Source organism: Bacillus haynesii, assembly GCF_014042035.1.
GTDB lineage: Bacteria > Bacillota > Bacilli > Bacillales > Bacillaceae > Bacillus > Bacillus haynesii.
In genome coordinates, this window is record NZ_CP059494.1 from 634,388 (window position 1) to 692,058 (window position 57,671).

Genomic DNA, 57,671 nt, shown 5'->3' on the forward strand with positions numbered 1-57,671 from the left:
AGATGATATAATGAAACTGAATGTCTAAATGAGGGGGCGGATTATGAAAAAAAAGCGTTTTTACATTCGGACAGGCATCCTCCTTGTGCTGCTTGCAGCGCTTGGCTACACGCTGTACAGCGCCGTGTTTCAAAATACGGAAAGTGTGGCGGTGGGGGAAAAAGCTCCCAATTTTTCGCTGGAGGATGTTGACGGCAACCGTCTCAAACTGGACGAACTAAAAGGCAAAGGGGTATTTTTAAACTTTTGGGGAACATGGTGTGAACCATGCAAAAGAGAATTTCCTTATATGGCGAATCAATACAAGGTGTTTAAGGATCAAGGGGTCGAAATCGTCGCCGTCAATGTCGGCGAATCAAACCTTGCCGTCCGAAACTTTATGAAAGACCACGGCGTCAATTTTCCGGTTGTGCTTGATAAAGACAGGCAGGTGCTGAACGCCTACGATGTCACACCGCTGCCGACCACGTTTCTCATCAACCCTGACGGAGAGATTGTCAAGGTCGTGTCGGGCACGATGACAGAACGGATGATCCATGATTATATGAATATGATCAAACCAGAGGGATCGTCATCATGAAAGAAATCAAATGCGAATGCGGCCATGTGAATCCGGCAGGTACCGTTTTGTGTGAATCGTGCGGAAAGCCGCTTGTCAAACAGGAGGCCAAACTCCTTGACATGCGGTATGATGGAAGTGCGAGACGCTCTCAAACATATAACAAAACAATCGTAGATAAAATATGGAATTTCTTTTCGTCTGTAAAGGTCGGCGTCTGGCTGATCGTCATTACGCTGACAGCATCTGCTTTTGGAACGATTTTTCCGCAGGAAATGTTCCTGCCGCCGGGTGCGCAGGCTGATACATACTACAGCGAACAATACGGGCTTCTCGGACAAATCTATTATGCTCTCGGTTTTCACAATCTTTACGGTTCATGGTGGTTTATTATTTTGGTTGCCTCAATCGGCATTTCGCTTGTCATCTGCAGCCTTGACCGGGTCGTTCCTTTGTACAGGGCGTTGAAAAATCAAGGCGTCACGCGAAATCCGAACTTTATGGAGAGGCAGCGCCTTTTCAGCCGGACGGAAGCGGATTTGTCCGAAGACACAAGAACGCAAATCATCGGTAAACTGAAGAAAAAACGGTACCGCGTCAAGGAAGAAAACGGCAACCTGTTTGCAGAAAAAGGCCGTTTTTCAAGGTGGGGCCCTTATGTTAACCATATCGGGCTGATTATATTTCTCATCGGGGTCATGCTCAGATTTGTTCCGGGCATGTATGTCGACGAAACCCTTTGGATCAGGGAAGGGGAGACCGTGCCCATCCCGGGAACTGACGGCCATTACTACTTGAAAAACAACCGATTTACAAAAGAAATGTACGACAGTGAAAAAGAAAAAGAAGTATTTTCAGAGGCGATCACCAAAGCTGGTGACGGGACTGTCGCAAAAACATATCAAACCGATGTTGAACTGTATGAAAGAAAAAATGACAGCCTGCCGGGTGAAGCGCCTGAATTGAAGAAAGTGAAAAACGGCAAGATCAGGGTCAATGATCCCTTGAAATTCGGTTCATATGCACTCTATCAGCTGACTTACAAGGAAGGCGAGCTCGACAAAATGGTGTTTCAGCTGATTGAAAAAGACAGCGGGAAATCTTTCGGCAAAGTGGCAATCGACCTCTTGGAGCCGAAACCGGAATATGATCTTGGCAACGGTTACAAAGTTCATATTGCAAGCTACCTGCCGGACTTTTATTTTAACAAAGACGGGGAACCGAGCACGAAAACGAGGAATCCGAACAATCCGGCTTTTGTGTTCCAGATCACCGCTCCGGATAAGCCTAAAGGAGAAAAGAGTTTCGTGGCGATTCAGGAAACAATCGAAGGTTCTGACGACAATAAATACAAAATGAAGTTTGACCACGTCGAAACGAAGAATCTCTCAGGCCTCACAATTAGAAAAGATTTGACTTTGTGGGTGCTCATGGTCGGCGGCGCCATCTTTATGATCGGCGTCATCCAAGGGATGTACTGGCACCACAGAAGGATCTGGCTCAGAAAGCTGGACGGGCATGTGCTCGTCGCCGGACATACGAACAAAAACTGGTACGGGCTGAAGCAGGACTTGAAGGCCGTACTCGAGGATACGGGGATATCCGAACCGGCCGATCAAAAAGAACTGTCAAAGGAAAAAAATAAACGGCCAGCATAGGGAGGGGTTTTCATGGCAGAGTTAAGCGGCAATTTATTGTACGCGGCATTTCTTTTGTATCTCTCAGCGGTCTTCTTTTTTGGCGGCTCCATCAGGAGCAAGGCTTCAGACCGGAAGAAGAAGAACCGCTGGGCATCGATCGCAGTGTTGATCACGATCATCGGATTTGTATGCCAGTTTGGATATTTTATTGCGAGATGGATCGTTTCCGGACACGCACCGGTCAGCAATCTCTTTGAATTTACAACTGCTTTCAGCATGATGCTCGTCCTGGCGTTCATCATCATCTACTTTATTTACAAGCTGTCTGCTTTGGGACTGTTTACACTGCCCGTTGTTCTGCTTTTAATCGCATATGCCAGCATGTTTCCGACCGATATCACACCGCTGATTCCGTCGCTTCAAAGCAACTGGCTTTATATTCATGTCACGACTGCAGCTCTCGGGCAGGCGATTCTCGCCATCAGCTTTGTCGCCGGCGTGATCTTTCTGCTCAAGCATGTGGATCAGTCAAAGCCGGGCAAAAAAACATTCTGGCTCGAATTTGTCATGTTTATGCTTGTGACAACGCTCGCGTTTATCCTTGTGACGACCTCATTCCGCATCGGGGGCTATGAGGCACAGTTTAAGTGGATTGATAAAGACAACCAGGAAGACGTCATGATTTACGAGCTTCCCGCTCTTATCGGCCCGAACAAGGGCGAACTTTTAACGGAGGAGAGGATGGAGCCGCTTGTCAATGTGCCGCCTATTTTTTCAGGCCGAAAGCTGAATACCGTTCTCTGGTCGTTTGGAACCGGAGCCTTGCTTTACGGTGTCATCAGGCTGATCATCAGAAAACGCATCAGTCAGCTTCTTCAGCCGCTCGTGAAAAATGTGAACCTTGACCTTGTCGATGAAATCGGCTATCGCTCCGTTTCGATCGGCTTTCCGGTTTTTACGCTTGGCGCGCTTATTTTCGCGATGATATGGGCACAGCTGGCATGGAGCAGATTCTGGGGCTGGGATCCGAAAGAAGTCTGGGCGCTGATTACATTTTTGTTTTATGCAGCTTATCTACATCTCAGGCTTTCAAGAGGCTGGCACGGCGAAAAATCGGCGTGGCTCGCTGTCATCGGTTTTGCCATTATTATGTTTAATCTTATTTTTGTAAACCTTGTCATCGCCGGACTTCATTCTTATGCATGATCCGTGTGGTGCAGGAAGGTCCGGGCTTTTCACCGGGCCTTCCGCAGCTTTTTGTTTTAAATTGCGGAAAGGCCATTCTTAGCTTGGCTTACGATCGCTTTTCTAATAAAATGAATGTAAGAAGATTCAAATCAGGAGGTTTACGATGGAACAGACGAAAGAGACAAAAATATTAGTAGTAGATGATGAGGCAAGAATCAGACGACTTTTAAAAATGTACCTGGAAAGGGAAAACTATAAGATCGAAGAAGCCGAGAATGGCGATGAAGCCATCGATAAAGCCCTCGGCAACGATTACGATTTAATCCTGCTCGATTTGATGATGCCCGGAACCGACGGCATTGAAGTATGCCGCCAAGTACGCGATAAAAAAGCCACTCCGATCATTATGCTGACGGCGAAAGGCGAGGAAGCGAACCGGGTGCAGGGCTTTGAAGTCGGAACCGATGATTACATTGTAAAACCTTTCAGTCCGAGGGAAGTGGTGCTGAGAGTCAAAGCGCTCTTGAGAAGATCATCGCAAACCTCTTACCTGAATACAGATACAACGGCAAAAAATGTTCTTGTTTTTTCTCACTTATCCATTGATCACGATGCTCACAGAGTCATGGCGGACGGGACCGAAGTCAGCCTGACGCCGAAAGAATACGAACTGCTTTACTTCCTGGCCAAAACCCCTGATAAAGTATACGATCGTGAAAAGCTGCTGAAGGAAGTATGGCAATACGAGTTTTTCGGCGATTTGAGAACGGTCGATACCCATGTTAAACGTTTACGTGAAAAACTGAACAAAGTCTCGCCGAAAGCTGCGAAAAAAATCGTAACAGTATGGGGTGTCGGGTATAAATTTGAGGTCGGAACCGAATGAAGTTTTGGAAGAGCGTAGTCGGTAAACTGTGGTTTACCATACTGCTTTTGGTTTCATTTGTCTTATTTATCCTTACGTTCTTTCTGCTTGAGTTTATTGAAAACTACCATGTTGATGAAGCGGAAGCTGATTTGACAAAGCTCGCCAGCAAGGTGGCCGTCATCATGGAAAACCATAAAGACCAGGAGACAGCAAGGTCGATCACATGGGAGCTTGCCGATGAACTGACGAGCATCGCAGTCATTAAAAATGAGAATGAATATTGGTATTCGCCGCGGGAACATCAAAAAGTGGCTTCCATCACATTAAAAGATATTAAAAACGATCCCGATCTGAACGAAGCCCTTCGCAAGCATCAAAAAGTGCAGAAAAGGACGGTTATCTCCAATCAAAAGAACGATCAGCTGATTGTCGGTGTACCGTACGGGAAAGGCGAAGATGAAGGCATGGTGTTTCTTTCTCAATCGCTTCTTGCCGTGAAGGATACGACACAGCATACGACGAGATACATCCTCTTTGCCGCTGCAATTGCGATTGTGTTAACGACGATTTTCGCTTTCTTCCTGTCAAGCCGGATTACTTACCCGCTCAGAAAAATGCGGCAGGGTGCCCAGGACTTGGCAAAAGGGAAGTTTGATACGAAGATTCCGATCCTGACCCAGGATGAAATCGGTGAGCTGGCGATTGCCTTTAATCAAATGGGGCGCCAGCTGAAGTTTCATATTACGGCACTTAATCAGGAAAAGGAGCATTTGTCGAATATCTTAAGCAGTATGGCCGACGGCGTGATCACCATCAATATCGACGGGACGATCCTTGTGACAAATCCTCCGGCTGAACGCTTTTTACAGGCTTGGTATTATGAGCAGAACATGAATGTAAAAGAAGGCCATGAACTGCCCCCTGAAGCCCGCGAGCTTTTTCAAAACACGGTCAGCACGGAGAAAGAGCAGATGATTGAAATGACCCTGCAAGGCAGAACATGGGTGCTGCTCATGAGTCCGCTGTACAATCAGTCCCATGTACGCGGAGCGGTCGCCGTGTTGAGGGATATGACGGAGGAAAGACGGCTTGATAAGCTGAGAAAAGACTTTATCGCAAATGTCAGCCATGAGCTGAGAACACCGATTTCGATGCTTCAAGGGTACAGTGAAGCGATCGTTGACGACATCGCAAGCTCTGAGGAAGAAAAAAAGGAAATCGCACAGGTCATCTATGACGAGTCTTTAAGAATGGGAAGGCTTGTGAATGATTTGCTGGACCTTGCCAGAATGGAGGCGGGGCATATTTCCTTAAACGTTGAACCGGTGGAGCTCCGTGAATTTTTTGAGAGGGTGTTCAGAAAGTTTTACGGAGTGGCCGGAGACAAAGATATTACGCTTTCTCACAATCTTGATCTGCACGAAGCCAAATTTGTGTTTGATCCGGACAAAATGGAGCAGGTATTAACAAACCTGATTGACAACGCGATCCGCCATACAAATGCCGGTGGCACCGTACATGTCGATGTGCAGTCAGCGCAAAGCGGACTGAAAATCGCCGTGAAAGACTCGGGCAGCGGCATTCCCGAAGAGGACCTGCCGTTTATTTTTGAACGCTTTTACAAGGCTGATAAAGCAAGGACGAGAGGAAAAGGCGGGACGGGCCTCGGACTTGCGATCGTCAAAAACATCGTCGATGCACACAACGGATCGATCACCGTCCACAGCATGCTGAACGAAGGTACTTCCTTCACGTTTTACATTCCAAGAAATAAGCAGGATGATGGCCAAATTTGACGAAGAATCTTGTTCCATAAGAAACAAAGAGCACCTGTTCATGCAGAACAGGTGCTCAGTTATTTGAGGGCAAGATGTATCCAATTTGTAAAATTTCTGCTTATCCTGAAACGTTTAAGCCTTTGTTGCCGATAAAAAAGTGAGAATTTCAAAAAACAGATGAACGTCGAAGAGGAAATGGATGAAGTATTTGGGACAACCGGAAACTTTATGATAGTGAAAACCGCATATGGAAATGATCGCTCCCGTTCTGATAATCTATAAAAGGCAGTTCATTTTTTTCTGTGCCTTAAAGTCCGCCAGCGATCCAATTGCGGACTGTCAAATGAAGACTTTGGTTTGGATTTATGTATAATCTCTATAGAAGGATGCGAGAAACAAAAGAGATTTTTTTAGATAAAATAAGCATGAAACAGGGAATGAGTGATGACTTTATGGATAAAACCAAAATACTGATTATTGAAGATGATGAAGCAATTGCTGATTTGCTTTCATACGGGCTGACGTCCGAAGGTTTTGAAACGTGTACGGTCAATAACGGTTCTTCAGGAATGAGGAAATTAGATCAGTTCAAACCTGATTTTCTGCTACTCGATTGGATGCTGCCGGACTGCAGCGGTTTGGATATTTGCAAAAAAGTGACCGAAAGCTATAATATTCCGATCCTGATGATCACCGCCAAATCAGATATTACGGATAAAATACTTGGACTGGAATTCGGAGCCGATGACTATATTACAAAGCCATTTGATCTGCGCGAAGTTGTCGCGAGAATCCGCACGATCCTTCGGCGTCTGGAACAAGCCCATCATGTGAACGAACGGGAAACGGAAAAAGTGGATGAGATCCGGTTTAAAAATATCGTGATCGTTCCGGGGGAAAGACTGGTGAAAAAAGACGGGGCAGCCGTCGAATTAACTCCGAAAGAATATGATCTGCTTATGACTTTAGTTGACCATCGGGGAAAAGTTTTTACGCGTTCAGAGCTTTTGGAATTCATCTGGGGATACGATTTTTTCGGTGACACCCGTACAGTCGATACCCATATTCAAAGACTCCGCAAAAAGCTTGATGCAAGCGACTCGATTAAAACAGTGTTCGGCATCGGATATAAATTCGAGAAGCAGGAGGAGTAGAGAGTGTTACGGACCATCAAGGGCAAGTTTATTGTTGGCTTTTTTCTGATTTTTTCTCTCTCTTTCCTTGTGCTCAATCACACGGTTAAGAACGTTATTTGGTCGAGTAATGAAAAAATTGTAACATCGGATTTAGTCGAACTGAAAAAAAACAGTATCGTCTATGTAAACCAAGCATTTTTAATCAATCACTATAAAAACAATGAACTTTATTTCGGTGATATGGCCGATGAAATAGTAGATAATTTAAATCACTCCACAGGAAGCAATGTCGGTGTTTATACCGTGAATGGCGCATTGTTGGCTTCTTCTGATCAAAAGGTGTTTTCCCGAGGGAGTGATGAAGATCTTAAACAGGCGATCAAAGGAAAGACTGCCTATCATATCACCTATAACCGCAATAAAGCAGAAGTGTTTTTTTCATATCCGGTTGTCGTTGAAGGCACAAAAGTAGGCATATTACGCTTTTCGAAAAATTTCGACCTGCAGTATAAGCAAAGCGGAGAGATTCTGGATATTGTTTTTTACATCGCACTTGCCATATTTGTGGCGGCGTTTCTTTTCTCCTATATCCTGTCCAGACATATCACGATTCCTCTCGTCAAGCTGACAGATGCCACCTCACAAGTCAAGAAGGGAAAACTGGATATGGATATCCACTTTAATAGAAAAGATGAAATTGGGCAGCTTGCCGTCAACTTTAACGACATGATCAGCAGAATTCGAGAACAAATTTTAACTATCGAAAGGGATCGCGATCGTTTAAAGGAACTTAACGAACAAGAAAAACGATTTTTTGACAATATGACGCATGAGCTGAAAACACCTCTGACTTCCATCCAAGGATATGCAGAGATCATAAAAGATAAAGGGGAATCGGATCGGGCATTTTTTGATAAAGGAATGAACCACATTGTTGAAGAAAGCAGGCGCCTGCATCATTTGGTGATCAAGCTTCTTGAAGTATCCCGGGAAACGTCCAAGGGTGCTCAATTTGACAGGATCGACGCAGGGGAAATTTTAAATGACGTTTGCGAATCGATGAAGTTTCGGGCAGAACGGTATAAGAAAAAGATCGCCTGTGACATTGAGGATGGCCTGTACGTTCACGGTCAGGTGAGCAGGCTGCGCCAGCTCTTTATCAATCTGCTGGACAACGCCATCAAGTACAGCTTATCTCATTCGGAAATCATCATTAAGGCCGAAATCGTTGGAGAAAACATTCTTTTTACATTCAAGAATCCAAGTGCTCCATTGGAAAATGACCAACACTCCAAAATGTTCCAGCCTTTTTATTCAGTCAATCAGAAGATTAAGGAAGAGGGAAGTGTAGGTTTGGGATTAAGCATTGTAAAAACAATTGTTGACGAACACGGAGGAACAATCGAGATGTTCTACGAGGAAAACCATACAGTGATTCATGTTGAATTAGCTTACGCAAAGGTTGAGAAATGATGAAAAACAAACCGTTTATCATATGGGCAGGAGTGCTGTTGTTTCTGGTCATTATCGTGTCCAGTTATAATGTCGGAAAAAGGTCGGAAACGATTATTATCCCAAGCGGGGAAGAAAATCATAGCGATAACCAGAAGAAGACCCGCCCTTTTCAAGTCAATACGATCTATCGCCTTCCAAAAGCAGGGCAGCTGCTTGGGTGGTCTTCACCGGATTCCGTTGTCGGTTTTTTCAAGGGAGATGGGACATCCGAACGTACAGCGCTCAGCCTTCAGCGTCTTTCCTCCCCCTATGAAAAAGCTGAAATCGTAAAAGGCATTGAAAGCAACATGTCCAACCTAAAAATGTCTCCAGACGGAAAGCACATCGCCGGAGTCACTTTGGGATTAAGTAAGGCATCAATGCAGCTGCTTTCGACAGCGAACGGGAAAAAAACAGAAATCGCCAGCATCTCCGCCAGCAATGAGGTCTATGTTCAAGATGTTTCATGGTCAAATAATAGCAGATACGTTTGTTATCTCGTTTTAGATGTCGGGCAGGGGAATCAGACCAGCCTTCGTGTTTATGATACGGATTCCGGAACGCTCAAAACGTATACATTGAATGATTTCGCGGAAAAAAATTCGCTTACGGGAGTTAACATCTCCGATAATGGACGAGATTTGCTGCTTACCGTGTTACAGCGTTCCGACGAGTACGGGATCAGAATGGGGACCATTGACGGCAACCGCATTAAAATCCACGACAAGCGTCTGGACAGCCGTGGCGCCCCTGTTTGGTTAAACAATGATCAATTTGTATTCCTGGACACAGGGGAAACCCTGTACGAATATGATCGCAGAAACGGCGAGTTGTCTGCTCTGCTCGAAAAAGTAACTGTTTTTAAATTCTCAAACGACTTAAAGAAAATCGCTTACTCTTTGAAGGATGAAGACAATATCTATGCAGGCAAGCTTCAAGGGAAAAATATCCTGTATGAAGAACCGATATACCACGGCACCATCCCTTCGGAAATATATTGGAGCCCGGACGGCAACAGCCTGCTCGTTAACGCTCAATACCAGTATCCTGCCATAGAGAGTGCATCCGCGCGATTTTTAGAAGAACAAGCTTATATTATCACATTTAAATAACCGATCATTGTCCACTTTAATATCAGGCGAAAAAACCTTATTTCAGTTAAAAACTGAAATAAGGTTTTTCTTTTGTAAAGACCTCATGTTTTCCACCCGTTTATTCCCTTCTTACTATTTTCTACAGGGTAATCAGTCCGATTATTTACTCCTCAAAAAATGATGTTTTTCTTCTTTTTGTGACATTTTGTTTACAAGTTGGTCGAACTTCTGCGATATCTTCCCCTTATATTTAAAGAGCATCCTTCTTATAGAACATTGTCTTCAAAATAGCAGCTTAAAAATTGTCATTTGTATGTGACGAGTTTAAAAGAAACCTAGTGATTGATAATTATAGCCTAAGGAGTTGGAAAAAGTGTCAAATTCACCAAAAGAAGATCATAAATTGAGCGCACTAGGAAAATTAGTGTTGGGTATGTTGATTGTACTGGGTGTCACTTTGTTATGCATATCTTGGAATGCACTTGCCGGCCCAAAGCAGGAACCAATAAAAGAAAATTCCGCCGCGTCAGCGCCGGGAGGCAAACATAAAGCAGAGAAAAAAGAAAACAAGCAAACAGCGCCGGAGATCGGAAAGGTCGTCTACTTGTCATTTGACGACGGACCGAATCCTGCAGCTTCAGATAAAATCTTAAGTTTGCTCGATAAGTATCATGCAAAAGCTACATTTTTCATGTTAAAACCGAATATTGAACAAAATCCCGATATTGTGAAGAAAATGGTTGAAAACGGCCATTCTGTCGGCTCTCACGGAGTGACGCATCAAGTATCGAAAATCTATAAATCTCCTGAAAGCTTTGCAGCAGAAATGAACGATACGCTGAAAACGATCAAAGAAACGACCAACGTTGACACACATTTGATCAGATCGCCTTACGGATCAAAACCTTACATTACCGGTCCATTTCAAGAAGTCATTAAGCGCGACCACTTTAACCTTTGGGATTGGACTGTTGATTCAGAGGACTGGAAATCTGCAAATACAAACGGTCAATTTGTGAATAATGTGATTCAGCAAGTCAATAACCTTTCGGGTGTTGAGCCGCTTGTCGTATTAATGCATGAAAAACCGACGACTGCCGCCCATTTGGAAAAACTGTTGAAATATTTCCAAGAAAACGGATATGAAATGAAACCAATGCATGATTCGATCAAACCGGTTCATTTCAGATGGAATTAAAAATATGAGATGCATCAACAAGGAAGGGATAGTATAGTGAAAATGAGAAAAAGAAAACTAAAGATGAAAAATTTGATATTGTTTGCCCTCGCGCTAGTGATAACGATTGGCAGTGTGGTGTCATACGGGATTTACCGTACCGTCGCAAAATCAATTAATGGAATGTACGAGCCTCTTCATCGGGATGCCGAGCAGAAGGACGCTGCTCCGCACGATCCTATATCCATTCTTTTATTAGGGATAGATGAGCGCCCTGGTGATAAAGGACGCCCGGATTCTATGATTGTTATGACTGTTAACCCGGACACAAAGAAAACGACCATGACAAGTATTCCTCGTGATACAAGGGTGTTTATCAAATCAAAGAATACCTTTTCGAAAATGAATTCGGCCTACACATATGGGGGAATTGAAGGGACCGTTGAAACTGTAGAACAATTTTTGAACATTCCAATCAATTACTATATCAAAATCAATATGGATGGGTTTAAAGATATTGTAGATGCAATTGGCGGCGTAACGGTAGATAACCAGATTGATTTCACCCTTGAAGGCGTGCATCTGTCAAAAGGGAAGCAGCATCTTGATGGCAAAACTGCTTTGACATATGCCCGGATGAGAAAAGACGATCCCCGCGGTGATTTTGGACGTCAAGAGCGTCAGCGTGAGATCATCAACGAAATTGTTCATGAAGGTGCACAATTAAAATCATTAACAAACTATCAAGAGATTTTGTCAGCGTTAGAAAAAAACATCAAAACAAACTTAACACTAGACAAAATGATCGATATTCAACATTCTTATAAAGAAGCTGCTAAGGATATTAAACAGATAGAAATTGAAGGTGAAGATAAAAAAGTTGACGGCTTATGGTATCACCTAGTGACTGATGAAAAGAGAAAGGAGATTTCCAAAAAGCTTCGCCAACAATTGGACTTAAAGTCATAAACGGATGGACATCATCCATCTCAAAGGATCCGCTTTATTTGCCTGACGAGGCCAAAAACGTTCCGATCGGAGGAACGAAAGCCTTATGCGGGCTCATCTTAGTGAAAACGGGGGTTCCTATAAGTTTGGCACCTGTTCATTTAGAACGGGTGCTTTTATGTTTGTTAAGTTAAAATTAAGCTTAACTTTAGTTAAACCCCCTTTCCATTTTCATATATTCGTAATATAGTTGTAATAGTTGTAATGTAACCTTTTAAGATTGACAAACGACAATAAATTGAACGGAGGGGTTTCAGGTGGAAGAAACCTTTCAGAAAATATATGATCAGTATCATCAGGATTTATTTCAGTTTTTATTTTATATGGTAAAAGACAAAAACCAGGCGGAAGACTTAGTTCAGGAAGTATACATCCGCGTCCTGCATTCTTATGAAACATTTGAAGGCAGGAGCAGCGAAAAAACCTGGCTTCTTTCGATTGCGCGGCACGTTGCGATCGACTGGTTCAGAAAGCAGCAGACGATCCGCCAACGGATTTTGGGGACGTTTGACTGGGAGAAACAAGATGTAAAAGACCGCAAGCCTCTGCCTGAGGACATCGTGATGCAAAATGAAAACCTTAAGGAAATTTTCGAGGCCCTTGACAAGTGTACGCTTGACCAAAGATCCGTCATCGTATTGCGGTTTATCCAAGGGTATTCGATCAGTGAAACAGCAAAAGCCTTGAATTTTTCCGAAAGCAAGGTAAAAACCACTCAGCACCGCGGTCTGAAAGTGCTTCGTAAACAGATGGAGCTTTTGAAGGAGGATCCAAAGAATGAAGAAGTCAGAATGGAACGAAGAACGGCTGAAGGCGTTACTAAGCCAACTTCCAACGGTTAAGGATAATCGTTCGGCAAATCAGATCTATCAAAAGCTGATTTTCGCACCAAAGCGTAAATCACCGAAAAAACGGGTCGGCGCATTTGCTGCTACAGTTTTGGTTCTCTTTCTTCTGATGCTGATCACTCCTCAATTAATCGAACAGATCAGATCTCAAAACAGCGCCGATGCCAACATTTCTTCTGACGGAAAATTGGTGCAGACGGAGGCTGATGCTGCCAAGTCTGAACCGGCAAATACGTTTGTCGTCTCCCAGAATCAAAAAGACGACTATATCACCTTTGCCTTCCTTGACGAGTCCAAGTCTGTCGTTGTCCCGATAAGCCTTAAGAAAAGTATAAGAATGACGAACCTTGAAGATGCGCTTCACGCGTACAGCCGGCTTGGAGTGGACCAATTTACATCATTTGATACAGCTTATCTTGATCAGGTGAAGTTCAAAGAACAGAAAAACAGTAAAAAACTGACGATTCAAGTGAATGAGAAAATACCGGGGCTTTCAGTCGATGATTTCGAACGGCTGAAAAATGTGATCAACGAAACCTTTAAATGGGGTTCGTATGATTCTGTTCTGTTTATTTCCAATGATAAATCAGGTGTTGAATTTGAAACATTCGGAATGCTCGCCGATATGGCGATTATGCATCAAACGCAAAAAGGCTATTATTTATATGAAAGCTCCGATGGACGCCGGTTCCTTGCACCTTCAAGCGAACCTTACGAAACGGTGCAGGAAGCGATAAAGATGATGAAAAATGAAGAAAGCAGCACTCATTTACAACCTATTCTATCTGATGATACGCAGATTGAAGATATACAAAAGAATGGAAAAGAACTGATCATTCAATTTTCTTCCTCCGCGAATATTGAAAATAAACCTGAAGACGTCTTGATGGTGGAAGGCCTTCTATTGACCGCCAAAGATTTCGGGTTCACAAAAGTGAAATTTAAAAATGCATCTACAAACAAGGTCGGCGCCTATGACTTGTCGAAATCTGTACAGGTTCCGTACGCACCGAATCCGATGACGATAGAAAGCTAAAAGACTCCACGTACGGAGTCTTTTTTTAATGTATAAAATGTATTGATTTGGAAGTATACTAAGCTGTCTCCGAATGGGGGGAATTTTACCGAAGATGCATGTAATAGGAGGATATGGAAAACTTTGAAGAAACTCAGACATCAAAACTTCCTGTTCGCGATCGCATGGCTTTCGGGGCTTGCGCTTTTCGTCACCGCGCCGGGGGCGGCAGCCTCAGAGTGGATAGAACCGATTAAAGGGGAGATCACAGATCAATTCGGGACGAGAGGCGGAAAGCATAAGGGGCTTGACATCGCTGCTCCCGAAGGGGAGGCTGTAGCGGCAGCCGCAGACGGAACGGTAAGTAAATCGTATCAATCCGACTCCTACGGCCAAGTGATATTTATCAAACATGACAACGGGTATGAAACCGTTTATGCCCACTTAAGCAAACGCTTGAAAAAGGAAAAAGAACGGGTGAAAAAAGGCGAGCAAATCGGAATCATCGGCAATACGGGAATATCGACCGGAACCCACCTGCATTTTGAAATGCATTACGGTTCATGGACTGAAGATAAAAGATATGCAATCAATCCGCTGACGGTGTTTCGTGAAGAGGCGTTCCGGCAAAATTCTGTCCACGTTCATCAAAACGCCGGGACAATGAGCGGTGCAGTAACCGTTCAAAAAGGGGACACGCTCTGGAAAATCAGCAGGGATAGCGGTATATCAATCGAGGAGATCATGAGAATAAACGGGTTGAAACATTCGAATCTTAAGACTGGCCAAACACTCCGCCTTCATGCCGATGAATCGAAGACCGGCACATATGTGGTGCGGAAAGGGGATACGCTTCATCATATCGCCGAAAAAATGGGCGTTACTGTACAGCACCTCATCGAATGGAACGATTTGAAAGGAGAGCAGATTTATCCCCGCCAGCTGCTTGAGATCAGGGAGAATTCCTGAAAAAACGGAACCCGAAAGGAATTCCTTTCAGGTTCCGCGGTTTCTTATTAAGGAAGGTCGATGATTTTAACAGACACGATATCCGGGATGTTTTTCAGCTCATCTAAAATGTCGTCCTCAAGGTGGCGGTCAAATGAAAGCATCATGATCGCTTCTCCGCCTTTTTCTTTTCGGCCCACCTGCATAGTCGCGATGTTGATGTCATGGTCTCCTAAAATTCGTCCGACATGGCCGATAGCCCCTGGTTTATCCTGATGGTGAATATACACAAGGTGTCCAGCCGGATAAAAATCGATATCAAAGCCGTTTAAGGCAACAATACGTCCGCCGAAGTGCGGAATGTACGTCGCTCTTAAAGAGAATGTCGTCACATCTCCGGTAACAGTCACAGAAATGCAGTTTTCATAGCCTGACTCATTGGAAGAAATTTTTTCGCTGAAGCTGATGCCGCGCTCTTTCGCAACGGTGCCGGCATTCACTTCGTTAACGGTAGCCGCGACCCGCGGCTTCAGGAATCCGGCCAAAAGGCTTTTCGTAATAAATGACGTTTCAAGCTTGGCGATGGAGCCTTCATATTGAATGGCTACATCTTGAACAGGCTCATTCATGCACTGGGACACAAGGTTTCCGATCGTATTGGCAAACTGATGATAAGGCTGGATTTTTTCGAATGAATCCTTTGTCATGGCCGGAAGGTTGATCGCGGACATTACAGGATTTCCTTGCGCATACTGAAGGACTTCTTCGGAAACTTGTGCAGCAACATTCAGCTGGGCTTCTTTTGTTGAAGCGCCCAAGTGAGGAGTCGCGACCACAAGCGGATGATCGATCAGTTTTGAATCGATCGGAGGCTCGACTTCAAATACGTCCAGGGCAGCGCCTGCGACATGTCCGCTTTCCAGAGCTTCCAAAAGCGCCGCTTCATCGATGATGCCGCCTCTTGCACAGTTAACGAGACGAACGCCTTTTTTCGTCTTTGCAATGGTTTCTTTGTTCAAAAGTCCCTTCGTTTCTTTTGTGAGCGGGGTATGAACCGTAATGATGTCGGCGTATGCCAGAACTTCTTCAAAGCTGTTCGCATTAACGCCGAGCTTGCTTGCCCTTTCTTGAGTCAGGAACGGGTCAAATACATGAACGGTCATGCCGAACGCTTTTGCGCGGCTCGCGATTTCGCTTCCAATGCGGCCCATTCCGATGATGCCGAGCGTTTTTCCGTAAAGCTCTGAACCGACGTAAGCCGACCGATTCCACTCCCTTGATTTAACGGAGATGTTTGCCTGCGGAATATGTCTCATTAACGCTGAAAACATTGCAAAGGTATGTTCAGCAGTTGAAATTGTATTTCCGTTTGGCGCGTTTACGACGATGACACCGTGTTTTGTCGCCTCGTCAATATCAATATTGTCGACTCCGACACCTGCTCTGGCGACGATTTTCAGCGAAGTCATCTTTTTAAACAGCTCTTCGGTCACCTTCGTGGCGCTCCGCACCAAGAGAGCGTCAAACGTATGAAGCTCGTCTTCCGCTTCCGCAACATTCTTTTCTACAATTTCAATAAAATCTGCTTCCATTAATGGTTTGAGGCCGTCGCTGGACATTTTATCTGAGACCAATACTCGAAACATGTAAGATTTCCTCCTAAATAAGCGTCATAAATATCTGATAATTTACCATATTCCATAAAGGGTGTCAATGAGTTTCGTGCGGAAAGACGAAAATTAAAAATGAAATAACTGTGAATGTGCGGTTTTTAGCGTGTGGAAAAAGTGAGTTTGCCGAAATATCCTGCCGCACGTCCGAAAACAGCGCAATAAGCTTTGAATCTGTACATTTTTTCACAATTAATTTATAATAATATCAGTATTAAAAATAAATAAGATCAATCTTCGGGGCAGGGTGAAATTCCCTACCGGCGGTGATGAGCAAGCGCTCTAAGCCCGCGAGCCTCTTTAGGGGCAGGATTCGGTGCGATTCCGAAGCCGACAGTATAGTCTGGATGGGAGAAGATGGAGGTTCCGTGCGTTTTGAAATGATATTTTCAAACGTTTATTTGACCTGTCTGTAAAACAGCCCCGCTTTTTCAATAAAGCGGGTTTTTTGTTTAGGGCAGGGGAAAGAACCATTCCTCTTTTCGTGAGATGTGATCGAAAAGGAGAGAGTGACAAAATGAAACACAACAAGGTGAGACGTCTCGTCTCAATCAGCATGCTGAGCAGCATCGCATTTATTTTAATGATGCTGAGCTTTCCAATCTTGGGAGCATTCCCGTATTTAAAAATCGATTTCAGTGATATCCCGGCACTGCTCGCTGTTATTTTGTATGGTCCGGGAGCCGGAATTGCCGTTGAAGCGATCAAAAACGTGCTGAATTACTTTATTGCAGGAAGCGCCTCAGGCGTTCCGATTGATCAGGCGGCTAACTTCATTGCCGGAACATTGTTTATCCTGCCGGCAGCTGTACTGCTTAAAAAATCAAGTTCTGCCAAAGGGTTTGTCACAGCTCTTTTCGCAGGGACGCTTGTGATGGCCGTTTCGATGAGCATTTTAAATTATCTATTGTTTCTGCCTGCCTATACTTGGTTTTTAAATGCTCCAGTGCTATCGGGAGAAGCGCTCAAGACTACAGTTCTGGCCGGAATCCTGCCTTTTAATTTCATCAAAGGCATCGCCGTGGCTCTCGTGACCACGCCGATTTTCCTTTCGCTGAAACCGCGGTTGAAGGAAAACGTCCGCATGGCCAAATAAATAGACATGAAAATACCAGGCACATGTGCCCGGATATTTTCAGCTGCAGAAGAAGCCGGATGTCTTTAGCCGGCTTCTTTTTGCTTGTTGGTAAAGCCATGCTTATCTGATAAAAAAACATCCGGCACCTTGCGCACCGGATGTTTTTTTGGCTTTATTCGTGTTTAAGCGGGTCGCCTTCGAACGGCTCATCCGCAACTTTGATCGAATCTGTAGGACAGCCTTCAAACGCGTCCATCATGTCTTCTTCTAAGACGTCAGGGACTTCGACGACACCCTGATTATCGTCAAGGGTCACAAATGCGATTCCCTCATCGTCGTAATCATAAATATCAGGAGCCGCAGCACCACAAGCTCCGCATGCGATGCACGTATCTTTGTCTACAATTGTATATTTTGGCATGAATAAAAAACCTCCCAGATTGTTCTTCGTTGGAACAAATGGTTTAACCCTCTATCTATCCGATATGAAACCTATTCCCATTCCTTATTGTAATGGTGTTAATCTTACATTTCAACTCAAAAATATTGAGAATGCTTATCACACAAGGGTTCTACTGCTAACATACCCCTTTTATATGAGTTTAAACGTCGATTTCTCCGCAAAATCTGTTAAAATAAAAGGAAGAAATGATCGAATGTTGCCGGAAGATTGTAGGTGATGATATGCCGGTTCATTTTTTTGACGCTATTGTGCTTGACATTCTGTCATCCATGAAGGGTGAGCGTTCTCCAAGCGCCGTCTATCATTTATTAAAAGGAAAAAGGTCGTCACAGACGATACAGGACGCCGGTTTATTTGCCGTTTCAAAATACTTCGGCTTTTGTTCGACTCTGTCGAGAGAGCAGGTGTCAGTCAGCGTTCAACAATTGAAGCAGGAGTCTTTGATCAGAGAAAAAGCGGAAAGCGGCGCCTACACCGTCACCGAAAAAGGGGAAGCGGAACTTGCCGGCTTTTTTGCCCTTTACCCGTGGCCCAGCCATTTTCACGGCGGCTTTTATCAGGCGGCAGCCAAAATGATGTGGGCAAGGATGTCGCTTTTGATTCAAGTGCTCTCCAACAAGCTTTACAGCGAACGCGTGTATATCCCGATCGTAAAAGATTATCAGATTCAGAACTGGGTTAAACAGTATTTAAGAAATCGGAATGCCGCTGAAACAGCAGTCCAGTTTCACCAAGAGCTGAAAGAGAAGCTGTCTGTTTTGAATCATGATGAACAGGCCGCTATTTTTGTTCACTCCCTGACATCCGGGGCAAAAGCGGGCTATACATTTAGACAGCTTTCCGAAAAGATGGACCTTGATGAGTGGTACATATATGCACTGTTTTGGGATGTTCTGCATCATTTTATTCAATCCGCCCAAAATGGTGAAAGTCCGCTTTTTCAAACGCTCATTCAGGACATTCCTTTGAAGGATGGTCTGACACAATCGACGAGAAAAACGCTTTATCTTGTAAAAGAAGGGCATACAATAGAACGGATCGCAGACATTCGAAAGCTGAAATCGGCGACGATCGAGGATCACATTGTGGAAATTGCCATTCATGATCCGTCTTTTTCCATCGATCAGTACGTGTCGAAAGAGGAGCAGAAAATCATTGCCGATTATGCGAAAGCGAACCAAACCAATAAAATCAGACAAATTAAAGAGGGGCTCGGCGGCCGATACAGTTATTTTAAAATCCGCCTCGCCTTGTCGAAAACGGTGATCAGGAATGGATAAACTTCATCAGGCACTCCGCCGGTATTTTGGTTATCATACTTTTAAAAAAGGCCAGGAAACGATCATCAAAAGCGTCCTGGAGGGGCGGGACACGGTGGCGATGCTTCCGACAGGAGGGGGGAAATCGCTATGCTATCAGCTTCCAGGGCTGTTGAAAGACGGAACCGTCCTGATCGTCTCACCGCTTTTGTCTTTAATGGAAGACCAGGTGCAGCAATTGAAGATGCGTGGAGAGAAGAGAGCTGCCGCTTTGAACAGCGCATTGACATACCAAGAAAAAAATGACGTGTTCAATCGGCTTCACCGCCTCAAATATCTGTATATTTCACCAGAAGCACTCCAGTCCGGCCAAATGCTGAAAAAGCTTCAGTTGCTCAATGTCAGCCTTTTTGTCGTTGATGAAGCCCACTGCATCTCACAATGGGGGCATGATTTCAGGCCTGATTATTCGAAGCTTGGAGACATCAAGGCGCTCCTCGGTCATCCCGTCACTCTGGCGCTTACAGCGACGGCAACCGAAGCGACATTGAAGGACATTTCAGATATGCTGGGGCTTAAAGACACCAATTATTTGATCCATTCAGTCGATCGTCCGAACATTGCGCTTCATATTGAAAAGCTGCGGGATAACGCTGAGAAGACGGAGCGGCTGACAGAGCTGGTTCAAAAGCTGCAAGGTCCGGGCCTTGTTTATTGCCCGACGAGAAAATGGGCTGAAGAACTGGCTGACAAGCTTCGTGAAGAAACAAAATTGAGAACGGGATTTTATCATGGCGGGATGGAGGCAGGCGACAGGATGCTGATCCAGCAGCAGTTCATCCGCAATCAGCTTGATGTGGTCTGCTGTACAAACGCCTTCGGCATGGGAGTGGACAAGCCTGATATCAGATATGTGATCCATTTCAGCCTCCCGCAGACGATAGAGGCGTATTTGCAGGAAATCGGACGTGCGGGCAGGGATGGAAAGCAGAGCGTCAGCATTTTGCTGAAAGCTCCGGGAGACGAGGAAATCCAGGAGCAGCTCATTCAAATGGAAGCCCTCTCCCAAAGTGATATCGGCTTTTTATACGAAAAGCTTGCCGGAGTGAAAGATGAACGCAGCCGGCGGGAAGTTCTGCAGCTGGCCGGTTTATCGGAAACGCAAGCCCGTCATTTTCTCCATCTATATCAGAAGGTGCATCATCTGGGCGGCGATGGCCAGGCGGTCATTCATAGGGAGATGGACAGCCGCAGGGAGCTCAAATTGAAAAAAGCGGCGGGATTCGCCGCCATTACTGAACGCGAAGGGTGTTTCAGGGAAAGCTTGCTCGCTTATTTTAATGAACAAAAAAAACCGCCTCAAACGGATGAACCGTGCTGTACATCCTGCGGTTTAAGTCTTGAAGCATACGAAGTCAAAGGAGACCGTCCGTCCATGAACAAATTGACAGCGTGGGAAGAAGAATTGGATACCATATTTGCCGCCAGCTGTGATCGTGTATGCTGAAAAAACAGTCGGAAATCATACAGCGCCTGTCAGACAGGGAAATGCTGAAACAGCTCTATTTTTCCCAAATGCTGATGCTTTTTACCGCATTATTGATGGGCATCTTTTTATTTGCTGATGCAGACGCTTTTCTATCGCTTTGGAATCCATCGGACTTGAGCATTCTAAAGTACGGGGCGCCGCTCGCGGCCCTCGTGATCATTGCCGACCTGATGGTGATGAAATGGGCTCCGAAGCATATGTATGACGATGAAGGGATAAATGAAAAGCTCTTTCGTGAACGCTCGTATCCGCATATCGTGATTCTTACCCTTTTCATTGCATTTGCAGAGGAAATATTGTTCAGGGGCGTTATCCAGACGCATTTCGGCCTCTGGGCGGCGAGCATTATTTTCGCGATTTTGCATTTTCGTTATTTAAAAAAATGGCTGCTGTTTGTAATGGTTGTGTCCATCAGCTTTTTGCTCGGATTGAGCTTGGAATGGACAGGGAATTTATTCGTTCCTGTCACGGCACATTTTTTGATCGATGTTGTATTTGCGTGCCAGATTCGTTTTCAACACGTAAGGAGGAGTTCACATGACGGAGATGTCAAGAATAGAGAGGAAGAAGAGGGAGCAGGAGAAGGCCCGCGCTGAAATGAGCCGGGAGGCGGCCGCGGCTGTTGAACTGAAGACACCTGACGATGAGATTCCTTCCAGACAGACTTATCATAAAAAAAAGAAGCACGGCAAAAAAAAGAATAAAGACAGAAATCCACTATTCACGTCTCTTGCAGTCATGTTTGTTTTCATTCCGATCATCGTCTTCGTGGTGTTCATGTACATGCTGAATCAAGGCGGCGATTCCAACCCTGATCAGTATGATGATGTGTTTTATGAAAACAAGTCAAGTGAAACAGGAATGACCAATGAAAATCAAAACGGTGAACAAGAGGCAGATCAAAAGGCGGCTTCGCAGCATACAGCCGCCGCCCTTCAAGAAGAAAAGCTGAAAGAGAACAACCAATCGGAAAATAAAGAGGATGAACCGTCAAAAAAAGACGAGCAAAAGCAAAAAGAAAAAGAGCAGTCTAAAGAGGCAAAAAAAGCTGAGGAGCAGCCTGTTGCTGCAAAGAAGCCCGTACCGAAGCAGCCTGCGGAACAAGAGAAGAAAACGGCAAGCGCAGCTCAAACGCCGCCAGTTCAGCAAACACCGCAGCCCAAAAAGGTGCTGAAGCACACGGTTGGTAAAGAAGAGACGCTTTTCCGGATTTCGATGAAATATTATAAGAACCGGTCAGGAGAGGAAAAAATCCGCAATTACAATCAATTATCAGGCAACAATGTCTACGCCGGCCAGGTCCTGGATATCCCGATTTATTAACAGTGGCATGATTTTGCCCGCGAATACATATACATTGTACTAACAAATAGGACAAGGTGTGAGGACTGTGGGAAGCGAGCTTGAAGAGCTGGACCGTTTTACGGACGAACCGACGAAACAAATGCTCCGCGCCTTAATAAAAAGGAAGAAAAAGTACGAAAACTATGCCAGACAGACATTCAGGTGGCAGGTGCTGGCGGCGATATGCGCGTTTTCGTTTTGTTTGTTTGCAGCGTCAAAAGGGCTCGGGCAAAACGGCTTCCTTTCCGGCTTGCTGAATGACTCCGTCTATCTGCTTTGGATTTTATCGGCCGCTTTTGCATACAGCACCGCTTACTATTTTAAAAAGAAGGAAGAAAAAGCAGAAGGGGAATATCATAAGCTGAGATGCGAGATTATTCAGAAAAGCACGGATTTATGGCCCCAGCCTGAAGAGTGGAAATCAAGGGAAACGGTTTTTAAGATCATGAAACAGCAGTATGACATTAATCTTTATTTCGAAAGCAAATAAAAAAGACGTTTTCTTGTTAAAAGAAACGTCTTTTTGCATCAGGCCGTCTTATCATAAACAAAACAGATTGGAGAATGCACATGATCTATTGGCTCAGTCTGGCTTCGGCCGCTTTCATCGGTCTTGCTGCTTTAGTGTGGAAAATGTCAGCCATCGCGCGCGAAAACCGGCTGTTGAAGGCTGAATTTTCACTCAGACGCCTGGATAGGGAATTGAATGTCTTTTTTATTTCAGATATTCATAGGCGGACAGTCAGCGAAGACATTATTCGTGAAGTGAAAGAACGCGGGGTTCAGCTCGTCATCATCGGCGGCGACTTAGCGGAGGACGGCGTCCCTTATACGAGAATTGAAGAAAATATCAAAAGGCTTTCAAGTTTGGGAAAACCGTATTTTGTATGGGGAAATAACGATTATGAAGTTGATCAGGAAAGGCTCCGTGAAATATTCAAGACACACGGCGTAACAGCTTTGCGCAATGCTTCGGTATTGCATGACCATCAAGGACAAGCCGTCAATATTTGCGGAGTGGATGACATCAGGCTCGAATTGGATGATTACCCGGCAGCTCTCGGCGGCGTGCAGCCGGGCTTTCCGACTATCCTTGTGTCACATAATCCGGAGATTCATCATCAAATACAGGAGGCGGACGGTATTGACCTGATATTGAGCGGTCATACCCACGGAGGACAAATTCGCTTCGGCAGATTCGGGCTCTGTGAAATCGGAGGAACCGGTACCGTTTACAAGGCTCCGTACTTGATCAGCAACGGCTATGGAACATCGAAGCTTCCTCTGCGGCTGGGAGCGAGGCCGGAAACACATCTGATCAAGCTGGTTCCGGGACCCCACATGGAAGGAAACTAATGCTTTTTCACTGAAAAGAAACGAAAAGGCGGCATTGTGCTTGTCTTCCGCCCAAACACAGTGTAAACTGGTATCAAAATTAAGAACCTATGACTCATCATCTCCATATAATAAGATATATGATGTGTGCAAGAAGAGGCAGGAGGGAACGTTATGCGGCTTGAGCGTCTAAATTATAATAAGATCAAAATCTTTCTGACACTTGACGATCTGACAGACCGGGGGCTGACGAAAGAAGACCTTTGGAAAGACTCATTTAAGGTTCAGCAGCTGTTTAAAGACATGATGAACGAAGCGAATACAGAGCTCGGGTTCGAAGCAAATGGCCCAATCGCTGTTGAAGTGTATTCTCTTCAAGCACAAGGAATGGTCATCATTGTCACAAAAAATCAGGAAACAGATGAAGACGATAATGAGTATGATGAGGACTATATTGAAATGCAAGTCAAACTTGGCGAAAGTGTTGACATTATATATGAATTTCAAACATTCGAGCATCTGATTGAACTTTCCAAAAACCTGGACCGCATCGGTATTCAAGGCGGGACAGTCTACCACTACGAGGGCAGGTATTTCTTAAGTCTCGACGATTTTGACTCCCATGAGGTTGACGGCGTGATTTCGATTTTAGCCGAATATGGAAATCCGACGACTTTAACGATTTACAGGCTTCAGGAATACGGAAAGAAAATCATGGAAAACAATGCCGTTCAGACCATTCAGACATACTTCAAATAGCCCTTATTCAAAAAAGATATTCTGCTGTGCTAAACAGCAGTTTTTTTCTGCCGAAAATAAGAATATAACAAAAAAGATTTTTCTTGAATATTTTCACGAAAAATGGTTGATTGTTCTTTGCATGATTAGTGCAAGGGTGTATACTATTCTCTGAAAGGACAACATGCCAGAAAGACTTTAGGAGGTTAACTTATAATGGTAGCCGATCAAAACACCGGTCATACTGAAGAAAACACACATGACGTTTTGAAATCAACGCAAACGGTGATACATAAGGCGCTTGAAAAATTGGGGTATCCTGAAGAGGTGTATGAATTACTAAAAGAACCGATCCGTTTTTTAACGGTGAAAATTCCGGTTCGCATGGACGATGGATCTGTTAAGATTTTCACGGGCTACCGAGCCCAGCACAATGATGCAGTAGGGCCGACAAAAGGCGGCATCCGTTTTCATCCGGGAGTTACAGAAAAAGAAGTTAAAGCGCTTTCTATTTGGATGAGTCTGAAATGCGGCATCATCGACCTTCCATATGGAGGCGGAAAGGGCGGGATCATCTGTGATCCGCGGGATATGTCCTTTCCTGAACTGGAACGTTTAAGCAGAGGGTACGTTCGGGCGATCAGCCAAATTGTCGGACCGACAAAAGATGTACCGGCTCCCGATGTATTTACCAATTCTCAAATCATGGCATGGATGATGGACGAATATTCAAGAATCGACGAATTCAACTCGCCGGGCTTCATTACCGGCAAACCGCTCGTTTTAGGTGGTTCTCACGGCAGAGAATCTGCGACAGCAAAAGGGGTTACAATCTGCATTAAAGAGGCGGCGAAAAAGAAAGACATCGACATTGAGGGAGCTTCTGTCGTCGTGCAGGGGTTCGGAAATGCGGGAAGCTACCTTGCGAAATTCATGTATGACGCAGGCGCAAAGATTGTCGGCATTTCTGATGCATACGGCGGCCTGTATGATCCTGAAGGGCTTGACATCGATTACCTGCTTGACCGCCGGGACAGCTTCGGAACGGTCACAAAGCTGTTTAATGACACCATTACAAACAAAGAACTGCTGGAGCTGGAATGCGACATTCTGGTGCCGGCTGCAATAGAAAATCAAATTACCGCGGAAAACGCCCATAACATCAAGGCGAAGATCGTTGTCGAAGCAGCCAACGGCCCGACGACGCTCGAAGCGACGAAAATTCTTTCCGACCGCGACATTCTTCTTGTACCTGACGTGCTGGCAAGCGCCGGCGGTGTAACCGTATCCTATTTCGAGTGGGTGCAAAACAACCAGGGATTCTACTGGACTGAAGAAGAAGTTGAAGAACGTTTGGAAAAAATGATGGTCAAATCGTTCAACAATATTTACGAAATGGCGCACAACCGCAGAATTGACATGAGGCTTGCAGCCTATATGGTCGGCGTCCGCAAGATGGCGGAAGCATCCCGCTTCAGAGGCTGGATATAGGCTCAAACATTTGCAACAACCCAAAAAATCTCCTATCATAAAATAGGAGATTTTTTGATTTGCCGGATATGACAGGAGATGAACGGAACATGAAAGAAGAAAAAGTGATCATTATCGGCGGCGGCCCCTGCGGGCTTTCAGCAGCTATTCACATGCAAGAGATCGGAATAGATGCACTCGTCATTGAAAAAGGAAATATCGTCAACAGCATTTATCAATATCCTACACACCAAACCTTTTTCAGCTCAAGCGAAAAACTGGAGATTGGCGATGTGGCTTTTATTACTGAAAATCACAAGCCGGTCAGAAATCAGGCGCTTTCTTATTACAGGGAAGTCGCCAAACGGAAAAATCTGCGGATCAACGCGTTTGAGAAAGTTCAATCCGTAACAAAAACAGAGAATAACCAATTTATCGTGGAAACATCAAAGGATACGTATTTGTCTTCATTTTGCATTGTCGCAACGGGATATTATGACAACCCGAACTATATGAATGTACCGGGAGAAGACCTGCCGAAAGTATTTCATTATTTTAAAGAGGCTCATCCGTATTTTGATAAAGATGTTGCGGTTATCGGCGGCAAAAATTCAAGCGTCGACGCGGCAATGGAGCTCGTTAAAGCGGGCGCAAGAGTCACCGTGCTGTACAGAGGGAACGAATATTCCTCCAGCATCAAACCGTGGATCCTTCCGGAATTCCTTTCGCTTGTCAAGCATGGAAAAATCAGAATGGAATTCCGGGCAGTCGTCAAAGAAATTACGGAAGACGGGCTGATTTTTTCTGTCGACGGAAAAGAGACCAGGATCAAAAATGATTTTGTATTCGCCATGACAGGCTATCACCCTGATCACAGCTTTCTTCAAAAAATGGGAGTCAAAATTGACGCAGAGTCGGGCCGTCCTTTCTTTAATGAAGAAACGATGGAGACGAACGAAGAAGGCATCTTCATCGCCGGCGTTATTGCGGCCGGGAACAACGCAAATGAAATCTTTATTGAAAACGGCCGTTTTCACGGCGGCTTAATTGCAGCTGAAATTGCAAAACGGATATAAAAACCGGATATTTTTATGATTTGGATCAGGCAAAAGAGAGCATATTCTATATATAGATGTGCTCTCTTTTTTATCGGCACACAGATCAACAGAAAAGGGGCATCCTGATATGAAAAAGAAAGTAGCTCTTATTACAACGGGAGGCACGATCGCCAGCCGGAAAACTGAAAGCGGCCGGCTTGCGGCAGGGGCGATCAGCGGTCCTGAATTAGCCGAAATGTGCAGCTTGCCGGAAGATGTACAGATCGATGTCTATCCGGCGTTTCAGCTTCCGAGTATGCATATTACATTTCAGCATTTATTAGAGCTCAAACAAACCGTCGAACGCGTGTTTCAGGACGGCAGCTATGACGGCGCAGTTGTGACGCATGGTACGGACACGCTTGAAGAAACCGCTTATTTTTTGGATTTAACCTTGCATGATGAAAGGCCGGTCGTTGTGACAGGTTCACAGCGGGCCCCTGAGCAGCAAGGCACAGATGCATATACAAATATCAGGCACGCCGTTTATACTGCGTGCAGCCCAGATATAAAAGGAGCCGGCACGGTCGTTGTTTTTAACGAAAGGATCTTTAACGCGCGCTACGTTAAAAAAGTGCACGCTTCGAATCTGCAGGGGTTTGACGTATTCGGCTTCGGTTACTTAGGGATCATTGACAATGATAAAGTATACGTCTATCAAAAGCCGTTAAAGCGGGATGTTCATCAGCTGCAAAGACCGCTTCCTGAAGTGGACATCGTCAAATGCTATCTAGATGGAGACGGTAAGTTTATCAGAGCCGCCGTCCGCGAGGGTGTCGCAGGAATTGTCCTTGAGGGAGTCGGAAGGGGACAGGTGCCGCCGAATATGATGGGCGATATCGAACAAGCATTAAATCAGGGAGTATATATCGTCATCACGACGAGCGCAGAGGAAGGCGAAGTTTATACGACCTATGACTATGCAGGCAGCAGCTATGACCTCGCGAAAAAAGGGGTCATCTTAGGCAAGGATTATGACAGCAAAAAAGCGAGAATGAAACTTGCCGTCCTTCTTGCAAGCTATAAAGAAGGCATAAAAGACAAATTCTGCTACTAGGCGGCCTGTTCTTTTTCAATTTCAAAACAATCCGAATCATGGTAGGATAGAATGAGATGAAAAGGAAAGAGGTTTCCTCATGTTCGGAATTATCTCAGCAGGCTTAGCTCCCGGAATCGCACTGTTAATGTATTTTTACTTAAAGGAAAAATATGAATCCGAGCCCATTCATATGGTCATCCGCCTTTTTATACTGGGGGTTTTGCTCGTTTTTCCGACGATGTTTATCCAGTATGTATTGGAAAAAGAACACATTTCTGAGGGCAGTTTTGTCGTTTCATTTTTAACTTCCGGCTTTTTGGAAGAATTTTTAAAATGGTTTTTGCTGATGGTCAGCACTTTTCAGCATATTGATTTTGATGAACACTATGACGGAATCGTATACGGGACAAGCCTCTCATTGGGGTTTGCGACGCTTGAAAATATATTGTATCTCATCGGAAACGGGGTGGAGTACGCCTTTATGCGCGCTTTGCTTCCGGTTTCCAGCCATGCCCTATTCGGAGTGATCATGGGCTTTTACATCGGCAAAGCCCGGTTTTCTGCTAGCAAAACAAAGATGAAATGGCTGCTATGCTCGCTTTTTATTCCGGCTTTGCTTCACGGTCTCTACGATTATATTCTGCTCGCCTTAAAAAACTGGATCTATTTTATGCTGCCCTTTATGGCGTTTCTTTGGTGGTTCGGCTTGCGCAAAGCAAAAAAAGCCCGTTCCGTCAAAACCGATGGACAGCCCCTTCAGCAATAACCGCCCTGTAAAAGGGCGGTTTCAGCGTGTCGACAAACCCTCGCATTCGTTGTCAGGCCTGCGCGTCGGTGCTCACGAATTCCAACATTCGCTGCGCTCCGATGCTCGGCCTTCCTAGACTGCAAGGGTTTTCAATCACGCTGAAAGGATGACAAAATCCCAAAACAAAAGCCGTTTTGGGATTTTGTCAACAATCTGTAACCGCCCTGTAAAAGGGCGGTTTTTTTATTTTTGTAGACAGGCATATTTGCCTAAAGATGAAACAGAAAGGAAAGCGTGTATAAAATCTGCCTCGCTACAAAAGATATGGTTACAAAAATGCTGGAGGAGGCTTAAAACATGAAGTCGAAAGGTTCTTTTTGTTTGAATGTCATTTTATGTACCATTATGGCAACCAGTCTTTCACTTCCATTCAGTCAAAAAAGCGCTGCCTTTTCTGAACAGGTAATACAGCGGGGGGCGACAGGGGATGATGTGATTGAACTGCAGGCAAGGCTTCAATATAACGGCTATTACAATGGCAGAATTGACGGAGTATACGGGTGGGCGACATACTGGGCCGTCCGCAATTTCCAAAATCAGTTCGGCTTAAAGGATACAGACGGCCTGGTCGGGCCGAAAACAAAACGATTTTTAATCAATCATACTAAATATTACAGCGACTACGTGCACAGACAGCTTCGAAAAGGTAACCAATTTACACATTACGGCGGACTGCCGCTGAAGTATCAGACGAAGCCTTCTAAAGAAGTGCAGCAGCAGGCGCGAAAAAAGGCGGAAGCAAGACAGCGGCAGGGCGCACAACAGCAGGGCACTGCCCAGAAACAGCCGCAGCAACAGCAGCAGGCCGCTCCTGCACAGCCGAAAAAACAAACGCAGCAAAAGGCTGCACCTAAACAGCAGGCGCCTAAAAAACAGGATGCCGTTGCAGCCAACATGCCGGGCGGCTTCTCGAACAACGACATCAACCTGTTGGCCCAAGCGGTTTACGGTGAAGCGCGCGGAGAACCGTATGACGGCCAGGTCGCCGTTGCAGCTGTTATATTAAACAGGCTTAACAGCCCTACGTTCCCGAATACGGTGGCGGGCGTTATCTTTGAGCCGCTTGCATTTACAGCTGTTGCGGACGGCCAGATTTATATGACGCCGGATGAAACGGCGAAAAAAGCCGTTCTTGACGCCATCAACGGCTGGGACCCATCAGAAAATGCCACTTACTATTTTAACCCTGACACGGCCACTAGCTCATGGATTTGGGGCAGACCTCAAATTAAAAGGATCGGTAAACACATTTTCTGTGAATAAAAGCGAGGTGCTATAAATGATCAGAGGAATTTTAATCGCCCTTTTAGGTGTCGCCATCGTCGGAACAAGCTATTGGGGCTATAAAGAACATCAGGAGAAAGACGCCGTTTTGCTTCATGCCGAAAACAACTATCAAAGGGCATTTCACGACTTAACTTATCAGGTGGATCAGCTGCATGATAAAATCGGGAGCACGCTTGCGATGAACAGTAAAAAAACGCTGTCTCCCGCTTTGGCGGAAGTGTGGAAAACGACTTCTGAGGCGCATAACAATGTCAGCCAGCTGCCGCTGACCTTAATGCCGTTTAACAAGACCGAAGAGTTTTTGGCAAAGGTCGGAGATTTCAGCTACAAAGCAGCCGTGCGCGACCTTGACAAAGAGCCGCTCAATAAAAAAGAGTACGCATCTTTAAATCAGCTTTATGAAAATTCAAAGGATATACAAAATGAACTGCGTAATGTCCAGCATTTGATTATTGACAAAAATTTGAGATGGATGGATGTAGAGCTTGCGCTCGCGTCCGGCCAAAAACAAAGCGACAATACGATTATTAATGGATTTAAAACCGTTGAAAAAAGCGCAAGTGCATTTTCGGATACGGACTTAGGCGCGACAGAGATGACGAACACGAAAAAAGAGCAGCAAGGGTACGACCATTTACAAGGCAAAAGAATAACCGAAAAAGAAGCACGCAAGATTGCCCAAAAATTCGCTCAGGACAAAAATTACAATATCAAAGTGTCGAAAAGCGGCAAGAAAACGAACAGGGATGTATACAGCATCAGCATGAAGGACCCTGATCAAAAAGCGGATATATATATGGACATTACCGAAAAAGGCGGATATCCGGTTTATCTGATCCAAAACAAAAAAATTAAAGACGAAAAAATCAGCCTAAACGATGCGTCGAACAAAGCCCTTCAATTTTTGAAAAAAAACGGCTATAAAACCGAAGACTTGAAGATGGATGAAAGCTCGCAATACGACGGCGTCGGCGTATTTTCATTTGTTCCGGTTCAGGACGATGTCTGGCTCTATCCGGACAGCATCCGCATCAAGGTCGCGCTTGACGACGGCGAGATTACCGGGTTTAATGCAAAGGATTTCTTAATCTCCCATAAAAAAAGAGACTTGCCGAAGCCGAAATTAACGCTTGAAAAAGCGAAAGCAAGCCTGAATCCCAACGTAAAAGTTCAGGAGACGCGCCTTGCTTTAGTCACGAACGAGCTTTCACAAGAAGTGCTCTGCTACGAAATTCTCGGCACAATTGAAAACGATACATTCCGCATGTTTATCAATACCGAAGACGGCACGGAAGAGAAGGTCCAAAAAATGAAAAGTGCAGAACCGATATATAACGACTTGTAAAACGATAGATCAGAGGGAAAAGGCGTCAACATGCCTTTTCCTTTTTAGCATTCGGAATAATTCGCTGTAAACATTTCCATACTGAACGTATGGGCGGCACGTCCGCCGGTGAAAATTATACATGCCCGGCGCCATAAACTTTCCGGGCAGCGGAGGAATGATATGAAAACAATCGAACGGTTATTATTTAAGATTCTTGTCGTACAGGCGGTCATTTTAATCAGCGTGCAGCTTCTTTTTCATTTCTCCAAGGCTGAACCTTATCTGTCAAAGGTCGTGCAGTATGAAGGCGTGAACAACATGAAAATCGGCGAATGGATCGAGACATTTAAGCCGTAATTCACGCTAAAATCTCCCCTTTTTCGCCTAATACATGATACAATCCTATAAGGAGTACCAGATAGCAAGGAGAGGAATTATGGAAAAGAAATTATGCATTGCAATAGACGGCCCTGCGGCAGCCGGAAAAAGCACCGTGGCGAAAATCGTGGCCAGAAAAAAGTCGTATATTTATATTGATACGGGTGCCATGTACAGGGCGATTACGTATTTAGCGCTGGAAAAGGGCGTTGATTTAACCGACGAAGCGGCGCTGACGGCCCTGTTAAAAAAATCTGCCATCGATCTCACGATTTCGCCTGAAGGAGAACAGAAGGTTTATATCGCAGGCGAAGATGTAACAGAGGCGATCCGCACGGATGACGTGAGCAACCAAGTCTCAATCGTCGCCAAACACGCCGGGATCCGCGAAGAAATGACGAAAAGGCAGCAGCAGCTAGCTGAAAAAGGCGGCGTCGTCATGGACGGCCGCGACATCGGAACCCACGTTCTCCCGAATGCGGAAGTGAAAATATTTCTCTTGGCCTCCGTTGAAGAGCGGGCAAAACGCCGCTTTGAAGAAAACGTCAAAAAAGGGTACAATGTAAATTATGAAACGCTTGCAGAAGAAATCAGGCGCCGTGACAAACTCGATTCAGAACGCGAGATTTCGCCGTTGAAAAAAGCGGACGATGCGCTTGAAATCGACACGACTTCATTGACGATCGATGAAGTGGCCGAAAAAATCCTGCAGGTTGTAGACAAAAAGGCTCAAAAATAAAAAATCCGGGCAAATTACTTATTGTCTGCATGTTTTGACTTGACAAACACAGGCTTTTATTAGAAGTTAGTAATAATAAATCATGTTTTAGAACATTCAAATATCCATTTTTGAATGGTTCTTTAATACATATCGGCTGTCCGGATCGGATATCATTTAGTCCGGAATAACCGTTTTTACAAAAGCTGTGTAGGTTTGGACCAAGGAGGTTATTGAAATGACAGAGGAAATGAATCAAATTGATGTTCAAGTACCAGAGGTTGGAGATGTGGTGAAAGGTATTGTAACGAAAGTTGAGGACAAGCATGTCGATGTTGACATCCCCAACTGCAAGCAAACCGGAATTATCCCAATCAGTGAATTATCAAGTCTTCATGTTGAAAAAGCATCAGATGTCGTCAATGTAGACGATGAGCTTGAATTAAAAGTGACAAAAGTGGAAGACGATGCATTGATTTTATCAAAACGTGCTGTTGATGCAGACCGCGCTTGGGAAGACCTAGAGAAAAAGTTTGAGTCAAAAGAAGTGTTTGAAGCCGAAGTAAAGGACGTCGTCAAAGGCGGTCTGGTCGTCGATATCGGCGTGCGCGGATTCATTCCCGCATCGCTTGTAGAGGCGCATTTTGTTGAAGATTTTACAGATTATAAAGGAAAGACGCTGACTTTAATCGTCGTTGAGCTTGACAGAGATAAAAACCGCGTGATTTTATCACACCGTGCGGTTGTTGAAAAAGAGCAGTCAGAAAGAAAACAGGAATTTCTTCAAACGCTGGAAGCCGGACAGGTGCTTGAAGGAAAAGTACAGCGCCTGACAGACTTCGGTGCTTTCGTTGACATCGGCGGTATTGACGGTCTTGTTCACATTTCCCAGCTTTCGCATTCACACGTTGAAAAACCGTCAGACGTAGTCGAAGAAGGCCAGGATGTCAAAGTCAAAGTGCTGTCCGTCGACCGCGACAATGAACGAATTTCGCTATCAATCAAAGAAACGCTTCCTGGACCTTGGTCCAACATCGGTGAAAAAGTGAAGCCTGGAGACGTATTGGACGGAAAGGTTCAGCGCTTGGTGAGCTTCGGCGCATTTGTCGAAGTGCTTCCTGGAGTTGAAGGCCTCGTTCACATTTCGCAAATCTCCAACAAACACATCGGAACGCCTCATGAAGTGCTTGAGGAAGGCCAGGACGTAAAAGTGAAAGTTCTTGACGTCAATGAAGAGGAAGAACGCATTTCTTTAAGCATGAAAGAGCTTGAAGAAAATGCAGATAAAGCAGAGCAGGAAGATTACCGTCAGTACCAGGCGAAGGAAGAGTCTTCAGGATTCCAGCTTGGTGAAATGATCGGAGACAAACTGAATAAATTAAAGTAAAATTTGGTGATGATGGTGACGCGAGCAAAGAGAAAAAAAGAACACATTGATCATGCCCTGTCAACCGGACAGAAACGTCAGACCGGGCTTGATGATATCACGTTTGTTCACGTCAGCCTTCCGGAAACGGAATTGTCACAAGTTGATACTTCAACCAAAATAGGCGAACTGTTTTTAAGTTCGCCTATTTTTATCAATGCGATGACAGGCGGGGGCGGGAAGGCGACGTTTGAGATCAACAGGGCTTTGGCGAGGGCGGCTGCACAAACAGGCATACCGGTCGCTGTCGGCTCGCAAATGTCCGCTTTGAAAGACCCTGATGAGCGTCCTTCATACGAGATTGTCAGAAAAGAAAATCAGAAGGGGCTTGTATTCGCCAATTTGGGGAGCGAAGCGACAGTGGAACAGGCAAAGCGGGCGGTCGACATGATTGAAGCTGACATGCTTCAAATTCATCTTAATGTGATTCAGGAAATCGTCATGCCTGAAGGCGACCGCAGTTTTACAGGACGCCTGCGCCGGATTGAAGACATTTGCCGAAATGTCAGCGTACCGGTCGCCGTAAAAGAAGTGGGCTTTGGGATGAGCAGGGATACCGCAGCCCGGCTTTTTAACGCCGGTGTTCAGGCGGTCGATGTCGGCGGTTTCGGGGGAACGAATTTTTCAAAAATCGAAAATTTGCGCAGGGATAAAGCAGTTGAGTTTTTCGATCAATGGGGCATATCGACAGCTGCCAGCCTGGCCGAAGTCAGCTCTCTGTTCGGCGATCAGCCGATTATCGCATCCGGAGGCATTCAAGATGCCCTTGATTTGGCCAAGTCGATAGCGCTGGGAGCGTCTGCGGCAGGGATGGCGGGCTATTTTCTCCAAGTGCTGACAGCTTCGGGAGAAGAGGCGTTAGCCGCCGAAATCGAGAGCCTGATCGAAGATTTCAAAAGGATCATGACCGTCTTGGGATGCAGGACGATTGAACAGTTGAAAAAAGCACCGCTCGTCATCAAGGGCGATACATATCATTGGCTGAAAGCGAGGGGTGTTGACCCCTTTGTTTACAGCAAGCGTTAAAAAAACCGGCTGCTCATGAGCCGGTTTTTTTACGGGTTTCGCTTCCGGGCGTCCTCCGCGCTTTCGAGAGAGGCGGCACCATTGTAGCTGATGGATTGGTCACGGTCGGATTCGGTTCGCTTCTGCTGCTTCAGCTTCTTTTCCTGTCTGTCTTTTCCCACGCTGTTCCCTCCTTATCACACGTTTAAAAAATCTCAAGTCACTCCATACTGAAAATGGAGGACGAAAACATATGGAAGAATTCTATTATTATTGGTCAATGTGGTTTTTATGGGTGTTGACGACTTTTATCCTTGAGAAAAACAGCTTTCGTTTTTATGCGTCAGCATTTATTCTGCTCAACATCATTTTAAGTATGTATCAGGTACAGCTCTTTCTGTATTTTAATGCCGCCTATTTGTCGTTTTATATGGGAGCCTTCATGCTGTGCGGTTATTTGAAGCTTCATAAAAGCTTCAAGCGGCTGCTGCTTCATCTCTCGATGGTGTCTGCCTACGGTTTTTTGTTTCTGTTTGCATTATATGACCCTGTTTGGTTTATCCTAAAGCCTGAATGGCTGATCATCATCCTGTTTGTCATCATGACGGCAGCTTTTGAAAGAAGCTTCGCTGCCCGTCTCGGGCTGTTTGTACTCGGGATGTGCCAAGGGGAGCTCTTGTACACATTCGTCATCAGAAAGCTTTATGGAGACATTGCAGCGGGCGGTTATTCCTGGCTGTCAATGTGCGCTGCGGGGATCGTTCTCGTCTACGGAATATCCCAGTATGAACAGCTGATGCATCAGGTCTATCATAAATGGAAGCGATTGAATAAAGGAGCAGCAAAAATGTCATGAGCCAATATACTTATCCGATCATCTTGGGAATTATCGCCGGTATTGTTGTCAGAGTGTACATGCTCCGAACAGACTACCGCCAGTACCCCACTTATCTTCATGGGAAAACGATACATATTGCGCTGGCTTTGATCGCTGCTAGCATTGGAGCGATCATTATTCCGTCGATCTTGAAATCGGATTATACAGCGATTACGTTTTTAACGCTGGCTGCAACCCAATTCAGGGATGTCCGGAATATGGAACGGGAAACATTGACGCAGCTTGACGGCTATGAACTCGTTTCAAGAGGCAGCACGTATATCGAAGGAATTGCGATCGCCTTTGAAAGCAGAAATTACATTGTCATTTTCACATCGCTCCTGACGACCCTCGCATACATTCTGTTTTCATCGGTATGGGCAGGTCTTGCTGCTGCTTTCATCTGTTTAATTTCGGGCAGGATTTTAATGTCCGGAAGCTTTATTAAGGATATCGTCGATATAGAGTATAAAAAGCCTCATTTTGAAGGGGCCGGACTTTATGTCGACAATATTTACATTATGAATATCGGACTTCCCGAAAAGCAGAAGCTGATTTTGGAACACGGCATGGGTTTTATTTTGAAACCGAAAAATTTTAATTCCGCAGTGACAATTGCCAATCTCGGGCAAAGGCAAGCAATTTTATTTGACGTTTCCAATGTGCTCGGCGTGTATCGAGATTCTGGAGAACCCTCTCTTTCGCCGTTGGCGAAAAGAGATTTGAATGACGGGCGGGTCGCGGTTTTTGTCCTTCCGGTCATCAAGGATAAGGAGACGGCGATCAGGGTGATCGGCGATGTTCCGACGCTGGAAAACGCCATCCGCGTACCGATGGAATTCATTAAAGAAAAGCACAGCAAGGTGATAAAATGAGCGAATCAATCGAAAAATTCATTCTCGCCGTCGTCACAACAAGGCGAGACCGGGTGATCGGCGGAACGGCTGCATTTTTCTGCGACACCCCCGAGGAAATGAACACGTACGCGAAAAACCTTGAAGCCATTCTCGACGGAATCGCCCACGGAATAGGAGATGACCTTTATTTGATTGTGAAACATTTTTAATTACAGTTGTGATCTCTTTAGAAATTGATATAATATATGAGTTAAGCCCTTCTGCATGGAATAAGAAGGGTTTCTTTCTTCAAACTGATTTTTTGAAAAGAGAAGCAAATGATCATTCATTTAAAGATGGAAAAGCTTTACTGAATTGAAAGGAAGGGTACTATGGGAAAACCTGTCGTAGCCATAGTTGGAAGACCCAATGTGGGAAAGTCCACGATCTTTAACAGGATCGCGGGCGAAAGAATTTCGATTGTGGAAGATACACCTGGCGTGACGCGGGATCGAATATACAGTTCTGCTGAGTGGCTGAATCACGACTTCAACCTGATTGATACAGGCGGAATCGAAGTCGGCGATGAGCCGTTTTTGGCGCAGATTCGCCATCAGGCCGAGATCGCCATGGAAGAAGCAGATGTGATTATTTTCATGACGAACGGCCGCGAAGGCGTCACAGCTGCTGATGAAGAAGTGGCAAAAATTTTATACCGTACAAAAAAACCCGTCGTTCTGGCGGTTAATAAAGTGGATAATCCGGAAATGAGAGCAGACATTTACGATTTTTATGCCCTCGGCTTTGGCGAGCCGTACCCGATTTCAGGGACGCACGGCCTCGGTCTCGGCGATCTGCTTGACGCGGTCAGCGAACATTTTAAAAACATACCTGAGACGAAGTATGAGGACGAGGTCGTTCAATTTTGCCTCATCGGCCGGCCGAACGTCGGAAAATCCTCTCTTGTAAACGCCATGCTTGGAGAAGAGCGCGTTATCGTCAGCAATATTGCGGGAACGACGCGCGACGCCATTGACACAAGGTTTACATATAACCAAAGAGACTTTGTCATCGTTGATACAGCAGGGATGAGAAAAAAGGGAAAAGTGTATGAGGCAACTGAAAAATACAGCGTCCTCCGAGCTTTAAAGGCGATCGACCGTTCAGAAGTCGTCTGCGTCGTCTTGGACGGCGAAGAAGGCATCATTGAGCAGGACAAGCGGATTGCCGGCTATGCGCATGAAGCAGGGAAAGCCGTTGTTATCGTCGTAAACAAATGGGATGCAGTCGAAAAAGACGAGCGGACGATGAAAGAATTTGAAGAAAAAGTTAGAGATCACTTTCAATTTTTGGACTACGCGCCTGTTTTGTTTATGTCCGCTTTGACGAAAAAGCGCATCCATACGCTGATGCCTGCAGTCATGACGGCAAGCGAAAACCATTCGATGAGGGTGCAGACCAATATTCTTAATGATATCATTATGGATGCAGTGGCTATGAACCCGACGCCGACGCACAATGGAAACCGCTTAAAAATTTATTATGCGACACAAGTGGCTGTGAAGCCGCCGACATTTGTCGTATTTGTCAATGACCCTGAGCTGATGCATTTTTCTTACGAACGCTTTTTGGAAAACCGGATACGCGACGCCTTCGGATTTGAAGGAACACCAATCAAGATTTTCGCAAGAGCAAGAAAATAAAGAGGTGTAGTAAAAATGACAAAAGTATCGATTTTGGGAGCCGGAAGCTGGGGAACAGCCTTGGCGCTCGTTTTGGCGGACAACCAGTACGATGTGTGCATATGGGGCCATCGTGAAGAACTGATTCAGCAAATCAATGAACATCATGAAAACAAAGATTATCTGCCGGGTGTCAAACTTTCTGAAAACGTGCGTGCCACAACAGATCTTGAAGCTGCAGTGACAGATGTCAAGACGATCATTGTCGCCGTTCCGACAAAAGCGATCCGCGAAGTTTTGGCACAGGCTGTTTCCTCCATCAACCAAAAGGCGATTTTTGTACATGTTTCAAAAGGAATTGAGCCTGACACACTGCTTCGCATTTCTGAAATGATGAAAGAAGAAATTCCGGCTGAATTAAGGGAGGACATCGTCGTTTTGTCTGGACCGAGCCATGCGGAAGAAGTTGGTTTAAGGCACCCGACGACGGTAACCGTTTCTGCCGACAGCAGCATTGAATCGGCACAGGCGATCCAGGATATGTTTATGAATCAGAATTTCCGCGTGTATACAAATCCGGATATGATCGGCGTAGAGATCGGCGGCGCCCTGAAAAACGTCATCGCGCTTGCTGCGGGCATTACAGACGGTTTGGGATACGGAGATAACGCGAAAGCCGCGCTGATTACAAGGGGCTTGGCAGAAATCGCCCGACTCGGCACAAAAATGGGCGGAAACCCGCTGACATTCTCGGGGCTTACGGGAATCGGTGATTTGATCGTCACCTGCACAAGCGTCCATTCACGAAATTGGCGGGCCGGTAATATGCTGGGTAAAGGCTTCAAACTGGATGAAGTTCTGGAAGAAATGGGGATGGTCGTTGAGGGGGTCCGCACGACAAAAGCCGCTTATCAGCTTTCAAAGAAATTTGATGTGAAAATGCCGATCACAGAAGCATTGCACAAAGTATTGTTTGACGGCGAAAAAGTTGAGACAGCAGTCGAATCATTGATGGCAAGAGTCAAAACACACGAGATGGAAGATCTTGTGAACACATTCGAAAATCAAATGAAATGACCACCCCATCACCAACTGTTTTAATACTCTCCTCTAAGTTCGTTTAAAAAAACCGAAACATTTTGGAGACTTAGGCAAGAGAGGATACATTTGTCCGAAGACTTGCATAAAATAGAATCGAAGTCTGGAAGAGCTGTATCTTACCAATTGGGTTATATAGTCACAATCGTTATGCCTGAAGCAAAGCCCCCCTCTTTGCTTCAGGCTTTTTTTTGCGGCTTTTTCCGTTTCGAAATATTGGAAAAGCTGTTGAACTTCTGGTTTTTCTTATATAAAATGAAATATAACGCCTTACATCACAAGAAAAGGTAGAAGGAGGGCTTCAATGTGAATGTCGGTCTGTTAAAAATGTGGTTTGCCTTAGGATCAATGGGCCTGATGTTCTTAGCGGTGATTGCGATATACATAAGCAGATATAAATTTAAAAACCGTTTTTTAAAAATTATCACGTCGTTTGTCGCCTACACATGTATGCTTATCTCCGGCGTGATCGTCTTTTTTGTCGTCTTCAGCGGTCCCGTCAACGAATAATGCATAAAAAAGGAAGATTCATATGAAAATCGTAAACGTTCTGCTCGCTACTTTATTAACCGCAATCATGTTAAGCGGTTGTTTGTACCCTGAAGAAAGAAAGGCGAAAAACAGCGCACCTTATCAGCACCAGCTCAAAGAAGTGCAGGCGGCCGTTGATGAATTCAGGGAGGCGACGGGAGGGCTTCTGCCGATTAAGACAAGGGATATGAGCGTGCCAATCTATCAAAAATACCCTATCGATTTTAACAGGCTGTCCCCCCGGTATATGGCTGAGCCGCCGGGCACTTCCTATGAAAACGGCGGAGAGTACTTGTACGTTCTTGTCGATGTAGAAAAAAAGCCGACGGTCAAGCTCATTGATGTAAAAATGTCGGAAATGATCAGGGAGTTAAAGCTTCGGGTCGAAATGTATAAAGATCAGCACAAGTATCCGCCGTATAAAAAAGTCGTATCCAAGAACTTATTCATGCTTGACCATGAAAAGCTCGGACTGAAAGAGGCGCCTTCTGTCACGAGTCCGCTATCAGGCACCTCGCTGCCGCTTCTCGTCGATGAAAAAGGCGACATTCAAGTGGATTACCGGATGGATTTGGCCAAACTGATGAAGCAGTCGAAAAAAACGGTAAAGCCGGGCGAGGAAGTCCAGGATTTGATGTGGGAAGAGACGCCTTTTGTTCCGGCGTTTTCGGTCAAGTATTCGGTGAATGACAAACAGGAACCTGTTTTTCTCGAATAGAATATCGGTCAAAATGCAAGTATCAGTCATGAACCTTTCTCCTCGGCATACAATGAGGAGAAAGGTTTTTTCACGTATGCCGAAAAAATTTCCCTAAGCTGTCATATTGAAATAGGACAACGTCATACACTATAGTGTCCTGTTTTTGATTGATGAAGAAGTAAAAAATTGAAAAGGATTGGAAGTCCGGGAGGGGATCACTTGGAAAAGGTCGATATTTTCAAGGATATCGCTGAACGAACAGGAGGCGATATATACTTAGGTGTCGTAGGAGCTGTACGTACAGGAAAATCTACGTTTATCAAAAAATTTATGGAGCTAGTGGTGCTCCCGAATATCAACAATGAAGCAGACCGGGCGCGCGCACAAGATGAGCTCCCCCAAAGTGCCGCTGGCAAAACTATTATGACAACTGAACCGAAGTTTGTTCCGAATCAGGCGATGTCAGTTCATGTCAGTGACGGACTCGATGTGAATATAAGGCTTGTCGACTGTGTCGGCTATACTGTACCCGGGGCAAAGGGATACGAGGATGAAAACGGGCCGAGAATGATCAATACTCCTTGGTATGAAGAGCCGATTCCGTTTCACGAAGCTGCCGAAATCGGCACGAGAAAAGTCATCCAAGAGCACTCCACTATCGGTGTTGTGATTACGACTGACGGCACGATTGGAGAAATCGCCAGACAGGATTATATCGAGGCTGAAGAACGGGTGATCGATGAGTTAAAAGAGGTTGGAAAACCGTTTATCATGGTCATCAATTCCGTAAGGCCGTATCATCCGGAAACGGAAGCGCTCAGGCAAGAATTGATGGAAAAGTACGACATTCCGGTGCTGGCGATGAGCGTTGAAAGCATGAGGGAAGCGGACGTTCTGAGCGTTCTCAGAGAAGCGCTTTACGAATTCCCTGTACTCGAAGTCAACGTCAACCTTCCAAGCTGGGTCATGGTATTAAAAGAGAATCATTGGCTCAGGGAAAACTATCAAGATTCCGTTAAAGAAACCGTCAAAGATATTAAAAGACTGAGAGATGTCGACCGCGTCGTCGGCCACTTCAGCGAATTTGATTTTATCGAGCGCGCCAGCCTCGCCGGAATTGAAATGGGCCAGGGGATCGCGGAAATCGATTTGTATGCGCCGGATTACCTGTACGATGAAATTTTAAGGGAAGTCGTCGGCGTTGAAATCAGAGGAAAGGATCACCTCCTTCAGCTCATGCAGGATTTTGCCCATGCCAAGACCGAATATGATCAAGTATCAGATGCGTTGAAAATGGTGAAACAAACCGGCTATGGAATCGCTGCTCCCGCGTTAACCGATATGAGCCTGGATGAACCGGAAATCATCAGACAGGGTTCAAGATTCGGAGTCCGGCTGAAAGCGGTGGCGCCGTCGATTCATATGATCAAAGTCGACGTGGAAAGCGAGTTTGCGCCGATCATCGGAACAGAGAAGCAGAGCGAAGAGCTTGTCCGCTATTTAATGCAGGACTTTGAGGACGATCCGCTGTCAATCTGGAATTCCGATATATTCGGAAGGAGCCTGAGCTCGATCGTCAGAGAAGGGATTCAGGCGAAGCTGTCACTCATGCCTGAAAATGCAAGATATAAGCTGAAGGAAACGCTGGAGCGCATCATCAATGAAGGCTCAGGCGGATTGATTGCGATCATCTTATAAAAGGGAAGGCCTCTTATCATACGGGAGGTCTTTTTTTTATGTCTGAAACAGGCAGAACGGGCGCGGTGAAAGGGGTTGGGGCGACAAGTGCTTGCCGCTGGAAATAGAGGAAAGAGTATGATTAAAAAAGGAAAAACAGGAATATTTGTTCGTTTCATTCTGCTTAAACCTTGACGAATAAGGGATCATCGCTTTAAAATGCTTGATATGGCTATTCAGATGTGTTAATCTACATACAGAAAATCTTCACTTTACTGGACAAACGTTCCTCTCAAAGTGAAATTTTCGCTGAAAGCCGTGAAATGCCTTTTCTATATTTATTTGAAATTTCTGTTCAAACAGGTATAGAAACAGGTTGAACTGTGAAGAAATGATGATAATCTATTGATTGATACCTTTTGGGAGGAGGTGAAAGGCATGAACAAGACAGAACTAATCAATGCGGTTGCAGAAGCAAGCGAATTATCTAAAAAAGACGCTACTAAAGCAGTTGATTCTGTTTTTGATACAATTTTAGATGCACTTAAAAACGGTGAAAAAATTCAATTGATCGGTTTTGGTAACTTTGAGGTTCGTGAGCGCTCAGCTCGTAAAGGACGCAATCCTCAAACAGGTGAAGAAATCGAAATCCCTGCAAGCAAAGTACCTGCTTTCAAACCAGGTAAAGCGCTTAAAGACGCTGTAGCAGGAAAATAATTGTATGTATATGCCGTTTTCGCGCGTAATACATACCAATGTTGTTTCTTCACAGGAAAGCCCCTTTTCAAAGGGGCTTTTCATAATTTTAGGGCTTTTTTTCAGACAGAAAACATTTTGCCGGTAAAGAACCTTTCATTTTGCTTTTATAAGCTGAAGTGTGCTAGAATCTGAATTAAATGTATGCGTTTCTGGAGGATATAAAACAATGAGAGAAATCAACAAAGAACAAATTGAACAAGCTGTCCGGCAAATATTGGAGGCGATCGGAGAAGATCCGAACCGTGAAGGCCTTCTTGACACACCGAAAAGAGTCGCAAAAATGTACGCTGAAGTATTTGCGGGTTTAAACGAAGATCCGAAAGAGCATTTCAAAACGATTTTCGGCGAGGATCACGAAGAGCTTGTTCTTGTTAAAGATATTCCTTTTTATTCAATGTGTGAGCACCATTTAGTTCCTTTCTACGGGAAAGCCCATGTAGCCTATATCCCTAAAGGGGGAAAAGTGACAGGGCTCAGCAAATTGGCGAGAGCCGTTGAAGCGGTGGCAAAGCGTCCGCAGCTGCAGGAGCGGATTACGTCAACAATTGCCGACAGCATTGTTGAAACCCTGACTCCGCACGGTGTAATGGTTGTTGTTGAAGCCGAGCATATGTGCATGACGATGCGTGGCGTGAAAAAGCCGGGTTCAAAAACTGTCACTTCAGCTGTAAGAGGAACGTTTAGACAGGATGTAGCCGCTCGCTCTGAGGTGTTGGAGCTTATCAAAACATCATGATTAAAAATGAGAAGGTGTGCGATAAACATGACCAATAATCAATCGAATGATTTTGTCGTTATCAAAGCCGTTGAAGACGGCGTCAATGTGATCGGCCTGACAAGGGGTACGGACACGAGATTTCATCATTCAGAAAAGCTTGATAAAGGAGAAGTGATGATCTGCCAGTTTACCGAGCATACCTCTGCGATCAAGGTCCGGGGCGAGGCCTTAATTCAGACGGCAAACGGCGAGATGAAAAGCGAATCGAAAAAATAGAAAGCCGGGCTTTTTATGCCCGTTCTCATGGCATAAAACAATATCTTTCAACATATTATGGTATAATTAAACTTTCTCCGCTCAAAAAAGATACATAATCAATCAAAAGAAAAAACTGCGAATTTTGGGACAAGGGTGATATCTTTGCAAGACATCTACGGACAATTATCTTATTTGAAAATCAAGCTGAATCAAAAGCTTTCACATCCATATTTGGCGAAGCATTTGACTGCGCCGAAAGTTGATGAGGATAAGCTGTTTCTTTTCTACGCTCTGTTTGAGGAAACAGATTTAAAAGAAGCTGACAAGGAAAGTTACATCTTAACGGCGATGCTTGTTCAAACAGCCCTTGATACCCATGATGAAGTCACGACCGCAGCTTCAATTAAGCAGGACGACTATAAAAACCGCCAGCTGACCGTATTGGCCGGTGATTATTTCAGTGGCATGTACTACTCGCTGTTATCGGGTATGAAGGATATTTATATGATTCGGACGCTCGCTGCGGCCATCAAAGAGATAAACGAACATAAAATCAGGCTTTACGACCATTCCGCAAAAGATGCAGACAGCCTGAAAAAAAGCGTCAGCATAGTGGAAGCTGCACTTTTTCACCATCTCGCCGACCACTTTTATCTGCCTCACTGGAAAACAGCCGCCAATGACTTTCTTGTGTTTAAAAGGTTTGCGGCCGAAGAAAAAGCTTCAGATTCCCGGCTGCTGGAGACGATCATACAGAAAGAGTTTCCGGAAGGCCAGGCTTCATGCGGACAGCTGGCTGCTGCGGCTTATGAAGAAGCCAAGCTTGCGATCAACCAGTTGCTTGCCAAAAAGCCCGCCGTTCAAAAATGGCTTCTGAAACGCCTGCAGGAAATTCGGCCTGAAAAACGAACTTATCATCAGAAAGTGGAAGAAGGGTAATCATGGTGCAGTCAAAAGAACAGCGCGTACACGGCGTGTTTGAAAAGATCTATAAAAATTACGACCAGATGAACTCCGTCATCAGCTTTAAACAGCATAAAAAATGGCGCGACAAAACGATGGAGCTCATGAACGTTCCAAAAGGAGCCAAAGCGCTTGACGTCTGCTGCGGGACGGGAGACTGGACGATCGCGCTCGCAGATGCGGCTGGAGAGACAGGGGAAATCAAGGGCCTTGATTTCAGCAAAAACATGCTGAGCATCGCCGAACAAAAGACCGACAGCTACAGCCAGATCGAATTGATCCACGGCAATGCGATGGAACTGCCCTTCCCGGACAATACGTTCGACTATGTCACCATCGGCTTCGGGCTTCGCAATGTTCCCGACTATTTAACCGTATTAAAAGAGATGGCGCGCGTAGTAAAACCCGGCGGCCAGGTTGTATGCCTTGAGACGTCCCAGCCTGAAATGTTCGGGTTCAAACAGCTATACTTCCTGTACTTTCGTTTTATTATGCCCATGTTTGGAAAGCTCTTTGCCAAAAGCTTTAAGGAGTATTCATGGCTTCAGGAATCAGCCAGGGAATTTCCTGGTATGAAAGAGCTTGTCGCGTTGTTTGAAGAGGCTGGATTAGAAAATGTTCAATATCATCCGTTCACAGGCGGTGTAGCGGCTACACATGTCGGCTGGAAGCGATGATGACTACAGAAATACTCGGGTGAATCGATATGAAATTGACAACGTTTTATTCTTTTTTGAATGACGATATTGAATTAATAGAAAAAGAGCTTGAAAAGACCGTACACTCAGACTATCCATTGCTCAGTGAAGCGAGCCTGCATTTGCTGCAGGCCGGAGGCAAGCGGATACGTCCTGTGTTTGTCCTGCTTTCCGGCATGTTCGGTGAATACGACATCAACAAAATTAAAAATGTTGCCGTTTCACTGGAATTGATACATATGGCTTCGCTCGTACACGACGATGTCATCGATGATGCGGAGCTGAGAAGGGGACAGCCGACAATCAAAGCAAAGTGGGATAACCGGATTGCAATGTATACAGGTGATTATTTGTTCGCTCGCTCCCTTGAAGCGATGACAAAAATAAACGAACCGAAGGCCCATGAAATCTTGTCCAAGGCGATTGTCGAAGTCTGTCTTGGAGAAATTGAACAAATTAAAGATAAATATAATATGGAGCAAAATCTCAGAACCTATTTGAGGAGAATCAGGCGCAAGACGGCCCTTCTGATCGCGTCGAGCTGCCAGCTTGGCGCCATTGCTGCTGGTGCGGGTGAAAACATTCATAAAACGTTGTACTGGTTTGGCTATTATGTCGGCATGTCCTATCAAATTATTGATGACATCCTCGATTTCACCTCAAGCGAAAAAGAGCTTGGCAAGCCTGTGGGCAGTGATCTGCTTCAGGGGAATGTCACGCTTCCCGTATTATATGCACGGAAATCGCCTGAATTAAAAGCGCGCCTGATGCTGATCAACAGTGAAACGACTCCGGAACAGATCAAACCAGTGATCGAAGAGCTGAAGAAAACGGATGCCATTGAACAATCGTTCAAAGTCAGCGAAATGTATTTGAACAAGGCTTTCGAACTGCTTGAAACGCTCCCGAAAAACCGGGCACGGACAGCACTGGGCCAAATTGCGAAATACATCGGTAAACGAAAGTTCTAAAAAACGTCAAATGAGTCGAAAGTATGAATATTCTCCACCCTTTATTGATTAATTGTTTGAAAAATGCTATATTTCTGTTGTAGTGTTGAAAGCCTATACATATTAGCGGGGTGGAGAATCGACTATGGAAAAAACCTTTGTGATGGTAAAACCTGACGGCGTTCAGCGTCAGCTGATCGGCGAAATTTTGTTAAGATTCGAACGTAAGGGCTTACAATTAATCGGAGCCAAGCTGATGAAGGTCTCAGAAGAGACGGCAGGCGAGCATTATAAAGAACATAACGGGAAACCGTTTTTCGGTGAGCTTGTCGACTTTATTACTTCAGGCCCGGTATTCGCCATGGTGTGGGAAGGCGAGGACGCAATCGCGGTCGCCAGACAGCTGATCGGGAAGACGAACCCTAAGGAAGCGCTCCCAGGTACAATCCGCGGAGACTTCGGCATGTTTGTCGGAAAAAATATCATTCACGGTTCAGATTCTCCTGAAAGTGCAGCACGCGAAATCAACTTGTTTTTTAAAGAGGACGAACTTGTTGAAGACGAGAAGTTAATGAATCAATGGATTTACTAAAAATCAGCTGAAAAGCTGATTTTTTTATATGGAACAGAATCGCGGCCGGCGAGGCGGGCTTTTTCTTTTTAAAGATACAAATTTAAAAGAAAACAAGCTATAATTGTACTCATATCAGCACGACGATTAGGAGAGAAAACATGGACAATTACAGTTTCTTTGTTGATAAATGGAAAAAAATGACTGGTGTGGATTTGGCATTGTACAAAGAGGCGCAAATGAAAAGAAGGCTGACGTCTCTTTATGAGAAAAAAGGATATGGCGATTTCAGCGAGTTTGCGCTCGCTTTAGAAAAGAATGAGGCTCTTCTGCAGGAAACGCTGGACAGGATGACAATTAATGTTTCAGAATTTTACAGAAACTATAAGAGGTGGGAGGTTCTCGAAAAAACCATTTTGCCGCTTTTAAAGCCTGCGAAAACGCTGAAAGTTTGGAGTGCGGCGTGTTCAACCGGGGAAGAGCCCTACACATTATCGATGATTTTAAGCAGACAGAAAGGTCTCTCAGACTATCAGATCATCGCAACAGATATCGATGACAAAGTCCTTGCGAAGGCGAAAGAAGGCGTATATCAGGAAAGATCCTTGCAGGAAGTGCCGAAAGAGATGAAGGAACTCTATTTTACGCAAGACGGAAGCCGATTTGCCGTCAAAGACGAGATCAGGAAAAACATCCGCTTTCAAAAGCACAATTTACTGGCTGATCCGTATGAGAAAGATTTTGATATCATCGTATGCCGCAATGTGCTCATTTATTTTACGGAGGAAGCAAAAGAGAAGATCTATCATAAGTTCAGCGGCAGCCTGAAGAATAAGGGAGTTTTGTTTGTCGGAAGCACGGAACAGATCTTCAATCCGGAAAAATACGGTTTTCAATCGACAGATACGTTTTTCTATCAAAAAAGTTAGCTGACTTTTTATAAAGGGTTATGTTATAGTTTTACTTAAAAGCGTTAATGTGATGAAGGGAGAACGAAAGCATGAGGTATTTAACAGCCGGTGAATCTCACGGTCCGCAGCTTACGACAATTATCGAAGGAGTCCCAGCAGGGCTTTATATCACAAAAGAAGACATCGATTACGAGCTTCAAAGACGTCAAAAAGGCCACGGCCGCGGACGCCGGATGCAAATCGAAAAAGATCAGGCGCGGATCACAAGCGGTGTAAGGCACGGGCGTTCTCTGGGGTCGCCGATCGCTCTCGTCGTCGAAAACAATGACTGGAAACACTGGACGAAAATCATGGGTTCAGAGCCGATCACAGCTGAAGAAGAAAGCGAAATGAAACGACAGATTTCAAGGCCGAGACCGGGTCACGCCGATTTGAACGGCGCGATCAAATACGGGCACAGAGATATGCGCAACGTGCTTGAACGTTCATCTGCCAGAGAAACGACCGTCCGGGTGGCGGCAGGAGCCGTCGCCAAGAAGATCCTTTCCCAGCTCGGCATTCAAGTGGCCGGCCACGTGCTGGAGATCGGCGGAGTAAAAGCTGAGAAAACAAATTACGAATCTATCGAAGACTTGAAAAAAGTAACCGAAGAGTCCCCTGTCAGATGTTATGACGAAGATGCGGGCAAGAAAATGATGGACGCGATCGATGAAGCAAAAGCAAATGGGGATTCCATCGGCGGAATCGTCGAGGTGATTGTTGAAGGGGTGCCGGTAGGAGTCGGCAGCTATGTCCATTACGACCGCAAACTCGACAGCAAGCTGGCTGCCGCCGTACTGAGCATTAATGCTTTTAAAGGTGTTGAATTTGGCATCGGCTTTGAAGCTGCACGCAAAAACGGCAGTGAAGTCCATGACGAAATCATTTGGGACGAAGAAAAAGGCTACACGCGCGCAACAAACCGTCTCGGCGGTCTTGAAGGCGGGATGACAACGGGAATGCCGATTGTCGTCAGAGGTGTGATGAAGCCGATTCCAACGTTATACAAACCGCTCAAAAGCGTTGATATCGAGACGAAAGAGCCGTTTACAGCGAGCATCGAGCGTTCTGATTCGTGCGCTGTCCCTGCCGCAAGCGTGGTGGCGGAAGCGGTTGTTGCATGGGAAATCGCAAATGCGATCGTCGAGCAGTTTGGCGTTGACCAAATGGACCGGATCGCTGAAAATGTTGAGAAAATGAGAAAGCTTGCGAGGGAGTTTTAATGAAATCACTTCAAATCGAAACCGCTTCTTTGTCCTACCCGGTGTTCATCGGGGGAGGCATTAGAAAAAACGCGGCAGAGCTTTTGTCATCCTTGAATCTTCCGATGACGAAACTGCTTTTGATCACCGACGAAGAAGTTGATAAACGCTATGGAGAAGAGCTGTTCAGTCTTCTCCACAGCAAATGGCCTGTTAAAAAGGTTGCAGTGCCAAGCGGCGAGCAGGCCAAATCATTCGACATGTTTATGAAGCTTCAGACGGAAGCCATTCAATTTCGCCTTGACCGTTCGTCATGCATTGTGGCGCTGGGCGGCGGTGTTGTCGGCGATCTTGCAGGGTTCGTCGCTTCAACTTTTATGAGGGGTATCGATTATGTGCAATTCCCGACGACTCTGCTGTCTCATGACAGCGCAGTCGGAGGGAAAGTTGCCATTAATCATCCGCTCGGAAAAAACTTAATCGGCGCTTTTCATCAGCCGAAGGCGGTGGTATATGATACCGAATGCTTGAGTACGCTTCCGGAAAAAGAAATGCGTTCAGGTCTTGCGGAAGTCATTAAGCACGCATTTATCCGTGATGAATCTTTCTTGAACGAATTGCTTAAAATAGATTCAGTAGAAGCGATTACGACCGGCCAGCTCAGTGAAATGGTGTACAAAGGCATTTCGATTAAAGCTGAAGTTGTCTCACAAGACGAGCGCGAACAGGGAATCAGGGCCTATTTGAACTTCGGGCATACGCTTGGCCACGCCGTTGAAGCCGAATACGGCTACGGAGAGATCACCCATGGCGATGCCGTCGCTTTAGGCATGCAATTTGCTTTATTTGTCAGCGAGAAGGTGCTGAATTGTCCTGTTGACCGCACAAAAATCGCCGCCTGGCTGAAAAGTCTCGGCTATCCGGAAAGAGTGAAACGCGAAGTGTCAACAGAAGCACTTATCAACCGAATGATGAACGATAAAAAAACACGCGGAGGCATCATTCAGTTTGTCCTGCTGGATAAGATCGGCAGTGTGCGGCTGCACTCCTTTAAAGCCGAAGAAATCGAACGATGGCTGAATATGTGGAGATTGGAGGGAGACAAATGATGATGCGCGGAATTCGGGGAGCGACGACAGTTGACCGGGATACAGAAAAAGACATTACGGAGCGGACGAAGCAGCTGATCGGAAAAATGATCGATGAAAATCAGCTCAAACCTGAACAAGTCGTGCAGATCTTAATTTCTGCTACTTCTGATATTCACGCTGCTTTTCCCGCGAAGGTCGTCAGAACGTTTGAAGGCTGGCAGCATGTGCCCGTCATGTGCATGCAGGAAATGGATGTTGAACACGGCCTCAAAAAATGCATCAGAGTGATGATGACGGTTCAGACGAATATGCGGCAGGATGAAGTCCGCCACGTTTATTTGGAAAATGCAGTAACGCTCAGACCTGATTTATCATTGACAAAAAATACTGAATTGTAATACGATTGTAGAAACCTTGGAATACACAGGAGTGTGTATGGGGTTTTAGTTTAGATAAGCTGAGTATGAGACTAGGGTAGATTGAGAATGAGCTGAGATGAGCTGAGTTGAGACAAAACGTTTATTCATTCTACCCAAAAGACGTGTTCTTTTGGGTTTGTTTCGTTTTCCCCTCGTCAATTCAATCATTTGTCCTCTAAAGGCCTTCTTCTCATTCTCTCCGCCTGAATAAGGAGTGAGAGATTGTTGAGTCTGCAAACCGATTTTGCCTCTTTTTCAGAGGATACTTCACACTTTAAAACGATACCAATTATTGAGAGTTTTTCCGTCGATACGTTGACGCCCGTTCAACTGGTCGAGAAGCTGCAGGAAGACATCGTGTATTTGCTGGAAAGCCAGGATGAAACCTCCGCATGGTCAAGATATTCTTTCATCGGCTTAGACCCCTTTTTGACGATCAAAGAAGAACGCGGCCGGTTTCACGCCTGCGATCAAAAGCAGAAGAAGCTTTATTCAGCTTCACAGTTAAAAGAAGTTCTCGAATGGATGTCAGAGACGTATTCAATCAAAGCGCCTGAGCTCGACATCCCGTTTACAGGGGGAGCGGTCGGCTATTTAAGCTACGATCTAATGCCGCTCATTGAACCGTCGATCAAAGGGCACAGCAAAGAAACGGAGATGGAAAAATGCCTCCTGTTTGTCTGCCGGACGATGATCGCCTATGATCACGAGCTGAAAAAGCTGCATTTCATCCACTATGCAAGGCTTGAAGGCAGTGAAACAAGGGAGGAAAAAAACCGCATTTTCAAAAAAGGGAAAGAAGAGCTCAAACAGCTTACACACAGGCTGTCAGACCGGAAAGCGCCGAAAGAGCTGTTTCTCCCGCAAGGACGGCACACAGCCCCCAGCTTTGAAGGGATTCAATCAACATATGAGAAATCCCGGTTTTTGGCCGATGTCGATCGCTTGAAAGAGTACATTAAAGCGGGAGACATTTTTCAAGGCGTCCTTTCGCAAAGGTTCGATATTCCGGTGAAGGTCAGTTCTTTTGAGTTATACAGAGTGCTGAGAATGGTCAACCCGTCCCCGTACATGTACTACATGAGGCTTCCTGACCGCGATCTCGTTGGAAGCTCGCCTGAACGTCTGATCCATGTTCAAAACGGCCATCTTGAAATCCATCCGATCGCCGGCACGAGGAAAAGGGGCGGTGATCAGGCTGAGGATAAGCGGCTCGAAAAAGAGCTTTTGGCTGATGAGAAAGAAAAAGCGGAACATTACATGCTCGTCGATTTGGCGAGAAATGATATCGGCAGAGTAGCTGAATACGGGTCTGTCCAAGTGCCCGAGTTTACGAAAATCGTTTCCTTTTCGCACGTCATGCACATCATTTCGATCGTAACCGGCTCTTTAAAAGCGGGCGTCCACCCGGTTGACGCTTTAATGAGCGCATTTCCGGCCGGAACTTTGACCGGCGCTCCGAAAATCCGCGCGATTCAGCTTTTAAATGAGCTTGAGCCCGAACCGAGGGAAACATACGGAGGGTGCATTGCTTATATCGGATTTGACGGAAATATCGATTCGTGCATCACGATCCGGACGATGAGCGTGAAAAACGGAGTGGCGTCCATCCAGGCTGGAGCAGGCATCGTAGCCGACTCCGTGCCTGAAAAAGAATGGGAAGAGACCTGCAATAAAGCAGGGGCTCTGTTAAAAACGATTCAAATCGCGGAAGAAATGTTTCTTGAAAAGGGGGAGGACGGCAATGAACGAACTGCTGAAATCATGCGTTAACGGAGGGACAATGAATGAAACCGAGGCACACAGCATCATGCGTGACATGATGACCGGCTCGCTGAGCGCCGCGGAAATCGGAGGCCTCCTGTCCGTTCTCGCTTACAGGGGAGAAACGGCTGAAGAGATTACGGGATTTGTCAGAGCCATGCGGGAGCAGGCACATACAATAGATGGACCGGAACATGTTGTCGATACGTGCGGAACCGGAGGAGACGGAAGCTCCACCTTCAACATTTCTACAGCGGCCGCGATCATCGCTTCATCAGCCGGGGCAAAAATCGCAAAACACGGTAATCGTTCCGTTTCATCGAAAAGCGGGAGCGCTGATGTTCTCGAATATCTCGGCGTTTCAATTCAGACGTCGCCTGAAGAAACGATTCAGAGCATTAGACGCCGTAATATGGGATTCCTGTATGCGCCAAGCTATCACTCTTCCATGAAGCACGTGGCAGGCGCAAGGAAGGATCTGGCTTTTAGAACCGTCTTCAATCTGCTCGGCCCGCTCAGCAACCCGATGAAAGCTAAACGCCAGGTGATCGGCGTCTACTCGATCGAAAAAGCAAAGCTCATGGCCCGCGCTCTTGAAGCGTTTGAAACGGAACACGTATTGTTTGTTTCGAGCCGGGACGGTCTTGATGAACTGTCGATCACATCGCCGACAGATGTGATTGAACTGAAAGGCGGCAAAACATACGAATACACCGTTGAGCCAGGTGATGTTGGTCTGCCGCTCGGCAGGCTGAGCGACATTCAGGTGGCGACGCCTGAAGAAAGCGGCCGTCTCATCGTCGATATTTTGAAAAACCGCGCTCCGGACTCGGCTGTTCATATCGCAGCGTTTAACGCCGGAGCCGCTTTATACGCCGCAGAGCAGGCAGCGGATTTAAAAGAGGGCGTTGCGCTCGCTTTAGAAGCTGTTGCAAGCGGAGAGGCGCTCAATCAGCTGGAGCGATTAAAACAGAAAGAGGAAGAGTTATATGCTTAATCGAATTATTGATAGAAAACGAGAAGACATTCTAAAGATCGAACTGCCGGAAGATTTAAAGCTGCCAAAGCGGTCATTTAAAAAGGCGCTCCTTTCTCCAAACCGGTTTGTCGCTTTAATTGCGGAGGTGAAAAAAGCTTCTCCGTCAAAAGGCGTGATTCAGGAAGATTTTGAGCCCGTTAAGATCGCTAAACAGTACGAACAGGCTAAAGCCGATTGTTTGTCTGTTCTGACAGATACACCTTTTTTTCAAGGGAGGAACAGTTATTTGTCAGATGTGAAACGCTCGGTTTCCCTGCCTGTACTGCGCAAGGATTTTATCATTGATTCCATTCAGGTTGAAGAAGCGGACCGCATCGGAGCGGATGCGATCCTGCTGATCGGAGAGGCGCTTGAACCGCAAAAGCTGTTTGAGCTCTACCGGCAAGCCGCTGAAAAAGGCATGGATGTGCTCGTCGAAGTTCATGGCGAAGAGACGCTTGAGGGCATTTTAAATGTCTTTACACCCGAAATCATCGGGGTAAACAATCGAAATCTAAAAAACTTTGAAACGTCCGTCGGGCAAACAGAGCGTATGGCAAAACTCGTTCCGTCAGGGACCGTTCTCATCAGCGAAAGCGGCATCGGAAAATCGGAAGATCTCGCATTTGTAAAAACGTGTGGAGCCCAGGCCGTGCTTGTCGGCGAATCGCTGATGAGAGAGCCGTCACAGCTGAAGGCTGTCCATGCGTTATTCGGTGAGAACGGATGATCGAGAAAACGAGCTTAAAATATTGCGGGATTCATTCATTGGAAGATTTAAAGGTGACAGCCCGCTCGAAAGCCGATTATCTCGGATTTATTTTCGCCGAAAGCAAACGGTCGGTAGACCCGGCGGATGTGAAACGCTGGTGTGGCGAAACGGATACAACAGGTAAAAAGCTTGTCGGCGTTTTTGTTAATGAAAACATGAGTCGGATGGCTGAAATCGCAAAAGAAGCCGGTTTGGACGTGATCCAGCTTCATGGAGATGAAACGGCGGCAGACATCAAGCGGCTGAAAAGCATGACAGACTGCGAGATTTGGAAGGCGCTCCATCACGGGAATGATACCGTTCAGAGCATGGCATCTTTCGCACCTTACATCGACGGGTATGTTATCGACTCGTCTGTTAAAGGGATGAGAGGAGGAACGGGCGTTTCGTTTTCGTGGGACAGCGTCCCAAAGTATAAAGATGTAGCACAAAGAGAAGGAAAACGTCTGTTTATCGCCGGGGGCGTGAACCCGGATACAATCGCAGATCTTTTAAAGCGGTGTCCGCCGGGAATCGACCTGGCAAGCGGAATTGAAGAAAGAGGCAGGAAAAGCGAAAAGCTGATCAGCCTTTTAGAAGAAAGGATGTTCGAACATGTATTCATATCCGAATGAACAAGGCAGGTTTGGTGATTTTGGTGGGAAATTCGTCCCGGAAACACTCATGCAGCCTTTGGAAGAAATCGAAAAAGCGTTTCTTGAACTGAAAGACGACCCTACATTTCAAAAGGATTATCAAAAGCTTTTAAATGACTATTCAGGCAGGCCGACGGCTTTGACGTTCGCAGACCAGCTCACAAAGCAGCTGGGCGGAGCGAAGATTTACTTAAAAAGAGAAGATTTAAACCATACAGGCGCCCACAAAATCAACAATGCCCTCGGCCAGGCGCTCCTGGCCAAGAAAATGGGGAAAACAAAGCTCATCGCTGAAACCGGCGCAGGCCAGCACGGCGTGGCGGCGGCGACTGTCGCTGCAAAGTTCGGCTTGTCATGCATTGTCTTTATGGGTGAAGAAGATGTTGCCAGACAATCGCTGAACGTGTTCCGGATGAAGCTCTTGGGAGCGGAGGTCGTTCCGGTGTCAAGCGGAAACGGGACATTAAAAGATGCTACAAACGAAGCGATCCGCTACTGGGTTCAGCATTGCCAGGACCACTTTTACATGATCGGTTCCGTCGTCGGGCCGCATCCGTATCCTTATATCGTCCGCGAATTTCAACGGATGATCGGCGAAGAGGCGAAAGCGCAGTTTTATCAATTGGAGCAAAGCCTCCCCGATAAAGTTGTCGCCTGTGTCGGAGGCGGCAGCAATGCGATCGGGATGTTCAGCGCGTTCATTGAAGAAACTGTTGAACTGATCGGAGTCGAAGCTGCGGGAAAAGGTGTCGACACCCCTCTTCATGCGGCAACGATCACAAAGGGGACAAAAGGCGTCATCCACGGTTCTTTGACCTACTTGATTCAAGACGAGTACGGACAGATCATCGAGCCTTATTCCATCTCAGCCGGACTTGATTATCCGGGGGTCGGCCCCGAGCACGCCCATCTTCATCAAACAGGGCGCGTCACGTACGAATCTGTCACAGATGATGAAGCGGTCTCGGCATTAAGGCTGCTGACGGAGACTGAGGGCATTTTGCCGGCTATTGAATCCGCCCATGCATTGGCAAAAGCATTTGACATCGCTAAAGAACTGCCGAGGGAGAAAAGTGTTCTCGTCTGCCTTTCAGGCAGGGGAGACAAAGACGTCCATACCTTGATGAAGGTGTTGGAAGAAGAGGTGAATCAAGATGTTCAATCTGAAAAAACAGCCGTCCGATAAGTTATTTGTTCCGTTTATTACAGCTGGAGACCCGCTGCCTGAAATCTCGATCGAGCTGGCGAAATCCCTTCAAGAGGCGGGGGCGTCCGCCCTTGAACTCGGGGTTCCGTATTCTGATCCGCTCGCTGACGGCCCTGTGATTCAACGCGCATCAAAAAGGGCGCTTGACAACGACATGAACATCGTAAAAGCGATCAGGCTTGGCGGTGAAATGAAAAAAAACGGCGTCCATATTCCGATTATTCTCTTTACGTATTATAATCCTGTGTTACAATTAGATACAGATCACTTTTTCGCTTTACTGCGACAAAATCGGCTAGACGGACTCCTTGTACCGGACCTTCCTTTTGAGGAAAGCGTATATTTGCAGCAACAGTGTAAAAAACACGGGATTACCTATATTTCGCTGGTCGCGCCGACAAGCGAATCGCGCATTCAAAAAATAACGCAGCAGGCGGAAGGTTTTGTGTATTGCGTTTCTTCGCTCGGTGTGACAGGTGTGCGCAATGAATTCGAAGATTCTGTTTCTTCATTTATCAGGTCAGTTAAAGGAATGAGCTCCGTCCCGGTTGCCGTCGGGTTTGGGATTTCCAGCTCCAAACAAGTGGAGATGATGAATGAACTGGCGGACGGTGTTGTCGTGGGAAGCGCCCTTGTCAGAAAGATCGAGGAGCTGAAAGACGAACTCATCGCCCCTGAGACAAGGGAACAAGCCTTAAAGGCGTTTGAGGCATACGCTAAGACATTTAGCGGATCGTACATGGTAAAATGAGGTGACAGAATGTTGCAAATTAAAGAACAGTTAAAACAATTAACGCCTTACCAGCCGGGCAAACCGATTGAAGAGGTCAAAAAAGAATTCAACCTCGACCGGGTCATTAAGCTCGCTTCAAATGAAAATCCTTACGGCTGTTCGGAAGCGGCAAAAGAAGCCCTCCAGACCGAAGTGCAGCAAATGGCTCTCTATCCTGACGGCTATAGTGCGGCATTGAGAACTAAGCTTGCCTCCCATCTCGGCGTAAACGAAACGAACATCATCCTGGGAAACGGAACAGACGAAGTCATTCAAATTATTTCCCGCTCTTTGTTGGATCCTGTCTCAAACACTGTAATGGCGAATCCGACATTTTCACAATACAAACACAATGCTGTCATCGAAGGAGCGGAAGTCAGGGAAGTCGGCCTGCTTGAAAACGGCTGCCACGACCTTGATGCAATGCTGGAGGCGATCGATGAACAGACGAAGGTGGTCTGGGTTTGCAGCCCGAACAATCCGACCGGAACGTATGAATCCGGCCGCAACCTGATCCGTTTTCTTGAAAAAGTGCCGGAACATGTCCTTGCTGTCGTCGATGAAGCTTATTACGAATACGTAACGGCTGAAGACTACCCTGAGACCATTCCGCTTCTGGAACGCTTTCCGAACCTGATGATTCTCAGGACGTTTTCAAAAGCTTACGGTTTGGCGTCCTTAAGAGTCGGCTACGGGATTGCCTCTGAACAGCTGATTCGGGCGATTGAGCCGGCGAGACAGCCGTTTAATACAAACCGGCTCGGCCAGGCTGCCGCGCT

60 protein-coding genes and 1 riboswitch (1 of these 61 cut by a window edge) are annotated in these 57,671 nt (G+C 45.7%); of the genes, 57 read left to right on the top strand and 3 right to left on the bottom strand.

What is annotated here, in order from left to right:
* Nucleotides 1–43: 43 nt before the first annotated feature.
* From resA to H2R00_RS03225, 13 genes are all read left to right on the top strand, one after another.
* Nucleotides 44–580, top strand: coding sequence for a thiol-disulfide oxidoreductase ResA (gene resA, locus H2R00_RS03165; protein ID WP_411802098.1), 537 nt, complete (start codon nucleotides 44–46; stop codon nucleotides 578–580).
* Nucleotides 577–2,217 carry a cytochrome c biogenesis protein ResB gene (gene resB / locus H2R00_RS03170; RefSeq protein WP_182070447.1) on the top strand — a complete coding sequence of 547 codons (1,641 nt, stop codon included), beginning with the start codon at nucleotides 577–579 and terminating at the stop codon, nucleotides 2,215–2,217. The genes resA and resB overlap by 4 nt, the downstream gene beginning before the upstream one ends.
* A 12-nt stretch (nucleotides 2,218–2,229) precedes the next feature.
* A complete protein-coding gene (ccsB, locus tag H2R00_RS03175) occupies nucleotides 2,230–3,405 on the top strand; it encodes a c-type cytochrome biogenesis protein CcsB (protein ID WP_154994294.1) in 1,176 nt (391 codons plus the stop codon).
* Between the two features lie 145 nt (nucleotides 3,406–3,550).
* Nucleotides 3,551–4,273 carry a response regulator transcription factor gene (locus H2R00_RS03180; protein ID WP_043928422.1) on the top strand — a complete coding sequence of 241 codons (723 nt, stop codon included), beginning with the start codon at nucleotides 3,551–3,553 and terminating at the stop codon, nucleotides 4,271–4,273.
* Nucleotides 4,270–6,051, top strand: a complete 1,782-nt coding sequence (locus H2R00_RS03185) for an ATP-binding protein (protein WP_154994296.1) — start codon at nucleotides 4,270–4,272, stop codon at nucleotides 6,049–6,051. The genes H2R00_RS03180 and H2R00_RS03185 overlap by 4 nt, the downstream gene beginning before the upstream one ends.
* A 434-nt stretch (nucleotides 6,052–6,485) precedes the next feature.
* Nucleotides 6,486–7,187 carry a response regulator transcription factor gene (locus H2R00_RS03190; RefSeq protein WP_154994298.1) on the top strand — a complete coding sequence of 234 codons (702 nt, stop codon included), beginning with the start codon at nucleotides 6,486–6,488 and terminating at the stop codon, nucleotides 7,185–7,187.
* A 3-nt stretch (nucleotides 7,188–7,190) separates the two neighbouring features.
* Nucleotides 7,191–8,642 (top strand): HAMP domain-containing sensor histidine kinase, encoded by a 1,452-nt coding sequence (locus H2R00_RS03195; protein ID WP_182070448.1) that lies wholly within the window; start codon nucleotides 7,191–7,193, stop codon nucleotides 8,640–8,642.
* Entirely contained in the window at nucleotides 8,639–9,775 is a 1,137-nt protein-coding gene (locus H2R00_RS03200; RefSeq protein WP_182070449.1) for a WD40 repeat domain-containing protein, read from the top strand. Before H2R00_RS03195 ends, H2R00_RS03200 begins: the two co-directional genes overlap by 4 nt.
* A 355-nt stretch (nucleotides 9,776–10,130) precedes the next feature.
* A complete protein-coding gene (locus H2R00_RS03205; protein WP_154994304.1) occupies nucleotides 10,131–10,955 on the top strand; it encodes a polysaccharide deacetylase family protein in 825 nt (274 codons plus the stop codon).
* A gap of 33 nt (nucleotides 10,956–10,988) precedes the next feature.
* On the top strand, nucleotides 10,989–11,903 hold the full coding sequence (locus H2R00_RS03210; protein WP_154994334.1) for an LCP family glycopolymer transferase: 915 nt from the start codon (nucleotides 10,989–10,991) through the stop codon (nucleotides 11,901–11,903).
* 296 nt (nucleotides 11,904–12,199) lie between these two features.
* Entirely contained in the window at nucleotides 12,200–12,784 is a 585-nt protein-coding gene (gene sigX / locus H2R00_RS03215) for an RNA polymerase sigma factor SigX (RefSeq protein ID WP_003183073.1), read from the top strand.
* A complete protein-coding gene (locus H2R00_RS03220; RefSeq protein ID WP_154994306.1) occupies nucleotides 12,720–13,826 on the top strand; it encodes an RsiX family anti-sigma factor in 1,107 nt (368 codons plus the stop codon). Before sigX ends, H2R00_RS03220 begins: the two co-directional genes overlap by 65 nt.
* A gap of 123 nt (nucleotides 13,827–13,949) precedes the next feature.
* Nucleotides 13,950–14,774, top strand: a complete 825-nt coding sequence (locus H2R00_RS03225; protein ID WP_182070450.1) for a M23 family metallopeptidase — start codon at nucleotides 13,950–13,952, stop codon at nucleotides 14,772–14,774.
* A 47-nt stretch (nucleotides 14,775–14,821) separates the two neighbouring features.
* Here the strand turns inward: H2R00_RS03225 and serA are convergent, their stop codons facing one another.
* Nucleotides 14,822–16,399, bottom strand: coding sequence for a phosphoglycerate dehydrogenase (serA, locus tag H2R00_RS03230; protein WP_182070451.1), 1,578 nt, complete (start codon nucleotides 16,397–16,399; stop codon nucleotides 14,822–14,824).
* 253 nt (nucleotides 16,400–16,652) lie between these two features.
* A riboswitch (FMN riboswitch) is annotated at nucleotides 16,653–16,786 on the top strand.
* A gap of 154 nt (nucleotides 16,787–16,940) precedes the next feature.
* Here serA and H2R00_RS03235 point away from each other — a divergent pair.
* Nucleotides 16,941–17,519 carry an ECF transporter S component gene (locus tag H2R00_RS03235; RefSeq protein ID WP_154994311.1) on the top strand — a complete coding sequence of 193 codons (579 nt, stop codon included), beginning with the start codon at nucleotides 16,941–16,943 and terminating at the stop codon, nucleotides 17,517–17,519.
* Nucleotides 17,520–17,673: 154 nt separating this feature from the next.
* Here H2R00_RS03235 and H2R00_RS03240 read toward each other — a convergent pair whose 3' ends face one another.
* On the bottom strand, nucleotides 17,674–17,922 hold the full coding sequence (locus H2R00_RS03240; protein WP_003183064.1) for a ferredoxin: 249 nt from the start codon (nucleotides 17,920–17,922) through the stop codon (nucleotides 17,674–17,676).
* 263 nt (nucleotides 17,923–18,185) lie between these two features.
* Here H2R00_RS03240 and H2R00_RS03245 point away from each other — a divergent pair, with 263 nt between their 5' ends.
* The 17 genes from H2R00_RS03245 to fni all read left to right on the top strand — a co-directional run bounded on the left by H2R00_RS03245 (nucleotide 18,186) and on the right by fni (nucleotide 34,765).
* Nucleotides 18,186–19,244, top strand: a complete 1,059-nt coding sequence (locus H2R00_RS03245) for a YpbB family protein (RefSeq protein WP_182070452.1) — start codon at nucleotides 18,186–18,188, stop codon at nucleotides 19,242–19,244.
* Nucleotides 19,237–20,730 carry a RecQ family ATP-dependent DNA helicase gene (locus H2R00_RS03250; protein ID WP_182070453.1) on the top strand — a complete coding sequence of 498 codons (1,494 nt, stop codon included), beginning with the start codon at nucleotides 19,237–19,239 and terminating at the stop codon, nucleotides 20,728–20,730. Before H2R00_RS03245 ends, H2R00_RS03250 begins: the two co-directional genes overlap by 8 nt.
* The gene (locus H2R00_RS03255; RefSeq protein ID WP_182070454.1) at nucleotides 20,724–21,368 is read left to right on the top strand and encodes a CPBP family intramembrane glutamic endopeptidase; all 645 of its coding nucleotides are present in this window, start codon (nucleotides 20,724–20,726) and stop codon (nucleotides 21,366–21,368) included. Before H2R00_RS03250 ends, H2R00_RS03255 begins: the two co-directional genes overlap by 7 nt.
* Nucleotides 21,310–22,095, top strand: a complete 786-nt coding sequence (locus H2R00_RS03260; RefSeq protein ID WP_234111921.1) for a LysM peptidoglycan-binding domain-containing protein — start codon at nucleotides 21,310–21,312, stop codon at nucleotides 22,093–22,095. The genes H2R00_RS03255 and H2R00_RS03260 overlap by 59 nt, the downstream gene beginning before the upstream one ends.
* Nucleotides 22,096–22,216: 121 nt before the next feature.
* Nucleotides 22,217–22,606 (top strand): YpbF family protein, encoded by a 390-nt coding sequence (locus H2R00_RS03265; RefSeq protein WP_254115468.1) that lies wholly within the window; start codon nucleotides 22,217–22,219, stop codon nucleotides 22,604–22,606.
* An 80-nt stretch (nucleotides 22,607–22,686) separates the two neighbouring features.
* Complete coding sequence (locus H2R00_RS03270) at nucleotides 22,687–23,472, top strand: metallophosphoesterase (RefSeq protein ID WP_182070456.1); 786 nt, start codon at nucleotides 22,687–22,689, stop codon at nucleotides 23,470–23,472.
* 153 nt (nucleotides 23,473–23,625) lie between these two features.
* Nucleotides 23,626–24,210 (top strand): genetic competence negative regulator, encoded by a 585-nt coding sequence (locus H2R00_RS03275; RefSeq protein ID WP_154994323.1) that lies wholly within the window; start codon nucleotides 23,626–23,628, stop codon nucleotides 24,208–24,210.
* Nucleotides 24,211–24,405: 195 nt separating this feature from the next.
* Nucleotides 24,406–25,680, top strand: coding sequence for a Glu/Leu/Phe/Val family dehydrogenase (locus tag H2R00_RS03280; RefSeq protein WP_043926775.1), 1,275 nt, complete (start codon nucleotides 24,406–24,408; stop codon nucleotides 25,678–25,680).
* 89 nt (nucleotides 25,681–25,769) lie between these two features.
* Nucleotides 25,770–26,735, top strand: a complete 966-nt coding sequence (locus H2R00_RS03285; RefSeq protein ID WP_154994325.1) for a YpdA family putative bacillithiol disulfide reductase — start codon at nucleotides 25,770–25,772, stop codon at nucleotides 26,733–26,735.
* A 109-nt stretch (nucleotides 26,736–26,844) separates the two neighbouring features.
* Nucleotides 26,845–27,813, top strand: coding sequence for an asparaginase (locus H2R00_RS03290; protein ID WP_182070457.1), 969 nt, complete (start codon nucleotides 26,845–26,847; stop codon nucleotides 27,811–27,813).
* A 79-nt stretch (nucleotides 27,814–27,892) separates the two neighbouring features.
* The gene (gene prsW / locus H2R00_RS03295) at nucleotides 27,893–28,561 is read left to right on the top strand and encodes a glutamic-type intramembrane protease PrsW (protein ID WP_182070458.1); all 669 of its coding nucleotides are present in this window, start codon (nucleotides 27,893–27,895) and stop codon (nucleotides 28,559–28,561) included.
* A gap of 387 nt (nucleotides 28,562–28,948) precedes the next feature.
* Nucleotides 28,949–29,866: a spore cortex-lytic enzyme gene (gene sleB / locus H2R00_RS03300; protein WP_411802210.1), complete on the top strand. Its 918-nt coding sequence runs from the start codon at nucleotides 28,949–28,951 to the stop codon at nucleotides 29,864–29,866.
* A gap of 16 nt (nucleotides 29,867–29,882) precedes the next feature.
* Nucleotides 29,883–31,235 (top strand): germination protein YpeB, encoded by a 1,353-nt coding sequence (ypeB, locus tag H2R00_RS03305; RefSeq protein WP_182070459.1) that lies wholly within the window; start codon nucleotides 29,883–29,885, stop codon nucleotides 31,233–31,235.
* Between the two features lie 162 nt (nucleotides 31,236–31,397).
* Nucleotides 31,398–31,574, top strand: coding sequence for a YpfB family protein (locus H2R00_RS03310; protein ID WP_023857462.1), 177 nt, complete (start codon nucleotides 31,398–31,400; stop codon nucleotides 31,572–31,574).
* Between the two features lie 79 nt (nucleotides 31,575–31,653).
* Nucleotides 31,654–32,334 (top strand): (d)CMP kinase, encoded by a 681-nt coding sequence (cmk, locus tag H2R00_RS03315; protein WP_182070460.1) that lies wholly within the window; start codon nucleotides 31,654–31,656, stop codon nucleotides 32,332–32,334.
* Between the two features lie 217 nt (nucleotides 32,335–32,551).
* Nucleotides 32,552–33,700, top strand: coding sequence for a 30S ribosomal protein S1 (gene rpsA, locus H2R00_RS03320; protein ID WP_154998151.1), 1,149 nt, complete (start codon nucleotides 32,552–32,554; stop codon nucleotides 33,698–33,700).
* A 15-nt stretch (nucleotides 33,701–33,715) separates the two neighbouring features.
* Nucleotides 33,716–34,765 carry a type 2 isopentenyl-diphosphate Delta-isomerase gene (gene fni / locus H2R00_RS03325; protein ID WP_182071014.1) on the top strand — a complete coding sequence of 350 codons (1,050 nt, stop codon included), beginning with the start codon at nucleotides 33,716–33,718 and terminating at the stop codon, nucleotides 34,763–34,765.
* 29 nt (nucleotides 34,766–34,794) lie between these two features.
* On the opposite strand, the gene H2R00_RS03330 is transcribed toward fni, so the two are convergent.
* Entirely contained in the window at nucleotides 34,795–34,926 is a 132-nt protein-coding gene (locus H2R00_RS03330) for a YpzI family protein (RefSeq protein WP_003183025.1), read from the bottom strand.
* Between the two features lie 71 nt (nucleotides 34,927–34,997).
* On the opposite strand from H2R00_RS03330, the gene H2R00_RS03335 reads away from it, so the two are divergent.
* The 26 genes from H2R00_RS03335 to hisC all read left to right on the top strand — a co-directional run.
* Nucleotides 34,998–35,600, top strand: a complete 603-nt coding sequence (locus H2R00_RS03335; protein WP_182070461.1) for a YphA family membrane protein — start codon at nucleotides 34,998–35,000, stop codon at nucleotides 35,598–35,600.
* A complete protein-coding gene (locus tag H2R00_RS03340) occupies nucleotides 35,597–36,496 on the top strand; it encodes a YIEGIA family protein (protein WP_154998157.1) in 900 nt (299 codons plus the stop codon). Before H2R00_RS03335 ends, H2R00_RS03340 begins: the two co-directional genes overlap by 4 nt.
* Entirely contained in the window at nucleotides 36,493–36,687 is a 195-nt protein-coding gene (locus H2R00_RS03345; protein WP_003183019.1) for a capping complex subunit for YIEGIA, read from the top strand. The genes H2R00_RS03340 and H2R00_RS03345 overlap by 4 nt, the downstream gene beginning before the upstream one ends.
* A gap of 162 nt (nucleotides 36,688–36,849) precedes the next feature.
* A complete protein-coding gene (gene der / locus H2R00_RS03350; RefSeq protein ID WP_154998159.1) occupies nucleotides 36,850–38,160 on the top strand; it encodes a ribosome biogenesis GTPase Der in 1,311 nt (436 codons plus the stop codon).
* 15 nt (nucleotides 38,161–38,175) lie between these two features.
* Nucleotides 38,176–39,216 carry an NAD(P)H-dependent glycerol-3-phosphate dehydrogenase gene (locus H2R00_RS03355; protein WP_182070462.1) on the top strand — a complete coding sequence of 347 codons (1,041 nt, stop codon included), beginning with the start codon at nucleotides 38,176–38,178 and terminating at the stop codon, nucleotides 39,214–39,216.
* A 327-nt stretch (nucleotides 39,217–39,543) separates the two neighbouring features.
* Entirely contained in the window at nucleotides 39,544–39,747 is a 204-nt protein-coding gene (locus tag H2R00_RS03360) for a DUF2768 domain-containing protein (RefSeq protein WP_003183013.1), read from the top strand.
* Nucleotides 39,748–39,769: 22 nt separating this feature from the next.
* Complete coding sequence (locus tag H2R00_RS03365; RefSeq protein WP_154998163.1) at nucleotides 39,770–40,486, top strand: YphF family lipoprotein; 717 nt, start codon at nucleotides 39,770–39,772, stop codon at nucleotides 40,484–40,486.
* A 201-nt stretch (nucleotides 40,487–40,687) separates the two neighbouring features.
* A complete protein-coding gene (gene spoIVA / locus H2R00_RS03370; RefSeq protein ID WP_020451964.1) occupies nucleotides 40,688–42,166 on the top strand; it encodes a stage IV sporulation protein A in 1,479 nt (492 codons plus the stop codon).
* Between the two features lie 417 nt (nucleotides 42,167–42,583).
* Nucleotides 42,584–42,862 carry a non-specific DNA-binding protein Hbs gene (gene hbs / locus H2R00_RS03375; protein WP_003183006.1) on the top strand — a complete coding sequence of 93 codons (279 nt, stop codon included), beginning with the start codon at nucleotides 42,584–42,586 and terminating at the stop codon, nucleotides 42,860–42,862.
* Nucleotides 42,863–43,070: 208 nt separating this feature from the next.
* Complete coding sequence (folE, locus tag H2R00_RS03380; protein WP_020451963.1) at nucleotides 43,071–43,640, top strand: GTP cyclohydrolase I FolE; 570 nt, start codon at nucleotides 43,071–43,073, stop codon at nucleotides 43,638–43,640.
* A gap of 27 nt (nucleotides 43,641–43,667) precedes the next feature.
* Entirely contained in the window at nucleotides 43,668–43,898 is a 231-nt protein-coding gene (gene mtrB, locus H2R00_RS03385; RefSeq protein WP_011198073.1) for a trp RNA-binding attenuation protein MtrB, read from the top strand.
* Nucleotides 43,899–44,042: 144 nt separating this feature from the next.
* The gene (locus H2R00_RS03390; protein WP_043928826.1) at nucleotides 44,043–44,819 is read left to right on the top strand and encodes a heptaprenyl diphosphate synthase component 1; all 777 of its coding nucleotides are present in this window, start codon (nucleotides 44,043–44,045) and stop codon (nucleotides 44,817–44,819) included.
* Between the two features lie 2 nt (nucleotides 44,820–44,821).
* Nucleotides 44,822–45,520, top strand: a complete 699-nt coding sequence (locus H2R00_RS03395; protein ID WP_182070463.1) for a demethylmenaquinone methyltransferase — start codon at nucleotides 44,822–44,824, stop codon at nucleotides 45,518–45,520.
* A gap of 29 nt (nucleotides 45,521–45,549) precedes the next feature.
* Complete coding sequence (gene hepT, locus H2R00_RS03400; RefSeq protein WP_154998169.1) at nucleotides 45,550–46,512, top strand: heptaprenyl diphosphate synthase component II; 963 nt, start codon at nucleotides 45,550–45,552, stop codon at nucleotides 46,510–46,512.
* Nucleotides 46,513–46,636: 124 nt separating this feature from the next.
* Nucleotides 46,637–47,083: a nucleoside-diphosphate kinase gene (gene ndk, locus H2R00_RS03405; protein ID WP_003182994.1), complete on the top strand. Its 447-nt coding sequence runs from the start codon at nucleotides 46,637–46,639 to the stop codon at nucleotides 47,081–47,083.
* A gap of 140 nt (nucleotides 47,084–47,223) precedes the next feature.
* Nucleotides 47,224–47,991 carry a CheR family methyltransferase gene (locus H2R00_RS03410; protein WP_154998171.1) on the top strand — a complete coding sequence of 256 codons (768 nt, stop codon included), beginning with the start codon at nucleotides 47,224–47,226 and terminating at the stop codon, nucleotides 47,989–47,991.
* 71 nt (nucleotides 47,992–48,062) lie between these two features.
* The gene (gene aroC, locus H2R00_RS03415) at nucleotides 48,063–49,235 is read left to right on the top strand and encodes a chorismate synthase (RefSeq protein WP_182070464.1); all 1,173 of its coding nucleotides are present in this window, start codon (nucleotides 48,063–48,065) and stop codon (nucleotides 49,233–49,235) included.
* Nucleotides 49,235–50,323 (top strand): 3-dehydroquinate synthase, encoded by a 1,089-nt coding sequence (gene aroB, locus H2R00_RS03420; RefSeq protein WP_182070465.1) that lies wholly within the window; start codon nucleotides 49,235–49,237, stop codon nucleotides 50,321–50,323. Before aroC ends, aroB begins: the two co-directional genes overlap by 1 nt.
* Entirely contained in the window at nucleotides 50,320–50,703 is a 384-nt protein-coding gene (gene aroH / locus H2R00_RS03425) for a chorismate mutase (RefSeq protein WP_154998177.1), read from the top strand. The genes aroB and aroH overlap by 4 nt, the downstream gene beginning before the upstream one ends.
* 246 nt (nucleotides 50,704–50,949) lie before the next feature.
* Nucleotides 50,950–52,497, top strand: a complete 1,548-nt coding sequence (trpE, locus tag H2R00_RS03430) for an anthranilate synthase component I (RefSeq protein ID WP_154998179.1) — start codon at nucleotides 50,950–50,952, stop codon at nucleotides 52,495–52,497.
* The gene (gene trpD, locus H2R00_RS03435) at nucleotides 52,469–53,485 is read left to right on the top strand and encodes an anthranilate phosphoribosyltransferase (protein WP_154998181.1); all 1,017 of its coding nucleotides are present in this window, start codon (nucleotides 52,469–52,471) and stop codon (nucleotides 53,483–53,485) included. Before trpE ends, trpD begins: the two co-directional genes overlap by 29 nt.
* Nucleotides 53,478–54,236 carry an indole-3-glycerol phosphate synthase TrpC gene (gene trpC / locus H2R00_RS03440; RefSeq protein ID WP_154998183.1) on the top strand — a complete coding sequence of 253 codons (759 nt, stop codon included), beginning with the start codon at nucleotides 53,478–53,480 and terminating at the stop codon, nucleotides 54,234–54,236. Before trpD ends, trpC begins: the two co-directional genes overlap by 8 nt.
* Nucleotides 54,236–54,892 carry a phosphoribosylanthranilate isomerase gene (locus tag H2R00_RS03445; RefSeq protein ID WP_154998187.1) on the top strand — a complete coding sequence of 219 codons (657 nt, stop codon included), beginning with the start codon at nucleotides 54,236–54,238 and terminating at the stop codon, nucleotides 54,890–54,892. Before trpC ends, H2R00_RS03445 begins: the two co-directional genes overlap by 1 nt.
* Nucleotides 54,873–56,099 (top strand): tryptophan synthase subunit beta, encoded by a 1,227-nt coding sequence (gene trpB, locus H2R00_RS03450; RefSeq protein ID WP_154998185.1) that lies wholly within the window; start codon nucleotides 54,873–54,875, stop codon nucleotides 56,097–56,099. The genes H2R00_RS03445 and trpB overlap by 20 nt, the downstream gene beginning before the upstream one ends.
* On the top strand, nucleotides 56,068–56,871 hold the full coding sequence (gene trpA / locus H2R00_RS03455; protein ID WP_026579384.1) for a tryptophan synthase subunit alpha: 804 nt from the start codon (nucleotides 56,068–56,070) through the stop codon (nucleotides 56,869–56,871). The genes trpB and trpA overlap by 32 nt, the downstream gene beginning before the upstream one ends.
* A 12-nt stretch (nucleotides 56,872–56,883) precedes the next feature.
* On the top strand, nucleotides 56,884–57,671 hold the 5' portion of the coding sequence (gene hisC, locus H2R00_RS03460) for a histidinol-phosphate transaminase (protein WP_154998189.1). Its footprint extends 295 nt past the window's final position; the window shows 788 of its 1,083 coding nt (coding positions 1–788); its start codon is at nucleotides 56,884–56,886; its stop codon lies off the right edge, out of view.

Coding starts and splice junctions, on each gene's coding strand:
- trpB (WP_154998185.1), top strand. CDS start 54,873: ATGTATTCATATCCGAATGAACAAGGCAGGTTTGGTGATTTTGGTGGG.
- H2R00_RS03240 (WP_003183064.1), bottom strand. CDS start 17,922: ATGCCAAAATATACAATTGTAGACAAAGATACGTGCATCGCATGCGGA.
- mtrB (WP_011198073.1), top strand. CDS start 43,668: ATGACCAATAATCAATCGAATGATTTTGTCGTTATCAAAGCCGTTGAA.
- resB (WP_182070447.1), top strand. CDS start 577: ATGAAAGAAATCAAATGCGAATGCGGCCATGTGAATCCGGCAGGTACC.
- H2R00_RS03365 (WP_154998163.1), top strand. CDS start 39,770: ATGAAAATCGTAAACGTTCTGCTCGCTACTTTATTAACCGCAATCATG.
- H2R00_RS03280 (WP_043926775.1), top strand. CDS start 24,406: ATGGTAGCCGATCAAAACACCGGTCATACTGAAGAAAACACACATGAC.
- trpC (WP_154998183.1), top strand. CDS start 53,478: ATGCTTAATCGAATTATTGATAGAAAACGAGAAGACATTCTAAAGATC.
- trpD (WP_154998181.1), top strand. CDS start 52,469: ATGAACGAACTGCTGAAATCATGCGTTAACGGAGGGACAATGAATGAA.
- H2R00_RS03270 (WP_182070456.1), top strand. CDS start 22,687: ATGATCTATTGGCTCAGTCTGGCTTCGGCCGCTTTCATCGGTCTTGCT.
- H2R00_RS03275 (WP_154994323.1), top strand. CDS start 23,626: ATGCGGCTTGAGCGTCTAAATTATAATAAGATCAAAATCTTTCTGACA.
- ccsB (WP_154994294.1), top strand. CDS start 2,230: ATGGCAGAGTTAAGCGGCAATTTATTGTACGCGGCATTTCTTTTGTAT.
- H2R00_RS03245 (WP_182070452.1), top strand. CDS start 18,186: ATGCCGGTTCATTTTTTTGACGCTATTGTGCTTGACATTCTGTCATCC.
- H2R00_RS03190 (WP_154994298.1), top strand. CDS start 6,486: ATGGATAAAACCAAAATACTGATTATTGAAGATGATGAAGCAATTGCT.
- H2R00_RS03265 (WP_254115468.1), top strand. CDS start 22,217: ATGCTCCGCGCCTTAATAAAAAGGAAGAAAAAGTACGAAAACTATGCC.
- hepT (WP_154998169.1), top strand. CDS start 45,550: ATGAAATTGACAACGTTTTATTCTTTTTTGAATGACGATATTGAATTA.
- H2R00_RS03340 (WP_154998157.1), top strand. CDS start 35,597: ATGAGCCAATATACTTATCCGATCATCTTGGGAATTATCGCCGGTATT.
- ndk (WP_003182994.1), top strand. CDS start 46,637: ATGGAAAAAACCTTTGTGATGGTAAAACCTGACGGCGTTCAGCGTCAG.
- H2R00_RS03235 (WP_154994311.1), top strand. CDS start 16,941: ATGAAACACAACAAGGTGAGACGTCTCGTCTCAATCAGCATGCTGAGC.
- H2R00_RS03260 (WP_234111921.1), top strand. CDS start 21,310: ATGACGGAGATGTCAAGAATAGAGAGGAAGAAGAGGGAGCAGGAGAAG.
- H2R00_RS03410 (WP_154998171.1), top strand. CDS start 47,224: ATGGACAATTACAGTTTCTTTGTTGATAAATGGAAAAAAATGACTGGT.
- H2R00_RS03285 (WP_154994325.1), top strand. CDS start 25,770: ATGAAAGAAGAAAAAGTGATCATTATCGGCGGCGGCCCCTGCGGGCTT.
- sleB (WP_411802210.1), top strand. CDS start 28,949: ATGGCAACCAGTCTTTCACTTCCATTCAGTCAAAAAAGCGCTGCCTTT.
- rpsA (WP_154998151.1), top strand. CDS start 32,552: ATGACAGAGGAAATGAATCAAATTGATGTTCAAGTACCAGAGGTTGGA.
- trpA (WP_026579384.1), top strand. CDS start 56,068: ATGTTCAATCTGAAAAAACAGCCGTCCGATAAGTTATTTGTTCCGTTT.
- H2R00_RS03255 (WP_182070454.1), top strand. CDS start 20,724: ATGCTGAAAAAACAGTCGGAAATCATACAGCGCCTGTCAGACAGGGAA.
- H2R00_RS03395 (WP_182070463.1), top strand. CDS start 44,822: ATGGTGCAGTCAAAAGAACAGCGCGTACACGGCGTGTTTGAAAAGATC.
- folE (WP_020451963.1), top strand. CDS start 43,071: ATGAGAGAAATCAACAAAGAACAAATTGAACAAGCTGTCCGGCAAATA.
- H2R00_RS03345 (WP_003183019.1), top strand. CDS start 36,493: ATGAGCGAATCAATCGAAAAATTCATTCTCGCCGTCGTCACAACAAGG.
- serA (WP_182070451.1), bottom strand. CDS start 16,399: ATGTTTCGAGTATTGGTCTCAGATAAAATGTCCAGCGACGGCCTCAAA.
- aroC (WP_182070464.1), top strand. CDS start 48,063: ATGAGGTATTTAACAGCCGGTGAATCTCACGGTCCGCAGCTTACGACA.
- H2R00_RS03220 (WP_154994306.1), top strand. CDS start 12,720: ATGAAGAAGTCAGAATGGAACGAAGAACGGCTGAAGGCGTTACTAAGC.
- resA (WP_411802098.1), top strand. CDS start 44: ATGAAAAAAAAGCGTTTTTACATTCGGACAGGCATCCTCCTTGTGCTG.
- H2R00_RS03310 (WP_023857462.1), top strand. CDS start 31,398: ATGAAAACAATCGAACGGTTATTATTTAAGATTCTTGTCGTACAGGCG.
- H2R00_RS03290 (WP_182070457.1), top strand. CDS start 26,845: ATGAAAAAGAAAGTAGCTCTTATTACAACGGGAGGCACGATCGCCAGC.
- H2R00_RS03180 (WP_043928422.1), top strand. CDS start 3,551: ATGGAACAGACGAAAGAGACAAAAATATTAGTAGTAGATGATGAGGCA.
- der (WP_154998159.1), top strand. CDS start 36,850: ATGGGAAAACCTGTCGTAGCCATAGTTGGAAGACCCAATGTGGGAAAG.
- aroB (WP_182070465.1), top strand. CDS start 49,235: ATGAAATCACTTCAAATCGAAACCGCTTCTTTGTCCTACCCGGTGTTC.
- H2R00_RS03185 (WP_154994296.1), top strand. CDS start 4,270: ATGAAGTTTTGGAAGAGCGTAGTCGGTAAACTGTGGTTTACCATACTG.
- H2R00_RS03250 (WP_182070453.1), top strand. CDS start 19,237: ATGGATAAACTTCATCAGGCACTCCGCCGGTATTTTGGTTATCATACT.
- ypeB (WP_182070459.1), top strand. CDS start 29,883: ATGATCAGAGGAATTTTAATCGCCCTTTTAGGTGTCGCCATCGTCGGA.
- H2R00_RS03200 (WP_182070449.1), top strand. CDS start 8,639: ATGATGAAAAACAAACCGTTTATCATATGGGCAGGAGTGCTGTTGTTT.
- aroH (WP_154998177.1), top strand. CDS start 50,320: ATGATGATGCGCGGAATTCGGGGAGCGACGACAGTTGACCGGGATACA.
- H2R00_RS03355 (WP_182070462.1), top strand. CDS start 38,176: ATGACAAAAGTATCGATTTTGGGAGCCGGAAGCTGGGGAACAGCCTTG.
- hbs (WP_003183006.1), top strand. CDS start 42,584: ATGAACAAGACAGAACTAATCAATGCGGTTGCAGAAGCAAGCGAATTA.
- prsW (WP_182070458.1), top strand. CDS start 27,893: ATGTTCGGAATTATCTCAGCAGGCTTAGCTCCCGGAATCGCACTGTTA.
- H2R00_RS03335 (WP_182070461.1), top strand. CDS start 34,998: ATGGAAGAATTCTATTATTATTGGTCAATGTGGTTTTTATGGGTGTTG.
- cmk (WP_182070460.1), top strand. CDS start 31,654: ATGGAAAAGAAATTATGCATTGCAATAGACGGCCCTGCGGCAGCCGGA.